The sequence below is a fragment of the Streptohalobacillus salinus genome, from assembly GCF_003201605.1.
GTDB lineage: Bacteria > Bacillota > Bacilli > Bacillales > Amphibacillaceae > Streptohalobacillus > Streptohalobacillus salinus.
Genome location: NZ_QJJR01000003.1, coordinates 57,672 through 115,342, shown reverse-complemented (window position 1 = coordinate 115,342; position 57,671 = coordinate 57,672). Strand labels below are relative to the sequence as shown.

The window sequence follows — 57,671 nt, the reverse complement described above, 5'->3', positions numbered from 1 at the left end:
CGTCGTGACAATTGTTTCGTTTAAGTCTTCCAGGGATTGATAACCTGGTAGGGATAAGGAGACAAGTTCACCATCTTTTTCTTCTGAACCGAGTGCTGTCGGAGACAGGGTCTCAGACAAAGTTTCAATGATTGCGTTTGGTTGCAGTTGATACCGAGCAAGCAACTCAGGTTCGATACTGACCGAAAGACGTTCATCAGGTAAACCGCGGAGATCAATACCTTTTACGCCATTGATCGCAAGCAAGTCTTCGACAAATTGATCAATAGTGGGACGTAAGTTTAACAAGGGACCTAAGTCGCGACTTAAAAGATGATAGGTCTCAACGTTAGCTTGAATTAAATCGGTATTGACACTGACAGAACGCACCTCAGTGGGAAACTGTCCTTTTACATCATTAATCGCCTGATTAATGGCTTGATAAGTCGTTGTTGCGTCACTCGCACCATCAAGAACAGCGGTAACATTAACGAAACCATTTGTTGAAGTGGAGTTAAGATCGGTGATGCCGTCAATCCCGTCGAGTGCGTCTTCAACCGGATTGGTTATCGCTTTCTCCATGGTCGCTGGGGTAGCCCCGGGGTATACAACAGAAATCGCCGCTAATTCTTGATTGATTTCTGGGATGTCCCGTTTTGGTAATTGGATGTAGGTAAAGACGCCGACAGCTATTAGTAGCAGCATCAAGACCCAAACGATTTTTCGGTATTTTAAAAGTAAGTGCATGCGTTATCCTCCGTTTTTTCTGTTTATGTAATGTAGCTATAGTATAGCAAGCAAAAATTAGGTTGTCGACGTATAAGCTTTGTATAATTAAGAGGGGAAGGCGTGCTTCTTCTGGAGAGGTCGTGTTGAAAGCGTGACGCTTGAAAAGGTGAAAGTAGAGACCGAGCATCTACGTGGTGGCTGTTTAATCAAGGTGCTTACTTCTAGGCGTTGTCAGATAAAAAGCTTAAGCGATCTGACCAACATCAGTCCGCCTAAGCTCTCGTTCGCAGAGCATTTATATGCGCCACATTTTCAAATCTTGTGCTTCAAAGTCAGCTTTTGGGTAAATGCTTTTTAAATCGAAGACGAGATGACGATCAGTTTTAAGCATGCCTTTAAGGTCGCTAGCGGTTAAATCATCACGATAAAACTGGTGGCCAACCGCAACAACAATCCCGTCACACGCTTTAAAGTGATCGAGTGACGCGAGCTTGAGCTGATAGTCTCGTTCGACGAGTAATGGATCAGCAATAGGGTCATGAACCAACACATCAATGTTGTAATCTTTTAACGCCTCGATGATATCAAAAACTTTGGAATTTCTTAAGTCGGCACAATTTTCTTTAAAGGTAACGCCAAGGATACCAATCCGATCAATCGGAAGCCCTTTATTGGCTTTTAGAGCTTGTTTAATGATGGCCTGGGTGACGAAGTTTGCCATTTGTTGATTAATCATCCGTGCGGATGCTAACAGCTGTGAATGGTACCCGAGCTGTTCAGCTTTGTAAATAAAGTAGTAGGGGTCAATGCTGATGCAGTGCCCCCCGACCAGTCCCGGTTTAAAGTTCAGGAAATTCCACTTCGTGTTTGCTGCATCAAGAACATCTTGGGTGTCGATCCCCATGTAATGAAAGGCAATGGCTAATTCATTGACGAAAGCAATATTAACGTCACGCTGTGCATTTTCGATGACTTTACTCGCTTCTGCTACCTTAATTGAAGGTGCCACATGAAGCTCACCTGAGGTCACGTGCTGGTAAATGGCAGTGACTTTCGTCAGTGCCTCGGGATTACTGGCGCTAATGACCCGACTAATCGTGGTCACAGTATGTGCCTTGTCACCTGGGTTAATCCGCTCGGGGCAGTAGCCGACACTAAATCCTTCGTTTAAATAAAGACGTGAGGTACGCTCAAGAATCGGTACACAGACTTCCTCAGTTGTGCCGGGATAAACCGTTGATTCATAAATCACCATGTCTCCTACCCGAAGATAAGGACCAATCAATTGTGACGCATTGATTAGCGGGTTTAAATCAGGCGTTTTATCAGCATGCACCGGTGTTGGGACGGTAACAATGTAGATATTCGCAGCTTCGATTTCTGCGCTTGAATGGGTAAATTGAGCTGAGCTATTGATCAGTGCACCTGCCCCGACTTCATCGGTATAATCAATGCCGGCATGCAGTTTAGTGATTTTAGCTTCGTTAGAATCATAACCAATCACACGATAATGATTAGCTAAGGTGATGGTTAGGGGCAACCCGACGTATCCGAGTCCAATCACAGCAATCATGTCCGTCATTATTTTCTCCCTCGCTTTCATTCGGTGCGTGTGTTGTACGTGTCAAAAAAAGTGCGTGTATAATCACTGATTCCACCAGCACGCCAAATTGAAATATCAGCGGGCGTGCTATGGTTGGAGATAAATGTGGACCAGTTGGTTAAGGTTACCGCGTCAGCGTACCAAAGAATGCCTGTTTCTCCGTTTAAACTTAAACTGACATAGTTTGCGTCACTCTTAGGATCACGTGTTGGGACGAGTTGATTGGTTTCGATTAGGGATACAATTTCAGCTTCAGTCAGCGCCACAATCGTATCTTGATCACTAAAAAAGAAACCGCCATTGCTTAAGGCGTAACCGATTTGTCGGCCATAAGGTTTATAGGCTTCGGTTAGTTGATTTAATAACTGGTAATCGGTCTTAGGGCCAGGGCCACCGTGAAAACCATGGAGATTGTAAGTCATCACAATAAAGGTAACGTCTTCTGGTAACGAAACGTCTTCAATAGGAAAGCTAGGTTCCAATACGACACGCAGGTCTGCGCTAATTGCTGTTAAGCGCTGATTTAATTGCGTGATAAAGGTTAGAAATGGATCGATTAAGTGGTTAGGGATTTGTTCGTAATCGATTTCTACATTTAAGACGTCGTGTGTCGAAATTAAGGTGACGATTGCCTCGATGTGCTGTTCAATTGTCGTCTCAGAAGCTAAAAGGGCTTCTAATAAAGCTGGACTTTTTTGAATGGTGGAGCCATCTGTTAGAAATTGATCATTCACAAAGGTTAAATAATGGGTGCTCTCGTTGTGCTTCATTTTCACTTGTTCAATCAGTGCTAATCCCTCATCGGTTAAATAAAGGTCGTTATTGGCATCAAAGTAGACAGTAAATAACAAGAGCTGGTCAATCGGTGTGTTAATGGTCGTTAAGTCTTTGGTACTTAAATGGTCTTCCCAATCAACCAACCATAAGGATGTTGTTGGATCTGTTTGATTTGCTGGTGCAGGTTCTACTAAAACATCTGCATCATTTGCCATGCAACCTGAGAGGATGAATAGCACAGTGAGCATGTAGATAAGTTGATAGCGATTGTGTCCCATTCGATCATTCATCCTCTCATCAAAAAGTATCGATAAAGTAATCCACAGCAGTTGAAAAGAAATTATTGATGTGTTTCCAGTAGCGTTTCATGGTCGAGAGTTGCTGCGTATAAATGACGGTATCATGATCAACGTCTTTAATGATAAAGTCCTCAAAGGTTGCATCATAAATCGTATCCCGGTATTGTTCAAACCCGGCTTCTTCATCAGTTGCTTGACCGGCCAACTGTAAGGTGTAATTAACGGACAAATCGTTGGCGTAGTCAAAAATTAACTTACCATCAACAAAGCAGGTGATACGGTTATCGGTAACGGTTAATTGTAAACGGCGATTGTTTTTTAAGGTGTTAGGAAAAGCAACGTGATTAATTCGCGAGCCTTGTTGCGTGTCCGTAAAATTGTAGACAGACGCTTTACTGAACCGGTAATCTTCACCGTTCCAAGCGATGTCATCTAACAATTGACGGTACAACAAGGAGGTTGTCTGCTTTTCTGTATCAAAAGACGAAATGGTCAATTGATTTTGACTCAGGCTAAACTTCAAGCGTTCTGGTGCAGTTTGATGATTTAAATAAAGGGACTGCTCGCCCATGACAAAGCCGCTTAGTTTTGTAGACACTTCAAACGGCGTTTCAATCGGGTTGATTAAAGTGGAAATCACTTCTTCCTCAGGATTGCTGGTAAGAATGATTTGCGCTTCGTCGTAATAACCGACACCCTGATTCGTCTCCCAAGCCTCGTGATGATCTCCGGGTCCCGTCTCAAAAGCTAACGGAAGATCGCTGTCGCTTTTGATCCGCATCAGTAAGTGATTCACTGACCAGAACGGGGCAACTTGAAGACGACTCAAGTTATAAATATCCGTTTCACGGGTGTTAAGGCTGGTGGTATCTCTGTTGAAATGGAGGGAGAACTGATCTTTCATGGCTTGATCATTAGCTGCCTCAACATCAGGATCCATCGTATTATATAAGCGGTTGGCATGCATGATAGCATAAGCTTGAACAGGCATTTCAAACTGTGTTTGATAAATGGTTTGCATCGCTTCGTAGTCAGCGTTGATGCGTGCTTCCATTTCTCGGCGTGTTTCGGTTGGCATCATAAAGCCGTCACGAAAATAATCCATCAAATAATGGTTATAGTATTCAATGTCCGCTTTATCTGGAACGGCATTTTCTGGGATGACGCCAAGGGCTTCACCTTTGGAATTAAATACATTAATATAAGTGAGTTGATAACCGTTCGAACCAATTTCCCAAAACCCGCTATTGCTCATGTTGGTTAAATCTTTTGGTTTCAAAAATTTGGTGTCTTTACTTTCCATTTTGTCCGCATAGGTAAACATGGTGGCCTTGTAATTTAATGCTTCTAAAAGCGGTTGAGTAAAAATACTTGAGTCATTTCGTCCGTCTTCAAACGAAAGAAATAATGCGCGACGAGGTAACGGCGTCCCCTCGTGGTAAAAGTTTAAAATGTCTTGTTGCGAAATTGTCTCAAATCCTTGTTGTTTCAAAGTGTTAAGCTGAAGCTCTAATTGTTCTTTTTTAATGTATTTGCTTTGGCCACTACGATCTACACCAAAGTAAGATAAAGCAATAAAGGCATCATTGTTCGTGAAGCTATCGGCGTCTAACGTTTGATAGTGTTCAGTGAAAAAGATGGCCCGAACAATGACAATGCCTAACAAAACAATGACGATTAGTTCAATGATTGACTTGAAGACTTTAATTTTATTTTTGTTTTTGCGCATTATTTCACCCCATGACTAGCTTTATCAGCTTTTAGTTTGCGTTTTAGTCGACGGTTTACTTTACGCTTGTTGGCTTTTTCTTTAGCGCGAATATCCTCTGGTGTCTCACGCGTCCCCCAAGTTGATTTCCAAAAGGTGACCCAAGCAACGGGCATCTGCCAGAGTAAGACAAATTCATAAAAGATGACAAATAGTAAACCGAAGCCCCACATGTTTGAGCGTTTAAACAAAAGATGAGCAAAACTAAGCATCAATGCCATGAGCGTTAACCCAACTAAGAAGGTGGTCGGGAACACGTGATAGGTTAAAGGGACGTATACCATATTGTACAGAACAATCACAGGTGCAAGAATCGGAACGACAAGGCCAATAAAGAAAAAGAGAAACATAAACGGTTCTTTTTTCCACATAAAGGTGAGCCCGCGTAAAGATTCTCTTAACCATGAGCGCTTCCAGCGCATTTGTTGCTTTAAGAAGCCTCGGTACGACGAAGGCACAACGGTTGAACAAACCGCTTGGTCTTGGTAGCTGGTACGGTGGTGTTTCAAAATAAAATTCGTCATGCTCCGGTCATCCCCAAAGGTTGCTTTTTGTCCTAAGAACGTTTGATTTAACCAGTCATCTTGATAACGTTCAATTAACGCTTTCCGATAACATGACAAAGGACCAGATAAACAAGTCACGGCGTCAAAGGTTGATTCAGCTGCTTTCATGATGCGAAAGGCAACGTAATAACGGACCGTTTGTAACTTTGTTAGGGCATTGGTGTATTTATTTTCTACATCAGTTCGGCCTGCAACTCCACCCATTTTAGGGTCTTTGAATGGTTGAACCAAGTTCGCGATGGCATTCGGTTCTAAGAAACTGTCAGAATCCACAAAGACAACTAAATCATGTTTGCTTAAAGCGGTGCCTGTGACCAACGCTTCACGTTTACCGCGGTTTTCTGAAAATCGATGATAGGTAAGACGTTCGTGAATGTTAAACCGTTCACCTAATAGGTTTAATTTTTCTAGCGCATGCCGGACTTTTTGTTCCGTTTGATCTGTTGAAGCATCATCAACGACAATGACCTCGAGTTGTTCCAAAGGATACATTTGGTCTAAACAAGAGTGAATCGTCCGTTCAATCCACGCTTCTTCATTGAAGGCGGGGATAACAATGGAAACACCCGGGTGATAAGTCATATCGAGCTTATAGGGACGGTACAGCATACCGAAGACATAACGACTGAGTAAGAAGCTTGCAGCGACAATGCTATAAAAATAAAGTGCTTTGTTGAAGCGGAAGTAGATGATGCTTTCTGCACGCATGAGAACAATGACAAAACTGATAAACAGTAAAAACAAACTGGCTGAAAAAATCGAGAGTTGCCATTTTTTCTTATTCAAGTAGTGATCGATCGGTTGTTCAAATTGCAGGGCAACGTAGGTGTATGCTTCACCGTCAATCGTTTTATCAAAACGTCGAACTACGTTTGCTTTTAAATGAATCGAAGATTCATAGCCCTCAGGCATGGCGCCACTTGGGATTTTTGCTTTCACTTCCACACGCGCTGCTTCCTCTAGCTTTAGTGGCCGTTCCGCGCGTTCTTCAACCAACATACCGGTATTAGAAATATCAACGCATCGCAAGTGATAGGTCTGTTTTCGTCGTTTTAAGGCAACGGGAAAGCCAGTAATATAACGGCGGCCGTGTAACACATCTTTATATTTGACATTGGTGTCGGCATGTTGATGCCCTGCATCTTCACCACGTCGATCTAAGTGATGGCGAATGCCTTCGGGATCGGGCACGTGGGAAAGCATGCGGCGTTCGGGTCTTAGTAAGGTGAATTTTTCGCGTTTACTCATAACGCTCCCCGCCTTCTTTATAGTCTGTGATCATCTCTTCTAATGTTAAAAACCGGTACCCGGCGGCAAGGTAATGATCTAAAATCCGGGGGAGCACGTCAAGTGTATGCGCATCATCCATTAAATGCATGGTGATAATACTACCTGGTCCTGTTCGTTCAATGACACGATTAAAGACGTCATCACTACTAATGTCCATGTTCCAGTCCCAAGAAGCCACGTCGTATAAAATAATATAATCAACCCCGGTTGCCTGTATGATTTTTGCGCGTTCATCATCAATCAACCCTTGCGGTGGTCTAAAATAGTTCAGAGGTTTCGCTTGAATCGCTTGTGCAATCAGTTGATCATTTTTAATGACATCTTTTTGTAGCTCTTCTGCCGTTAGGGTTGTGACGACTTGGTGGCTGTAAGAGTGGTTAGCGACGCCATGTCCATGACTATAAATAAGACGCGCAAGTTGGGGGTTAGGTGCGAGCCCCCGTCCGATAAAGAAAAACGTAGCCTTGATGTTGTATTGATCAAGAATATCAAGTAAGGCGACCGTTGTTGCTTCGCTGGCGTAGTCGTCAAAGGTCAGACTAAGTACGCGTTCATCGGTTTGAAAATGATCAATCACGACAGGCTTAACTGCTTCATAATCTGATTCTTCAGATAATTTATTGCTGAAATCTTCTGTTGAAACAGGTAAAGCTGCCTTCTCAAGGTCAGCAAGTGTTGTTAAGGTAAGCCCTTTATTGGTCGCCGCTTGATAAATCAAGGGAATCGCCTCGATGACAGCCGGATTCAAGTAAGTGTTTAGCTGAATAATACTGCCTCTCGTTAAAAAGCGGTCGACATAAGCGGTAATTTCTTCAGCGGATTGCATATCGGCGTCACGCGGATTAATGCTTGACGAGACGACTTGTAAATCTAAAGCAGCAGCTGCATAGTTAAATGCTTCTGACGAGTCACCTGAACGACTGCGAACATAAGCCGGTGTGATAGCAAACCCTTCTTCTAAGGCGCGGTTCGTTAAAAATAACTCTTGGTAGAGTTCCTCATAACTTAGCCCGTCAACAAGCACATGATTCAAGGTATTGTTTTCAACAGCATGACCACGGTCAAGTAAATAACGAATTAATTCTGGTTCTGTTCGGATTTTCATGCCTTGAATAAAAAAGGTCGCTTTAATATTTAGTGAATCAAGCTGGCCGACGAGTTTCTCCATTTCGGACTGACGAGCTAAACCATTAAATGTTAAAGCGACTTTAGGTTCAATCGTATTTAATTGGGTCAAAACACTCGACATTGTATCGGGTGTTTGAGGGATAGTAATCTCTTCTCTTGGCGCTGAGTGAATCACCGTTTCATCTTCAGCACAACCGACAAAAATAAAAAGAACGGTAAAAACCAGGCCGAATAACTTAATTATCTGCATGATAACGACTCCCTCTAGGTAGATTAGCAACACCTTTCATTGTCTTTGTAACGAGGAGAAAAGCAGGAACTTAGATGCATACAATTGTTGCGCTGTATCTAAACGAGGACGGGTGAAAGAGACTTACGTCTCGGTTCATTTATACTTTTATCATACGACCAACCGCATTTTTCTGCAAGTAAAATAGTGCAAAACTATCATTGTTTTTTTAACTGTTCTAAGTTAAAGAACGAATTAATATGACAAGACGATGAAGAGGGTAACAATCTGGTTACAAATGTCTTACAAGTCTGTGTTTGGGGTTTCGCTATTAGCTGACAAGGTAATAGACTATCACAAACAGCGAAAATTCCACCTAATAACGAAGAGGATGATTGACATCATGAAACGCGAACCATTTTTTGATAATGCAAAATTTATATTGATTGTACTTGTGGTCTTTGGTCATGTGATTCAACCGATGATTGAAGATGTGCGTGGTGTATCGGCGCTTTATCAACTGATTTACGTCTTTCATATGCCGGCGATGATACTGCTGAGTGGATATTTTCAACGTGGCATCCATACGGTTCGTGAGGGGGTACAATTGGCGAAGAAGTTACTTATCCCTTATTTGGTTTTTCAAGTTATCTACAATGGGTACTACGCCATTGCAAATGTCGCACCTGTAAAGAGTATTGCTGACCCGCATTGGTCGCTCTGGTTTATGATCAGTCTCTTTTCGTGGAACGTGTTGCTTACTTTTTTTAAGCGATTAAAACCGAAAACAGGTTTATTGCTTGCGATTGGACTTGGTCTGATTGTTGGGTTTATAGAGGGTATTGACCATAGTTATAGTCTCTCACGTACTTTTGTCTTTTTCCCCTTCTTTTTACTTGGCTATCATCTCGATAAAGATCGGTTGCTTTCGACGTTTCGTTTCCGCAAGGTTGGAGTGATGCTGAGCGTTCTCTTTGCAGCATGGACGGTATTGTATATGTTTGGGAACTTCTCATCGGGTTGGTTGTTTCAGTCGAGCTCGTATCAGGCATTAGGTGCCCCTAGTTTTGGTGTGTGGTATCGCCTTACTTATTATCTTCTAGCAACACTCTTTAGTTTCATCGTGTTTAGTTTGATCCCAAGATGCCGTAAGCGCTTTACGGACTTAGGGCAAAAATCCCTCTACGTTTATTTACTGCATGGTTTCTTTATTCAATATTTCAGGCAGTCAGGGATGATACAAATCTATAATCTACTTGATGTAGGCGTTGCCGCAGGGATTAGTCTCTTGATTGTCTTTGTCCTATCAAGTCGACCTATTTGGGTGTCATTTCAACCGTTGATTGAGTTGAACGTTCAAGCTTTGCGAAAATCATTAAAGCGACTCGAAACGTAATCGAGTCGCTTTTGGCATGTAAGCAAGGGTGCTATAAAGGCGTCATGTTTATTTCAAGTCGAACTATTGATGCGTCTAAGGGATCATCAATGGTTCTTTGTGCGGTTTTGATTGTAAGTGAATGCCTTAAAAAAGAACGTGACGAGGGAATATGTAGCGCCAATCACCGCTAATATGAACGCTAAGAAACTTAAAGTCATCATAAATTGACCGATGGCAGTTTGCAGGAGCGTATCCAAAATAAAAGTTACGCCTGCATAAAGCACCGCTAAAAATAATAAGGTTTTTTTGCTCATCTTAAGCACGCCCTTCTTAGTGGTATAGCCGGTAATCCTAAACCCGTCAATAATGACTAATGTATTATCGCTAGGAATGTTGGTATAAAAACGTTCCCTATTGCTTTAGCGATAGTCGTCTGGCTCGATTACTTCATGGTTTAGGGTTGTCGGAGGTTTAATCCACTGTATCATGGTCCATAATCACAGGCAAGGGAGCATTATTGTGCCTGCTGAAAGCGTGTTAACGAAAAACTTAAGTGAAGTCTGCTAAAATCCGGTCGACGGCCGGACCGTAACGTTCGCCAAATATATTTAAATGGACCAAAAGGAAAAACAGTTGATAGAGCGGTTTGACCGCTTGGTAGTCGCTCTCAATCGGCATCATTTCCTGGTAATGATGATAGAAATCTGACGAAAATCCCCCGAATAGTTCGGTATAACTAAGTTCAAAATAACGATCCCCGTAAACTACGGCGGGATCAATTACATACGCTTGATTAGCAGCGGTACTTATCCAATTTCCTCCCCATAAATCGCCATGCAGTAAAGAAGCACCGGGGTTTTTAGGGATGTAACGCTCAAGCTTACTAAGCAGCGTATCAAGCCTGTTTAGACGCATACCAGAAAGTGTGCCGCGTTCGATGCCGATTTTGCGCTGGTTCATTAACCTGAAATCACGGTAGTAAGTCAACCAATCATCGAGTAATTGATTTGGTTGCAAAAGCGTACCGATATAACCATCGCGGCCTAGACCGTAGTGTAAGTGCGGTTGCTGATGAAGTTGAGCAAGTGTTTGACCTAAGTGTGCTTCTGCTTCTTTTGTTTGCGCTGGCGTTAGCCATTCAAGGACGAGCGTATCACTGGATTGTGCGATGACTTTAGGTGTCTTGACGGTACCGGTTTGACGAAGCAATGCTAAGCCGTACACTTCAAAATCAAAAAAATCGGCGGTGACCGTATCGTTACATTTGATAAACCATTCGCCAGCGGTTGTTTTTAAATAATAACTTTGGTTAATTTGTCCGCCTGAGACGGCGACTAGACGTTCGTGTTTACCGAGTGAGAATTGTTCGAGTCGTTGATTCATTGATTGCATCAGTGAAGCCTCCGTATCTTATGAATTGAACTAGTGAAAAGGTTTTTTGTGCCATGCATTAATGACTACTAGTATAACGAATAGCGAATCAGATGCATATTGATTTGGTCTTATGCTAAGATAAAAGTGATAAGCATACATGGATGGCCATGGCCAGGGATTAAATAAGTCGTAAAGGATGAAATAGATGATTAATGAAGAGAAGGTATTAAAACAAATTGAACGAGAACTTAGTAGAGCGAAACAAGCAAGCGATAGTGAAACAAGACGTGCACATATGCGGGCAATTTCTTCCTTAACGGAACTGGTGTTAGATGACTCTGAGACGGAAGACACTCAAAAAGCAGCGACAGCACAACCGACCGATGCTGAAACATTAGAACTGCAAAAAATGATTGGCAACAGTTATCAACCGCATTCTAAAACACCGACCAGTAAACCGAAAAACGATGCAGATCCTTACGGGCAAGGGAGCGGTTCATTGCTTGATTTTTAATGGCTTTTTAAAAGATGACACCTGCTTCAAATGAACGGAAAAGGTGGGTGGTAAGGAGTGGGAGCGTTTCCTCATACGAACCGAATAAGCCGAAAAAGGAAGCCTGTCCTGTACGATCAGTGGCAGGCTTTTTGGTATGATTAAAAACATCCCTAAAGGGAAGAGGATGAGTAAAGGTCGGCGGATGACATTCCTATGTGGAGGTGGCTGTTTGCTAGTGCATGAAAGAAGAATGAGGGATATATTGACAGCGTTTTCGGATAAAATGTGAACAAATTTTAACGGTTTGGAAAAGAATTTTAGAAAATAAGCCGTAACTCTTTAAATTAAACAGGAAAAGTCGTATTATTATAACAGAATAACTTTTGGAGGTAATTATAATGAGTAACTTATTCGATACATTGAAAGACCAATTAGCCGGAAACATTAAGAAAATTGTATTCCCAGAAGGTTCAGACGACCGTATTTTAGAAGCTGCTAGTAAACTTGCTGCTGAAGGAATTGTTACACCTGTACTAGTGGGTGACAGAAGTAAATTAGAACAGCAAGCGTTAGAATTAAACTCAACGTTAAACAATTGTGAGGTTGTAAACCCAGAAGATTATGACGACTTTGACGCGATGGTTGAAAGCTTTGTTGAACGCCGTAAGGGTAAAGCAACGGAAGAAGAAGCGCGTAAAATACTAAAAGATATGAATTACTTTGGAACGATGCTCGTTTATATGGGAAAAGCTGATGGACTTGTCAGTGGGGCAGTGAACTCTACTGCAAAAACCGTCCGACCAGCTCTACAAATTATTAAAACACGTCCAGGAATCAAGAAAACATCAGGTGTCTTTATTATGGTACGTGAAGAAGAAAAATATGTCTTTGCAGATTGTGCGATTAACATTGCGCCAAACAGTCAAGACCTGGCGGAGATTGCGATTGCTTCAGCTGAAACAGCTGAAATGTTTGATATCGACCCTCGTGTTGCGATGTTAAGCTTCTCAACTAAAGGTTCAGCCCAGTCAGAAGAGACCGAAAAAGTTTCTGAAGCTGTTAGAATCGCTAAAGAAATGGCGCCTGAACTTGTTTTAGACGGCGAATTCCAATTTGACGCAGCCTTTGTACCAAGTGTGGCAGAGAAAAAAGCGCCAGACTCAGAAATTCAAGGTGACGCGAACGTGTTTGTCTTCCCTGGTCTAGAGGCAGGTAACATTGGTTACAAAATTGCGCAACGTTTAGGGAACTATGATGCGGTAGGTCCGATCTTACAAGGATTAAATGCACCAGTGAATGATTTATCGCGTGGTTGTAATGCGGATGATGTTTATAAATTAGCGATTATCACGGCAGCGCAAGCAAACCATGCTGAAGACTAAGCAACTGTAAGTGAATGACGTGAGACACGAAAAAAGCACATTGGCGGACCTCCTCAAAAGAGGTCGCCAAGTGCTTTTTTGTTGCGGTCAATCATTTGTTGTTCACGTTTGTTAAAGTAGGTCAGCTCATCCGCTGTTAATTCACCGGGGACTAAGTGAAAGTCAGCGGTTAAGACGTTGGTTATCCGCGTCATAACGTCATCGATCGAAAGATCAATTGCGAGTAAAGTGGCGAGTGCCTCCATTGTATCGGGTTGGATCGTTGGATAGGTAAACTTTGTCGCTTGCCCGTTAATGCCCAGTTGATAAAACTGTTTGATAAGTTTTGCGCGCGCTTGATGATCAGGGGTAATTGCTAAATAGATCTGTACGCTAATCCCGTTTTTTACGCGACGTTGAGAAATGCCAGCAAACTTCTTCCCGTTGATACTCAAGTCGTAGTCGCCTGGACAATAAGAGCCAACCACTTCAAATGCTTCAATCTGTTCTGTCCAAGGACGGAAAATTTCTTTGACGAGTTGGACCATTTGCTCGTATCCGTCATGAATTGAAATCTGTTTAGCATCAGGCAGTAAAATAGAGATGCTTAAGACACCATCATCGGCGACGACGGCTAAACCACCCGAGTTTCTGACCACAACGTTATAGCCCTGTGACTTTAAGTGTTTCACCGCTGTTTCAAAATGGGGTAATTTTGTATCGGCAATGCCGAGGATAATGGTTTGGTCATGTGACCACAGACGGATTGCTTGCATGTTTGTTTCAGCGATCGATTCGATGAGTGCATCATCCAGTGCGAAAGACTGATAAGGTTGTCTATCGTTATGCGTGTCATTAAAAAAGCGCAAAGGCTGATCTTTAAATAAGTGTTGGTAAGCTTTCAAAACCTGATTCCTCCTGTTAATGGGTTATGTCTTTTAGATTTACTCTTTGTATTATATAATGATTAGATAAGATATGCGAGCGAACAAACCAAAAGGAGGGATGTTAGATGCGCTATCAAGACCAACAATTAGCAGAAGAAAAGGTATTTAAAGATCCTGTTCATCGATACATACATGTGCGTGACCAAATCATTTGGGATTTGATTGGTACGCGTGAATTTCAACGGCTACGCCGGATTAAACAATTAGGAACAACCTTTTTAACCTTTCACGGAGCGGAACATTCACGGTTCAACCATTCGTTAGGTGTCTACGAAATTGTTCGGCGGATAACTGAGAACTTTAAAGGGCGTGAGTATTGGCATGAAGATAAGCGTCTCTTAGTATTAGTCGCAAGCTTGTTGCACGATTTAGGACACGGGCCGTACTCGCATTCGTTTGAAAAGGTGTTTGGACTTGATCATGAGGAGTTCACAAGACAGATCATTGTTGGGGACACTGAGGTAAACCAAATTTTACGTAAAGTGGGTAGGGGATTTCCTGAAGAAGTGGCGAGTGTGATTGAGAAGACACATCCAGATAAATTAATCATTAGTATGATTTCCAGTCAAATTGATGCGGACCGGATGGATTATTTGTTGCGTGATGCCTACTTTACCGGTGTCAGTTATGGTCATTTTGATTTGGAACGCATTCTACGGGTGATGCGACCGACTAAAGATCAAGTTGTGGTAAAAACAAGTGGCATGCATGCGGTTGAAGATTACATTATGAGCCGGTATCAAATGTACTGGCAAGTATACTTTCATCCGGTTAGCCGAAGCGCGGAAGTGATTTTAACGAAAATATTTAAACGTGTTAAAGTGTTGTGCGCAGCGAACTACAGCTTTAAACAAGCACCCACCCACTTTTTAAGTTTCTTAGAGGGAGATGTGACCGTTGACGATTACATTAATCTTGATGAAACGATTGTTATGTATTACTTCCAAATGTGGCGTGACGAAGAAGACCCGATCTTAAGTGACTTGTGTGATCGGTTTACAAACCGAAAGCTATTCAAGTTTGTTGATTTCCATCACGCATTTGATGCGAAGGATTGGATGGAACTCTATGCGGCATTTAAAGCGATTGGTTTAGATCCAGATTATTATTTAATCGAAGATTCCACGTCTGACTTACCTTATGATTTTTATCGCCCCGGCGAAGAAGGTGTGAAATTACCGATTTACTTATTGAAACCGACGAACGATCAAATTGAGCTTTCACGATATTCAGACATTGTCGAGGCGATTTCAGGGAAAAAGCGTTCAGATCATAAATTATACTATCCACGTGAGATCATTGAACGCTTGCCAGATGACAACAAGGCTAAACAAACGATTCAAAAATATTTGAAGTTTAACTAAGAGAAGCGATGACTGAGACCAGTCATCGCTTCTTTTGAAACGGCTTCGGTTATCACGCGATCGATGATACGTGTTAAAAAAAAGGTCCTTTATCGTTTGTATCGAAGAAATCGGTCTACTGCGCCCCGTCTTCGTAGAATTGATGCCACTTTTTCATCGGCTCGAGTATGTGCTCATCAATGATTGGGTTAACGAGCGATGTCGCTTGGGTTTCGATGAATTCCGCCATCCATTTATGTTGTGTAACCGCATGACCATAGTTAAACGACTTTTCCGAGAGCAAATGCACCGGGTTATAATGCGCACGTAAGTGAGTAATCGCAGTCCAGACATGTTCTTTGTTGTTGCCTTTAACAATTAAATAATGAAAAGCTTTATCGCGTGTATTCAATACTTGTTCCGAGCCATTACGTTTCAACAGCGACTCTTCTTTTAAGAAATAATTGCATTTGAAATGATTAAAGAATAACACTTCATATTGATAATGGTTAGATTGAAAAAGCGAGAGAAAAAAACAGAAAATTAAAATAAAAATGATTTAATAAGCGGTAGTCACTTTCAATATGACCGAATAACCGCTAAGATGGGGATAATCAAGTCGAAAAAAACGTGAGCTTAATAAGGGGGATATCGAGGAAATGGAGAAGAAATATCTCGATTTATTAAAAGAAAAGTATGATACTGAAGAAAAGGTTGCGACAGAAATCATCAACCTCGAAGCGATTTTAAATTTACCAAAAGGGACTGAACACTTCGTTAGTGATTTGCACGGTGAGTATCAGGCGTTTTCGCATGTCCTACGCAATGGCTCAGGAAAAGTAAAAGAAAAGATTACCGATCTGTATGGTGGAAAGTTAGTAAAAGATGAGATTGATACGTTTAGTGCTCTTGTTTACTACCCAGAAGAAAAACTGAAACGGATTAAACAAAGTTTTAACTCAAGTGAAGCGTTAAATGATTGGTATGAAGTCATCATTGAACGCTTGGTGCACTTGGTGCACTATAGTTCATCAAAATACACGCGGTCCAAATTGAGAAAAGCCTTACCGCCACATTTTATTTATATCGTTGAAGAACTCCTTTATAAAGTCGATCTGTTGGACAACAAAAAATCTTATTATAAAAAGATTGTTCAAGAAATCATCTCGCTTAATCAAGTTGATAAATTAATCATTGGTCTTTGTTATACCGTGCAACGCTTAGTTGTTGATCACTTACATGTCGTAGGTGATATATATGACCGGGGACCGAAGCCTGATAAAATAATGGAGACATTGATTAATCATCATTCCGTTGATATCCAGTGGGGGAATCATGATGTGTTATGGCTCGGCGCCTTTAGTGGATCAAAGGTTTGTCTTGCAAATATTTTGCGGATCTGTGCACGCTACAATAACCTTGCTATTATCGAAGATGTCTACGGGATTAACTTGCGTCCCTTACAAAATTTAGCGGATAAATATTATGATGATCATGTTAATTTCCAACCGAAGCTACAAGCGGGGGAAACGCTCAGTGAAGCGGAGTTTTTAGAGATTACCAAAATGCATCAAGCAATTGCGATGATTCAATTTAAATTAGAAATACCAATCATTAAACGGCGTAAAGACTTCAATATGGGACACCGGACCATGCTTGATTTTGTCGATTATGAGACAGAAACGATTCAGATTAACGGAAAAGACTATCCATTAATTGATCCCTGTTTTCAGACGGTCAACCCTAAAAACCCGGAACAGTTAACCGATGAAGAACAACATGTGATCGATAAGTTATTGTTTAGCATTCAACATTCTGAGAAGTTAAAACGGCACATGGATTTTCTGATGAAAAAAGGGAGTTTTTACGGGCGTTACAATGGTAACTTATTGATTCATGGTTGTGTTCCCCTAGACCAAGACGGAAACTTAGAAGCAATGACCATTGACAATGAAGCTTATCAGGGACGTGACTTACTTGATTTATTTGAGACCACCTTGAGACATTGCTACAAGCGAAAAAAAGTCATTGATGACTTTGATACGGACTTGGTTTGGTACATGTGGACCGGGGAACATTCCTCACTATTTGGGAAGAAAGAAATGACGACGTTTGAGCGCTATTTTATCGAAGACACGGCGACACATAAAGAAAGGAAAAATCCGTATTACTACATGCGCGAAGATGAGGACGTTTGTCGCCGGATTTTGACAGCTTTTGATTTAGACCCAGATCTCGGTCATATCATTAATGGACATACCCCGGTCAAGGAAATTGAAGGAGAAAACCCGATTAAAGCAAATGGTAAAATGATTGTGATCGACGGGGGATTTTCGAAAGCGTATCAAAAAACGACGGGGATTGCAGGGTATACATTGGTCTATAATTCTTATGGCATTCAGTTGGTCGCCCATCAATACTTTCACTCAAAACAAGAAGTGATCGAAAACGGCACCGACGTCTTAAGTGTTAAGCGCCTCGTTGATAAGGAATTACGGCGCAAACAAGTACGTGAGACGAATATTGGCACGCAGTTGATTAAAGATATTTCATTTTTAAAGCAACTGTTAGCGACCCGTTATTTGCAGTAACAAAGCAGTAAAGCTGTAGCGGCAGATAACAACGAACATATTAATCCAAACGAAAAAGAGCCTAACGGGTAAAGGACAGGAACGAGCTGTCATTCACGTTAGGCTTCTTTACAAATGATTGAGGTGAAAAAGTGTTAGTCTAAATCACTTAGTCGTACACCACCAACGGCATACTCGGATTTTTTCATATCTTCTAAGAACACAACGACTTTCTCGCGACTTGCGCCGGTTGTTTCGACAATCGCATCGGTTACTTTTTCAACGCAGGCTCGTTTTTGTTCATCGGTCCGTCCTTCTAACATTTTTACTGTGACATATGGCATCGTTACACCTCGCTTTATGATTAGATTGGAAATCGACTTAGTTTTAAGTTTACGCTAATTTTTGTGTGGGTGCAAAGAGTAAGTTAATTGAGAGGTTACGAAATACAAAGGTTAAAGAGACGAATGAATCCTAGTTAGATATCTTCACGGGATATGGTAATATGAAAGCATAGCATTGAATAAAGTAAAACAAGTAAGTGAGACTTTCTAAATAAAGGAGCCGGTCAAGATGTTCAAAGATATGTGGTCTAATGAAGATGGGATGGCTTTGATATTTACCTTACTAACATTTGTGGTGTTGTCCGTTCTTGGAACAGCTATTTTTAGTTTGACTGTATCAAATGTGAACTTAACCAAAGCAACTACCACACATGAAAGTACATTTTATATCTCGGAAGCAGGCTCAAATCAATCGTTAGCCTTGATAAAGGCAAAGGTTAAGCAACTATCGACACATTCGCTCTCTCACGACGCGTTCTTTAGTCAGCTTAATCATTATGTTCAAACTGAAATAAACGGTGAGATGACGACATTTGAACCGAATGGTGGTGAACAGCCGAGGGCGGAAATGAATGTTGGAATTGGAGCTGTTGCCGAGCGGATGGTGGGTAATTATAGTGAACGAACGACAGGTTATACGCTTGAATCCACAGGTGAAATTGGAGCTGCTGACCGAACAATTGAAACGCGTTTTGATATTTCGCACCGCATTCAAGTCGCTTCGTCCACAGGCGGGGCACCACTCGATTATTTGTTATATAGTGGTTCGAATCATCAATTGGATCTTACCGGTGGTGGCTACTTTGAAGGTGATGTGTATGCGAAAGATGTTAATATCCGTGCATCAGGAACTGAATTGCATGGTTCAGTCATTTCAGAGCAATCGATTAAGATAAGTAGTGCTTCTAAAATATATGGTGATTTAGTTGCCTTAGGAGGTCATGTTAACCTCTCATCTAGTAACAACGAAGTAACGGGTGACATTCATGCGCGTGACTATGTGATGTTAAGTGACGGCACAGATGCACAGTCTATTTATAGTGGTAGCTACGTCGACTTAGTGGGAGCAAATGGAATTACCGGTGATATCAACGCAGGTGGGTATGTTAAGTTAGGTTATGGAGCAGTTACAAATAACATTTATGCGAATGGTGATCTTGATTGGCGCGGAGGAAATATTGTAAATGGAGACATACATGCAGTTGGAGATGTTGGCCTTACTTCTTCATCTTCAAGTAATATAAGCGTAAAAGGAAACACTTATACGGGTGGGGATTTTCGTGCGGGAGCTTACAATAATTTTCGCTTTGATGGCAGTGTCCATGCGGGAGGAGATATTGAAATTGGTACTGATAATATTATAAAAGGTGACGCGATAGCAGGAGGCGATATAACGGGACAGGGAACAGTAAACGGCTTACGTTCCTCAAGTGGCACACCAAACGTACCATTAGCACCAACTGCTCCTCAATTGTCAGAACACCGTATGGATGTGAGTGCGATTCCGTTAACTACATTTGAATATGGATCAAAAAAAACAAATATTAATCAAACCATCACGTTAGAACCTGGTGAATACGGGCGTGTGAAAATAAACGGACGAGGGCCACTTGTGTTGAAAAGTGGTAATTATTACTTTGAGAGCTTGTCCTCGGTTCCACATACTGGGGTGAAATTTGATATTACTGATGGGCCAATTAATGTGTTTGTCAATGGTGATGTGGCTATTAAAACCGATATGGAATTTTATGTAAAGAAAGGGGCTCGTGATGTTAAGGTTGACAATAATTTTGTCCGTACTCACCTTGATGAGGTGAAAAAATTTGCCGGAGAAATTTACTTTGAAACACATGGTAGCTTTACGTTACCTGAGAGCACAACGTTCATTGGTACAGTCATTGCTAATCAAAACTTTACCGCTGGTCATGCAGCAACATTAGTTGGTGCATTCGCGGTTAATCATGGAAAAATGGATATTCGAGATTATGGGCCAAACGTTTACTACGCCCCACCAAAAACTTCAGCAGGAGCCGCGCATGCAAATGGGACAGGGGCATCAACCGGTACTGGAGAAGGTGAAGTGTTACCACCAACAGCAATTTCTATTACATCAGCCACGACAGAACAGTAATTGAATCCTCTGGTAGGGATGTGGTTAGAATCTGTGTGACTTCAGTTATAAGTTTTTGACAATGCATTTAGCATGTTAGGTGAAGATGATCAATTAAAATCTTCTACTGAAATAGTAAAAGGCACTTGCTTTTTTTCGGAACTACTCTAAAATTATCTTGATTCCCTTCTTTTTAAGCGAGCTGATCGCTAGTGGTTAAGAAGGTGCATCTTAAATTAATAGCTGAGACCAAACAAGAAAACGTATAGGATAGAAGGAGAAGATAACTATGGATTTATGGTATACAGAAAAACAAACCGATGCCTTTGGTATTACGGCAAAGGTAAAACGCACATTAGATGAAAAACAAACGGATTTTCAAAAGCTTGATATGATTGAAACAGAAGAATGGGGCAACATGTTAGTCCTTGACGGAATGGTCATGACCACTGAACGTGATGAGTTCGTCTATCATGAGATGATTAGTCATGTGCCGTTATTCACCCACCCCAACCCGAAACAAGTGTTAGTTGTTGGTGGGGGTGACGGTGGTGTGATTCGTGAGGTGTTAAAACACCCGTCTGTTGAGAAAGCTGTTCTTGCGGAAATTGATGGTGATGTGATTGCATCGTCTAAGAAATACTTGCCAACCATTGCTGGGGCACTTGATGATCCGCGTGTCGATGTTCAAGTCGGTGATGGGTTTATGCATATCGCTGAAAGTGAGAATAAATACGATGTTATCCTAGTGGATTCAACTGAACCTGTCGGTCCAGCTGTTAATTTATTCACCAAGGGATTTTATGCGGGAATTAGTAAAGCACTGAAACCAGATGGTATTTTCGTTGCACAAACAGATAATCCGTGGTTTAAAGCCGACCTTATTAAAACGGTTCAACAAGATGTGAAAGAAATCTTCCCGAACACCAAACTTTATACCGCCAATATCCCGACCTATCCAAGTGGTTTGTGGACATTTACGATAGGTAGTAAAACGTATGATCCGATTGAAGATCAACGCACAGCTGAGATCGAAACAAAATATTATACGAAAGCTCTTCATGCAGCCAGCTTTGCTTTGCCGAAATTCGTTGAAGACTTAACGAAATAAGGGGGAGAAGTCATGCGCTTTGATGAAGCTTACTCAGGTAAAGTATTTATTGCCTCACGCCCCGATTATGACACCGCAGAAGCGGTACTGTTTGGGTTGCCCATGGACTGGACGGTTAGTTTTCGTCCGGGTTCACGGTTTGGTCCGAACCGTATTCGCGAAGTTTCAATCGGTCTTGAAGAATACAGCCCTTACTTAGATAAAGAGCTAACGGATATCAATTTTTTTGATGCAGGTGACATGCCCTTGCCATTTGGTAACCCGGCAAAGAGCGTGACTCTGATTCGTGAATATGTCGATCAGTTGCTTCGCGATAAAAAATTCCCGTTTGCGATGGGCGGCGAGCATTTGGTAACGTTACCGATTGTTCAAGCGGTTTTCCAACATCATCCTGACGTTTTATTACTGCATATTGATGCGCATACCGACCTTAGAGATGATTATGAGGGGGAAGCGTTGTCCCACTCGACACCGGTGAAAAAGATTGCGGAGATGATTGGACCGGAAAACGTCTATTCCTTCGGCATCCGTTCCGGGATGAAGGAAGAGTTTGCCTATGCAAAGGCAAGTGGTTTACATTTATACCGTGACCACGTTCTAGCCCCACTTAAAGAGGTGTTGCCATCACTCGCTGGTAAAACCGTGTATCTAACGGTTGATATCGACGTGTTAGACCCTGCCAGTGCACCGGGGACGGGTACACAGGAAATTGGTGGCATTACCTCAAAAGAGTTACTTGATGCCATTCATGCGATTGCAGCGTCTGATGTCAATGTTGTTGGTTGCGACCTTGTTGAAGTGTCGCCGCCCTATGACAACAGTGATCAAACCGCAATTGCTGCCAGTAAATACATTCGCGAAATGTTACTAGGGTTTATAAAATAACGGAAGCCACCCATCCTAATTGAGTATTGATTAGGATGGGTTTTTCATTCGTTGTTTGCTTTAGTAGCAACAGAAGTCAGCTATTTAAAGGGGTCGGTTGAAGTTGCATCAGCGACGTATTGCTTCATTAAAAATCGAATGTCGTTAACGAGCACAAGCGATGCAACCGAGGAAAATATGAAAACTCTTAGCGAAATCGTTGATTTTACTTGAGTTATTAACAAAATATTTCTATACTAAGGGGTATTGAAGAAATTAAAGGATGAATGGTGATGGAAGAGATAAAAGAAACGGTTGCGATTACGTTAGAAACAACGATTCGCGATGGAAAAGACCTACAAAAAGAAACAGTTAAAGCAGAAGCGTCGCTTTTGCAGACAGAAACGCATGCGATGGTTCAATTTAAACATGAGATGGAAGAGACAATTGTTGATACGGTTTTTATCATTAAGGCAGGAAAAGTGACCTTGAAACGAACAGGCGCATATCAGCTTACGCAACAGTTTAATCTTAACCGAAAAACAGAAAGTCATTATCGCCACCCTTACGGGAGCTTTAATTTAAGCACAGAAACTCAAAAGATTGATTTTATCCCGTTATCTAGTAGTGAAAGAGGAAGGCTAACGATGGATTATCAAACCGTCTTAAATGGTGAAACAAAACGGCGTCACACGTTAAGACTTATTATCGAGGAGGAACAAGCATGAGCATCGTTCAAGAAATGGAAGACCGGATTAAGTACGAAATTAAACAAGCGGTCATCACGGCAGGACTCGCAGAAGAAAATGACATCCCAGAGGTTATTTTAGAAAAGCCAAAAGATAAACAACATGGAGATTATGCAACAAATATCGCTATGCAGTTAGCACGGGTTGCAAAAAAAGCACCGCGTCAAATCGCTGAAGCAATTGTTGGAAACTTAGATCACGTCGAAGCATCAATCAATAAGGTTGATATTGCCGGACCGGGATTTATCAACTTCTTTGTCGATAAAAGTTATTTAACTCGGCTGATTCCGATGATCTTTACGGAAAAAGAAAACTACGGACGGACCAATGCAGCGCAAGGTGAAAAAGTTCAAGTGGAGTTTGTTTCGGCCAATCCGACCGGAGACTTACACTTAGGACATGCCCGTGGTGCCTCTGTTGGCGATTCGCTTTGCCGTCTACTGGACTGGGTGGGGTATGATGTCGAGCGTGAATATTACATTAACGATGCGGGTAATCAAATCAATAACTTGTCACTTTCAGTGGAAGCACGTTACATGCAGGCCTGTGGTGAAGATTACCCAATGCCTGAAGATGGTTATCATGGCAAAGACATCATTGGTATAGGTCAAACGTTACAAGAACGTCATGGCGATAAATTTGTTGAAATGGACCGGGAAGAACGTCTGCAATTCTTTAGAGAATATGGACTTAAGTTTGAACTGGATAAGTTAGCAACTGATTTAGCGGATTTTAGAGTGCACTTCGATCACTGGTTTAGTGAAACGTCTCTCTATGATGAGGGGAAAATCGTACCAACACTTGAGTTGTTAAAAGAAAAGGGCCACACCTATGAAAAAGATGGGGCAACGTGGTTTAACACGACGGCCTTTGGTGATGACAAAGACCGTGTCTTAATTAAAAATGATGGTTCTTATACCTACTTAACACCGGACATTAGCTACCATAAAAATAAATTAGACCGTGGCTTTAACAAACTCATCAACATTTGGGGAGCCGATCACCATGGCTATATTCCGCGGATGAAAGCAGCCATTGAAGCGCTTGGTTATGACCGGGACACGTTAGAAGTTGAGATTATCCAAATGGTCAGTTTGTTTGAAAACGGTGAGAAAGTTAAAATGAGTAAGCGGACGGGGAAAGCGGTCACCTTACGCGAATTAATGGAAGAAGTCGGTGTCGACGCCACCCGTTATTTCTTCGTGATGCGTTCAAGCGATGCGCAATTGGACTTCGATATGGATTTAGCACGGTCAGAATCAAATGAAAATCCTGTCTATTATGTTCAGTACGCCCATGCGCGGATTTGTACGTTATTGAAACAAGCAAATGAAAAAGGTTATGAAGCAGATCTTAATCATCTTGCAGATCATTTAATGACAGAGAAAGCGGAGGATTTATTGAAGCACTTAGGTGACTTCCCGCAAATTGTAACAGATGCAGCCTTTAACCGGACGCCGCACCGGATGACAAGCTATGTCTTTGAATTAGCGCAACTCCTGCATAGTTTCTATAACGCAGAAAAAGTACTCGATGATACCGATGTTGAAAAAACAAAAGCACGGCTTGCTTTGATGGAAGCCGTTCGGATCACGCTAGCAAATGCGCTATCAATTATTGGTGTAAGCGCACCGGAACAAATGTAAGAGCGACAATATAATGCGGGCCTGCCAGGATGGCAGGCCTTTATAGTTACCAGATCAGATCAGTAAGCGAGTAAGTATTTAAGGCAAGGTGGCAACAATAAAAACAAAAAGAAGGACGTGTGAAGATGAAAGCGTATATTCTAACGATTCATATGATTGATTCTGATCCTGTAGTGTGGCGGCGTGTAATTATGCCGGCGGGTGCAACGTTTAGGCGCCTCCATGACGTGATACAAAACGCCACGAATTTTCAAAGTGGTTATCCACATGAAGCCTATCACTTGTATTGTTTTGACTTACCAGAAGACAATCAACAAGTGACCAATGACGAGGAAGCTTACTTCGCGCACCAACATTATAAAAAGCATCCATCCGTTTATCAGGAGCGCTTGCAACGATTAGATGGTCAATCGTTACACTATGAAAAGCGCCGTCAAGAAAGACTAAAGGTCGAGGTTAGAAAACCTTCCGGTTTAAAAATTGATCGTTACTTAGAAAAGTATAAAAAAATAGCGTATCAGTATGATTTTGGTGAAGATTGGACGTTTTCAGTCACCTTAGAAGCAGTTGTAGAAGATTATCCGTTCGGGTTTGCCCAGTTAATCGCTGGTGAAGGAACCTCTCCCCCTGAAGATGTGGGTGGATGGGCTGGGTTTTATGAATTTCTTGAGGTCTATAGGCAACCCAATCATGTCGACTATGAGGAGCTAAAAGCTTGGGCAGCTAGTCAAGAATTTCATTGGTATAACCCGGCAAGAATTAATAAACGGCTAAAGTCTGTTCACTATCAGAAAACGGAGTGGAACAATATTGACCATACGAATTATGCGATAATTAAGGACAAGTATTTCTTCAATCACGATTGACAAGGGAGCGCCAGTTGAGAGACGTGTAAGCTCAGCTTCAGCGAACGGAGATAGACATGTTAATCACTGCCGGTTAGCAGGATAAGGCGCAAATGTTTAGAAATTCACCTGAAATTATTTGAATGCAGAAAAAACAGGTGCATTTTATGAATGTATACGTTAACATAGAAATTAATATATATTATACATAAGGGAGACGTTAAGATGCAGAAGCTCGTATTTTTTGTCGGCGTGGCCGGTACTGGGAAGACAACGGTCGCGATTGAAGCAATCAAACACACCCCTGCAGCATTTCTAGATCGTGATACTGTAGGTGGACGCTTTGTAGAAGCGTTTTTAGAAAAAGAAGGATTAGATCCTGATGACCGCGATTCAGAGTACTACAAGAAACACCTGCGTGATTTAGAGTACGACACAGCAAAGGATGTATGCATTGAAAATTTAAAAGTTGGGCAAGATGTTTTCATGATTTCACCATTTACTTCTGAGCTTAAAAATAAAGCATGGATCGAAGGCGTGTTGAGTGCAGCTGGAAAAACCAAAGCAGAAGTTGATGTGAAAGTTGTTGTCGTGGTGCTTGATGATATTGAACAACAACGCGAACGGATTGAGAGCCGTGGTACAGAACGTGATACGTGGAAATTAGAAAACTGGGATAGTTATGAAACACGCGTCAACTTCGTTCCAGAAATCAATTGGGAAATTCCTGAGTCGAGTATTTTAATCTTTGATAATTCGGGTGATTTAACGGAGAAGAAAGTAAAAGGCCTTGTTGATTTTATTAAAAACTAAAAAAACACACCTTTTTTTCAAGCAATTCAGTGGAATTGTTGCTTTTTATAGGTCATACTCTTATAATGTACTGGTGGTAAATAGGAAGCGAACTTATCAACCTGAATAAATGCAGGTGAATAATTGAAATAAAGGGAGTGTGCTCGGTGAGTGTTAAAGATATAAACCGTGATGAATTAAAAGAACGTTCAATGATTGAAATTGGCACAATGTTGTTGAAAGATGAAAAGAAGACAATGCATTATCGTACGCTTTTTGATCAAGTTGCAGAAATTAAAGGGTTTACCCAAGAACAAAAAGATTACCATATTGCTCAGTTTTATACAGATCTAAATTTAGACGGACGTTTCTTATTCTTAGGTCAAGGCGAATGGGGCTTAAAAGCTTGGTACCCAGTCGAACAGATTGATGAAGAAGTTACACAAGAACCGAAGAAAAAGAAGAAGAAGAAAAAGAAAGCAACCAAAAAAGAAGTAGCACCATCGATTGATGACGTTGATGAAGATTTGACTGAAATCCCACTTGGATTTATTGAAAAAGATTTATCGACAGATGATGACGACGACGATGACGATGATGATCTTGATTTAGATGACGATGATGATTTATTCGACGACGACGATGACGATGAAGATTATGACGATGATGATGACGACGATGACTCAGACAATGATGACGCAGATGACGATAAGGACACAAAGAAAGATACAAAGTAATGAATTAAGCTGTTAAAAGGTGTAGCCGCTATTGAGGTTGCATCTTTTTTTGTGTGATCTAGCACAAAAAGAGATCAATTTAAGATAAACTTGGTATCACTTACCCTCTTGCTTTTTTCGTCAGCTCACCGTAAAATTTTACTTGGGCTCGATAAATATCGAATAGCTAAACGTCCTCCTAATTGGGAGGGCGTTTTTTGATTTTTAGAGAATGATCGTCTCCTATGAAAGGGTTTATCTCGCGTAAATCGACAGGCAAGAAAAAGATAATAATAAATAAGGGAGCGGATGAACATGGCAAAGTTTATATTTGTAACTGGAGGCGTTGTGTCTTCAATAGGGAAAGGCATTGCGGCAGCATCACTGGGTCGCTTGTTAAAAAACAGAGGACTAAATGTAACGATTCAAAAATTTGATCCGTATATTAATGTTGACCCAGGAACGATGAGTCCCTATCAACACGGTGAAGTATTTGTGACAGATGATGGAGCAGAAACAGATTTAGATTTGGGTCACTATGAGCGTTTTATCGATATTAACTTATCGAAACTCTCAAACATTACCACCGGTAAGATATACTCAAGTGTTATTAGAAAAGAGCGACGTGGTGATTATTTAGGGGGAACGGTCCAAGTCATTCCTCATATCACCAATGAGATAAAAGAAAAGGTCTTCCAAACAGCAGAACAAACGGGAGCCGATGTCGTGATTACGGAAATTGGTGGCACCGTTGGCGATATCGAATCGTTACCATTCTTAGAAGCTATCCGTCAAATTAAATCAGACATTGGTAAAGACAATGTGATGTATATCCATACAACCCTTGTTCCTTATATTAAAGCAGCTGGTGAAATGAAAACAAAACCAACGCAGCACTCGGTTAAGGAATTACGTTCACTGGGTATTCAGCCAGATGTCATTATCTTACGTTCAGAAATGAATGTGACAGAAGAAATGAAAGAAAAGATTGCGCTATTTTGTGATATTGATGTAAAAAACGTGATTGAGTCAACCGATGCAGAGACACTGTACCATATCCCACTCGCGCTCCAAGCGCAAGGATTAGATCAAATTACATGTAATCACTTTAAGCTAAAAACACCTGAGCCAGACATGGTTAGCTGGAAAGCATTAGCGGAACAAGTGAAGAATTTGAAAAAGACGGTAACGATTGGACTTGTCGGAAAGTATGTTGAGTTACCTGATGCATATTTATCAGTCGTTGAAGCGCTAAAACATGCCGGCTATCCAAATGAAACGGACGTACAGGTGAAATGGATTCATGCGGATCATTTAACACGTGATAACATCAAAGAAGAAGTGAAAGATGTCGATGGTATTTTAGTTCCTGGTGGATTTGGTGACCGAGGGATTGAGGGTAAAATTGAAGCGATTCGTTACGCCCGAGAAGAAAAAATACCGTTCCTCGGTATTTGTTTAGGGATGCAGCTAGCGACGATAGAGTATGCTCGACATGTCCTTGATTTAGAAGGCGCTAACTCTTCAGAAATAAATCCAGCAACCCCGCATCCGATTATTGATTTATTACCAGAACAAAAAGATGTTGAGGATCTGGGTGGCACGTTAAGGCTCGGCATCTATCCCTGTCGATTAAAAGATGATACGAAAGTTAAAGCAGCCTACGGCAATGAAGACTTAGTCTACGAGCGTCATCGTCACCGTTATGAATTTAATAATGAGTACCGAGAAGCTATGGAAGCAGCTGGTTTTGTATTCTCTGGTACAAGTCCAGATGGTCGTTTAGTGGAGACGGTTGAAATTGCAGATCACCCATGGTTTGTGGCCTCGCAGTTCCACCCTGAGTTTAAGTCGCGTCCGAATCGGCCGCAAGAACTGTTTAAAGCGTACATCGATGCAATTGTCCAATAGCAGTAAATGCGTGAGGCAGACTAGATCCCTGTCTCACGCTTTTTTATGTCTGTCTTCTGTTGTAACTTGACGTTGGGAAGTTGCGACAAACCAGGCAAGGGAGGATGAGCGTAGGGGGAATCATTGCCGAATAAAGGTTATTGAAATTGTGACTGGTTCAAAAGATGAATAGATGAGTGTGTAACGAGAGCGATTAAAAATACATAGGCATTAAATAAATAATGATGAAAATAATATCGTTTTAGCAATACTTAATGATATGGAAGGTATAAAATATTCGGAAAATCGTCAAAAAATATCGAAAAAAGATAGAGTAAACGCTTACAAACGACCAGTTTCTGTTGCACCTTTTCGATTAAATTGGTATGCTTATAACGTAACCAATCAAGCGTTACATTTGACTGGCTATATAAGCATGTTCAGATATCAGTTAAGCAACGTGGTTTTTGAACCGGCTTTATAATTAAATATTTTTATATCCTTAAGGAGGAACATTCATGCCATTAGTATCAATGACGAAAATGTTAAACGAAGCAAACGGAAACGCGTATGCTGTAGGACAATTCAACATCAACAACCTAGAGTATATTCAAGCGATTCTTCAAGCTGCTGAAGAAGAGAAATCTCCAGTAATCTTAGGTGTTTCTGAAGGCGCAGCGAAATACATGGGTGGTTACACTGTTGTAACGGCTATGGTTAAAGCTGTAATGGAAGCGCAAGGTACAACTGTACCGGTAGCAATCCACTTAGATCACGGTTCAAGCTATGAGCAATGTGCGAAAGCAATTCAAGCTGGTTTCACGTCAGTAATGATCGATGCGTCTCACGACCCATTCGAAGAAAACATTGCAACAACTTCTAAAGTTGTAGAATTAGCACACTTCCACGGTGTATCTGTAGAAGCAGAACTTGGCACAGTTGGTGGACAAGAAGATGACGTTTCTGGTTCAATTATCTATGCTGACGCTAAAGAGTGTAAAGAAATGGTTGAGCGTACGGGTATTGATACATTAGCTCCTGCATTAGGTTCAGTACACGGTCCTTACCAAGGTGAGCCTAACTTAGGATTCAAAGAGATGGAAGCTATCAACACAATTGCTGGTGTTCCATTAGTATTACACGGTGGTACTGGTATTCCGACAAAAGATATCCAAAAAGCGATTTCTTACGGTACATCAAAAATCAACGTAAACACTGAAAACCAAATCCAACAAACGAAAAAGGTTCGTGAAGTATTATTAGCTAACCCTGATATGATCGATCCTCGTAAATATTTAGGACCATCACGCGACGCTATCAAAGAAACTGTAATTGGTAAAATGCGCGAATTCGGTTCTTCAAACAAAGCATAATTTTTATGCATGTCAAACAGTCTGCCTTTCGGGGTAGGCTGTTTTTTCATTTTATTTTTAATCAACCGGCTAACCTGTTGTGTAAGTGTTTCTTATAGATGGCCCAAACGGTACACATGAATTGATGGTTTTGAAAATAATCAGAAAGTAAGCCAGAAACGCCCTCCGATCACACCTTTTGATTGGGGGGCGTTTCAAATTCGCTTAGGGTTCGCTTGAATTGAATTAACGAGCCAAATGTGCTGAGAAAAGGTATGAGCCGTAGAAGAAAAGATATGACAATTTAATGCAATAAAATTAAATTTACATGAGAATACCGTCTTAAGGTAGATTCAAAAGGAATTTCTTTGTATAATGAGAATAACGTGCCGTTTACGCGCGAAATAGATTGTTTAGTAATTTATGATTTTTTAAGGACTTAATAGTTAAAATAAATAGCAACGGTGATTAATACTAAAATTAAAGTGGGGAATATACAATGCAAAAGTTATTTGTTGAAGGTGGGACTAAATTAAAGGGGCGCGTACATATCGGTGGAGCTAAAAATAGTGCGGTCGCTTTATTACCCGCAACAATTCTTGCCGATTCAGAAGTTGTCATTGAAGGTTTACCTAGTATTTCTGACGTTGAGACACTTAGTGCATTACTTGAAGAAATTGGTGGAACGGTCAAACGAGAAGATGGGAAAATAAGTATTGATCCATCTCAGATGACCTCAATGCCCTTACCGAACGGTAAGGTGAAGATGTTACGTGCCTCATATTATTTTATGGGGGCGATGCTTGGACGGTTTAAAAAGGCTGTAATCGGTCTACCTGGGGGTTGTCATTTAGGCCCGCGTCCGATTGATCAGCACATCAAAGGGTTTGAAGCGCTGGGTGCTGAAGTAACCAATGAACAAGGTGCGATTTACTTGCGTGCAGATGAGCTAAAAGGGGCACGGATTTATTTGGACGTGGTTAGTGTTGGGGCGACGATTAACATCATGCTGGCCGCTGTTCGAGCGACAGGGAAAACAGTGATCGAAAATGCAGCTAGAGAACCAGAAATTATTGATGTGGCCACCTTATTAACTTCGATGGGTGCAAAAATTAAAGGGGCAGGTACGGACGTGATTCGTATTGAAGGTGTCGACCAATTATCAGGCTGTACCCATACGATTATCCCTGACCGGATTGAAGCGGGGACTTATACAATTATGGCAGCAGCCCAAGGCGAAGAAGTGGTGATTGATAATGTCATCCCACAGCACTTAGAGCCGTTACTTGCGAAGCTGAGGGAAATGGGCGTTGAGATTGAAGAAGGGGAAGAACATTTAGTGATTCGTCCAAACGTGCCTTTAAAGGCTGTCGACATTAAGACATTGGTCCATCCAGGCTTCCCAACTGATTTACAACAACCGTTTACGTCGCTGCTGACTAAAGCAGAAGGGACCGCGATTGTTACTGACACGATTTATTCGGCACGCTTTAAACACATTGATGAACTAAGACGGATGAATGCGAAAATTAAAGTGGAGGGCGCGACGGCTGTTATTCAAGGGCCGGTGCAATTAGAAGGTGCGAAAGTACGAGCAACTGATCTGCGTGCGGGTGCGGCATTAATTATTGCTGGACTAATGGCTGAAGGTGTAACTGAGATAACGGGCCTTGAACATATTGATCGGGGTTATGAACAGTTAACAAGAAAACTCTCGAGTCTAGGTGCAAAGATTTGGCGTGAAGATATGACGCGTGAGGAAATTGAACAGTTTCAAAACACTTAAAAATTAAATAAGCAGGCTATGGATTTTTGATAAATATATGTTAAAATAAGCACAGCAGTAAACTGTGCTTATTTTACCGTGGTTAAGTTGACGATGAAATCCAATTTGTGAACATCCTCTAAGATACATGACCCCTTAAGCCAACCTTTACGAACATCGACTACATGAATCATTCAAGTAACTACTAAAATGAAACAGAAAATATACCGATATATTTAACGATACGGTCACGGCCCTTTATCACAGCAAAGCGCTGGATAACGAGGTGTGTCTTATTTCTTTTTAAGAGCGGTATTTATTTCGCTGAATAACGAGACCATCAATTACGCTAATGATTAACACTAACGTTCACAATGAACGCTAAATAAAATAGACAAGATAGGGTGAAGCAATGTGTCAGAAGTAACCATCACAGATTTAGAAGACATGACGCTAAAAGACTTGTATACGAAAGCGCGTGAATTTAAAGTCTCTTACTACGCCAAATTAACGAAGCGCGAGTTAGTCTTTGCGATTTTAAAGGCGCAAGCTGAGAAAAGTGGCTTTTTATTTATGGATGGCATTTTAGAAATCATTCCATCAGAAGGTTTTGGTTTCTTACGTCCCATCAATTATTCACCAAGTGCGGAAGATATTTATATATCTGCCTCGCAAATTCGTCGCTTCGACTTACGTAACGGTGATAAAGTATCTGGGAAAGTACGACCGCCAAAAGAAAATGAGCGCTACTACGGCTTATTGCATGTGGATATGGTTAATGGGGAAGACCCGGAAATGGCGAAAGAGCGTGTCCATTTCCCAGCTTTAACCGCTTTATACCCTGACCGATTAATGGGGTTAGAACAAGAAAAAAATCGCGTATCAACGCGGATTATGGATATGATTACACCGGTTGGTTTTGGTCAACGTGGTTTAATCGTTGCCCCGCCAAAAGCAGGTAAAACGGTCTTATTAAAAGAAATCGCGAATAGTATTAGTGAAAATCATCCTGATGTGAAATTAATCATTCTCTTGGTTGACGAACGACCAGAAGAAGTAACAGACATTGAGCGCTCGGTTGCGCCAGGTGTTGATGTGGTGTCTTCTACATTTGATGAGGTTCCAGAAAATCATATTAAAGTATCGGAACTTGTGCTTGAGCGTGCCATGCGTCTGGTAGAACACAAAAAAGATGTAGTGGTCTTAATGGATAGCATCACCCGTCTTGCCCGTGCTTATAACTTGGTTATTCCCCCAAGTGGACGGACCCTTTCAGGTGGGATTGATCCAGCTGCCTTCCACCGTCCCAAACGTTTCTTCGGGGCCGCACGTAACATTGAAGAAGGGGGTAGCTTCACGATCTTAGCGACAGCGCTTGTTGAGACGGGTTCGCGGATGGATGACGTGATCTATGAAGAGTTTAAAGGAACAGGTAATATGGAACTGCATCTTGATCGCAATTTAGCACAACGTCGGATTTTCCCGGCCATTGACCTATTGCGCTCCGGGACCAGACGTGAAGAGCTCTTACTTGATCAAGATAAGTTAGATGTGGTCTGGTCGATTCGTAAGGCGATGCAAGATTCACCAGACTTTATTGAACGTTTCTTACGTAAGTTAAAAGCAACGGATACGAATGCCGACTTTTATTTGCAACTCTATGAAGAGATGAAACGCAAACAAAAATAATTAAGTAAATGATAGAGCTGGATTGATAAAAGTTTAACTATTTCTATTGCATTGATTCCAGGAGACTGTTATAATCTTTACGTGTGAAAAGAGCAGAAAGACTGTATCCATGATATAGCTACTGCTTTAAAATTAACTCTGTTTCCAAGGGATTCAGGGCAGAAGGAGTGTAATAACATGAGAGAAGGCATTCATCCAGAATACCGCAAAGTTGTATTTCTTGATACAAGTTCTGAGTACAAATTCTTAACAGGATCAACAAAATCATCGTCTGAGACGATTGAATGGGAAGACGGTAACACGTACCCATTAATCCGCGTTGAGATTAGTTCAGATTCTCACCCATTCTACACAGGTAAGCAAAAAGCTGACAAAGCTGGCGGCCGTGTGGATCGCTTCAAGAAAAAATATAAACTTAACTAATTTGAAATTAGTGAGTAAAGAAGAGCCATCCTTTATCTTTAGGATGGCTTCTCTTAACGCAATTTGTCTTAATTAAACAGGCGCGGGTTTATCTGGCCTGTTTTTTATTTTTTATATAGATTTTTTCTTGAATTTTAAGGAGGTATCCTCGCTTATGTATATTATGAAGCAGAGTGGTTGGATTGAATTAATTTGTGGCAGCATGTTTTCCGGTAAATCAGAAGAGTTGATTCGTCGAATCAAACGCGCTACATATGGCAACTTGACGGTTCGTGTTTTTAAACCAGCGATTGATAAACGCTACCATGAGGAATCGGTTGTTTCACATAATGGGACGACGATTCTCGCGCGCCCTGTCGCAACGGCCTCTGAAATTATTGAACACATTGATGAAACGATTGATGTGATAGGGATTGATGAAATTCAGTTTTTTGATCAAGCGATTGTTGACATTGTTGATGAACTTGCTAACAAAGGTTACCGGGTCATTGTCGCTGGTCTCGATACAGACTTTCGTGGGGAACCTTTTGGGGTGATGCCTGAATTAATGACGAAAAGTGAAATCGTGACAAAATTGAATGCGATTTGTCCCCACTGTGGCTCACCAGCTAGCCGAACCCAACGCCTGATTGATGGGAAACCAGCCTCTTACGATGATCCGATTATTTTAGTCGGAGCAAGTGAATCGTATGAACCACGTTGTCGTCACTGTCACGACGTCCCAAATCGTCCGGTGAAACATAAAATTGAATCCACATGTCAAAAGTAACCGTAGACAAAAAGATCGACTGATATCTAAATAACGAAAAGGAAGCTAACCAGCGCTATAACATTATGCGGCCCGGTTAGCTTTCTTTTCTTGTCGGACAATAACGGATAAAGCGGTCGTGCAATAGATAAAAGATGAGGTTTAGCTAGTTGTCCACGACTCTAAAAGTAAGCAGCAGACACGCATGTAAAATCTCCTTCCATACGTTAACAGCTCTCGCATAAGTCCGGCAAGTAAGCCACGACTGGTTGTGGATAAACCGCCGTGCGATTGCAGCTGTTATTCACATGGGGATAACAGCTAAGCAAGCGGGAAGTTTCTATTTCTCAGCTTAACAACGGCAGATGGATGCGTGACGGTATCGAAGGCGGCGGCGATTGAAATCAAACTTTGACTAGCTTTACCGCCTGTTATATAATAATGGGTAGGACTTAAATCAAATGAGGTGGAAAGCCGTGTTAGATAAATTACAATCGTTAGAAGAACGTTATGAAAAACTAAATGAATTATTGAGTGATCCAGATGTGATTAGTGACACCAATAAACTAAGAGAGTATTCTAAAGAACAATCAGACTTGTCGGATATCGTGGCAACGTATCGTGAGTACAAAGATGTAAACGAACAGCTCCAAGGTGCGAAAGAAATGTTGCAGAGTGAAAAAGATAGCGACATGCGTGAAATGATTCAAATGGAAATAGATGAACTTGAGCCACAACTTCCAGCATTTGAAGAGAAATTAAAAGTGATGATGATACCGAAGGATCCGAATGATGACAAGAACGTAATCATGGAAATTCGCGGGGCAGCTGGTGGTGATGAGGCCGCTTTATTTGCCGGGGACTTATTTAAAATGTACACACGCTTTGCGGAAACAGAAGGTTGGAAAGTTGATGTGATGGAAGCGTCGCAATCCGATGTCGGTGGCTACAAAGAAGTAATTATTATGATCAACGGAAAAGGCGCATATTCTCGCTTGAAGTTTGAAAATGGGGCGCACCGTGTTCAGCGGGTACCAGAAACAGAATCAGGTGGACGTATTCATACCTCAACGGCGACAGTTGTCGCCCTGCCAGAAGCAGAAGAAGTAGAAGTGGACATTCATGAGAAAGATATTCGTGTCGATACCTTTACCTCTAGTGGACCTGGGGGACAAAGTGTTAACACGACCATGTCAGCGGTTCGGTTAACGCACGAACCTACAGGGACAGTCGTATCGATGCAAGATGAGAAATCACAAATCAAGAACAAAGAAAAAGCGATGAAGATTCTTCGTGCCCGTGTTTATGATAAATTTCAACGTGAAGTACAAGCAGAATATGACCAAAACCGTAAATCTGCCGTTGGAACGGGTGACCGTTCAGAGCGGATCCGTACTTACAATTTCCCACAAAACCGGGTGACCGATCACCGGATTGGTTTAACGATTCAAAAACTGGATCAAATTCTAGAAGGTAAACTCGGTGAGATTATTGATGCGTTAACGATGGAAGAACAAACAAGTAAAATGGATCAGCTTGGTGATTAAGATGACTGTAACCGTTCAAGAAGCCCTCAAACGGGCTTCTCTTTTTTTAACCAAACATCAGCGTGAAGAAAAAATAGCCGAAATTCTTTTGCGCCATCACTTACAGTTTAGTAAACTAGATTTATTGATGCACCTAAAAGATGTAATCACGGACGAACAATTCGCTTTAGTGATGAAGGATGTTGAACGTCATGCGCATACAGGTGTGCCGGTCCAACATTTAACTGGGGTCGAAACATTTTTCGGCCGTATCTTTAGCGTCTCTGATCAGGTCTTAATCCCGCGTCAAGAGACAGAAGAGCTTGTTCAAATGGTGCTTGAAATGGTATCGAAAGATCCAGTAGGCCTTCGCGTCGTAGATGTAGGTACGGGGAGTGGGGTAATTGCGATAACCTTAAAGAAAGAGTGCCCAGCACTTCAGGTAGAAGCAGCTGATATTTCAACAGATGCGCTAAAAATTGCCAAGCTGAATAGTCAACGTCTAGAGGCGGATATCCGTTTTGTTGAAAGTGATTTCTTATCGGCATGGTTACCTGAGCCCCATCAGGTGGACGTCGTTGTTTCCAATCCCCCTTATATCGCCTATCATGAAAAAGCGATGCTGAGTGATACAGTCCGGGATTTTGACCCGGAGCTAGCACTTTTTACTGAAGAAGAGGGGACTTATAGCTATCGTAAGATTATTAGCGAAGCAAAAACGGTTTTAAAAACAAAGGGTTTATTGGCGTTTGAGATTGGTTTTAGTCAAGGTGATAAAGTAGCCGCGCTCATTCGTGAGGTGTTTCCAGAGGCAGAGATTACGGTACGTCAAGATATGTTTGGTCGCGACCGTTTTGTTTTTGCAAGATTAGGGGTAACTAAACGGTAAGTGGTTTGTGAATAACCTGTGGTTAAGTTAGGACGTTACCCACATTTACATGAGAAAACGGGGATAACTGTGTGGATAAGTATAAGTTGCACGATGAAAATACTTGGGGATAACTATTTATGTGAAGCAAATATAAACAGATCATGTCACGCAGGTAAAAGCAAGCAAGCTTATCAACAATTTGTGGATAAATAGGGGAAAAGCTGTGTATAACGGCAAGGGAAGGTGTGAGAAAGATGCAGACTGCATTTCTACTTTGGAATGATGAGAATATTAAGGAAGCGGCCCAGTTTTTAAAGGCGCATGAAGTTGTGGCGTTTCCAACCGAGACGGTCTACGGACTTGGCGCAGATGCGACGAGTGAAATAGCCATTGATAAAATATTCAAAGCCAAAGGAAGACCATCGGATAATCCGTTAATTGTCCATTTAAGTAATGTTGAACAATTGGCGCAGTATGTTGAGACGATTCCTACTAAAGCACGGCTATTGATTGATGCCTTTATGCCGGGACCGTTAACGATTGTCTTAAAAAGTAATGGAACCATCGCCAAAAATGTGACAGCGGGTCTTGACACCGTCGGTGTCAGAATTCCTGATCATCCAGCAGCGAGGCAACTGATTGAAGCAGCTGGGCGACCAATTGCGGCACCAAGTGCTAACCTATCAGGGAAGCCTTCACCCACGAGTGCGGTCCATGTCTTTCAAGATCTAAACGGTAAAATTAAAGCGATTTTAGATGGCGGTCCAACTGGGGTTGGGGTGGAATCGACTGTTGTCGATTGTACCAAGGACGAACTAACAATATTACGTCCAGGTGGCGTGACGAAACAAGAATTAGAAACAGTCTTGCAGGAAGCGGTCATCGATTTGACAGAAGCAGAAACGAAGGTTGCCCCGAAATCACCGGGGATGAAATATACCCACTATGAACCAGAAGTCCCGTTAATTCTTATCGAGGGTGATGCGGCTTTTTTCGGTCAACAACTGCATAAGTATCAGCAAGAAGGTAAGAAAGTAGGCGTCCTTGTTAGTGAGGAATTAAGTCGTGAAATAGCGGCTGATGTTGTCGTCAGTTGTGGATCGCGCGAAGAAATAGCCTCGGTCGCAAACCAGCTGTACCAATCGCTGCGAACCTTTAAATCAAGCGATGTCGATATCATCCTTGCGGAGACCTTTAACGAAGATGGTGTGGGTCAAGCCGTGATGAACCGGTTAAGAAAAGCAGCCACCTACATCGCATTTCCGGATGCTTAAAGGCCAGGATATAATCAAACCTCTAAAGAGATAACGAATCGCTTATCTCTTTAGAGGTTTTTCGCGTTATCCACGGCTTGTCCACTTGTGGATAAAAATCAGAATCTTTTCACATTTGTAGTGGTGCATGAAAAAAAGCTATGTTATGATTTAGCTATTCAGTTTTGAGAAGAGGAGAGGTTTTCTACAGTGAAAGTATTATTTGTCTGTACCGGTAATACCTGTCGGAGCCCAATGGCTGAAGCATTACTCGCAACAAAAACAACAGTTGACGTCGATTCTAAAGGCCTGATGGCCCGTGAAGGTGCCGACATGAGTGAAGGCACCAAGCAGGTACTTGCTGCAAATGGCATTGTCTTTGATAAACAAGCAAGTAACCTAACAGAAACGGATGTTAAAGCAGCCGATTTAATTCTTACGATGACCCGTCAACATAAAAGAATGATTCAACAACAATTCCCAGCAGCGATTGATAAAACAGATACGTTAAAAGCATATAGTTATGATGCATTTGAAGACGAGTGGCAAGCCTTGAAGGATGCGTATCTCGTCTTTGAAGAAAAGCATCAACAACAAGTAAGTGGCGAAGATGTACCACTTGCTGAACTTGCAGCAAGTTACCAAGCGATTGAAACACTTGAAGCAAGGTTACCTTCACCAGACATTCCGGATCCCTTTGGGGGTAACGCGGCCGTCTATCTTGAGACCTTTAAGACAATTGAGGCAGCCATCGATCAGTTAGTGAAACGCTTGAACTTAACAAAGAAATAAGCCTTCCAACTGTTCAAGGATCGTTTCTTTCAGTACAATAGAAGTAGAGTGAAAATATAAATAGAGGAGTGGAAATTAATGAAAGTTATCTTAGCGTCAGATCATGGTGGTTACAAACTCGCAGATGAAATTGAAGCATTTCTTAAAGATGAAGGCATCGAAGTGAACAACATCGGTTGTGGTTCATCAGATTCATGTGACTACTCTGATTACGGGATTCCCGCAGCAGAACGGGTCGCAAGTGGTGAATACGATCGTGGAATCGTTATTTGTGGCACGGGAATTGGCATGTCGATTTCAGCGAACAAGGTTAAAGGCATTCGTTGCGCACTAACGCATGACTGTTACACTGCGCGCGTCACCCGGGAACATAACGATTCGAATGTCCTTGCCCTCGGTGAGCGCGTAATCGGGGTCGATTTAGCGAAAGAAATCGTTAAAATTTGGATAGGTGGCGAGTTTGAAGGCGGGCGTCATGAACGCCGAATCAACAAACTGGCTGACTATGAACAAAAAAATGGATAAACAAGCATTACTAGATACACTAAATCAACTTGTGGATGAGTGGTTGGCACGCGACACCTTAACGTCCGGTCAATTATTTGTGGTTGGCACATCGACCAGTGAAGTATTGGGCGACACAATTGGAACAACGGGAAGTGTGGAAGTCGCGGAAGTTATTTTTAAAGCAATGCAGCGCCTGAAGAAAGAAACAGGCGTGCAGCTTGCTTTTCAATGTTGTGAGCATCTTAACCGGGCGTTGATTGTTGAACGTGAAACGATGATGCGTTATGACCTTTCGGAAGTAACGGTGGTCCCTCACCCACATGCGGGTGGGTCGATGGCAACCTATAGTTATCATGAGATGGACGATGCCGTCGTTGTTGAGTCGCTTTCGGCTCATGCCGGGATTGATATTGGGGAAACCATGATAGGGATGCACTTAAAAGCAGTGGCTGTTCCGTTAAGATTTAAAACGAAACAAATTGGGAAAGCACGTGTGACAGGTGCTTATACACGTCCAAAACTCATTGGTGGCGAGCGGGCTATCTATCGTTAAGTAGAAGGTGTGAGGCCTTTTCTTATAAAAAACAAGAGAAATCAAGGGGGAACAAACTGGATGAAACATGTACAAGCGAATGATGTTGAGCTATTTGAAGCAATTGAATTAGAACGTGGGCGTCAGAATGACAAGATTGAGTTAATCGCCTCAGAGAATTTCGTTTCTGAAACGGTCATGGAAGCACAAGGATCCGTTTTAACAAACAAGTACGCCGAAGGTTATCCTGATAAGCGCTACTATGGCGGTTGTGAGTATGTTGATATTGCTGAAAACTTAGCGCGTGATCGAGCTAAGAAAATTTTTGGTGCTGAACACGCCAATGTCCAACCACATTCAGGTGCTCAAGCTAACATGGCTGTTTATCATGCCTTCTTAGAACCGGGCGATACGGTACTAGGAATGAACTTATCACACGGTGGTCACTTAACGCATGGTAGCCCAGTAAACTTTAGTGGAAAGCTCTATAACTTCGAAGAGTACGGTGTGGATAAAGAGACAGAAATACTTGATTATGATGTGGTTCGTGAGAAAGCGTTAGCGGTTAAGCCAAAATTAATTGTTGCGGGTGCTAGTGCGTACCCACGTGAAATTGACTTTGAAAAATTCCGTGCAATTGCCGATGAAGTCGGGGCCTATTTGATGGTTGATATGGCGCACATTGCTGGTTTAGTTGCTGTCGGTGAACATCCAGATCCTGTTCCTTTTAGTGATTTTGTAACAACAACAACGCATAAGACACTCCGTGGCCCACGTGGTGGAATGATTTTAACAAAAGAAAAGTATGCCAAACAAATTGATAAGGCTGTCTTTCCTGGGATTCAAGGTGGCCCGTTAATGCACGTGATTGCAGCGAAAGCCGCTGCCTTTAAAGAGGCCTTGGAACCAAGCTTTAAAGATTATGCTGTTCAAATCAAGAAGAATGCCAAAGCATTTGCAGCATCGTTAACAGCTGAAGGGATTCGTCTTGTTTCTGGCGGAACAGATAATCATCTGCTTTTACTTGACGTTACAAGTTTAGGGATTACCGGTAAAGTCGCTGAAGAAGCCCTTGATGACATTGGCATTACCACTAATAAAAATACCATTCCTTTCGATCCGGAATCGCCTTTTGTAACAAGTGGTGTCAGAGTCGGGACGGCAGCGGTAACGACACGTGGTTTCAAAGAGGACGAGTTAAAAGAAGTGGGTCAGATTATTGCCCTCACTTTAAAACATTTAGATGATGAAGAGAAAAAAGCGGAAGCGCGTCTTCGTGTCAAGCAATTGGCCGACCGGTTTCCCCTTTACAAATAATCAGTTTTTAACATAACGGTTCAATTCAGAAGAGCGCCTCCTTTAGGTGCTCTTTTTCAATGGGTAGCCACTGCGCTTCATTTAGTTGTCACTAGCTTGTGACACACCGACCGAGAAAGTATATCGAAATCAATAAATAGACTTGAAACGAACTTGTTTTAAAGGTACACTTTTAAGTAGTGTGTTTACCGGGCTATCGGTTGAGCCTAAATATCGAAGACGAGGAGCGTATATGATGGGAAATGTATTTGTATTAGATCACCCTTTAATCCAGCATAAGTTAACGTACGTAAGAAAAACAGAAACAGGCACGAAAGAATTTCGGGAATTGGTTGATGAAATCGCTGGATTAATGGCTTATGAAATCACCCGTGATTTACCAGTCGAAGAGGTAACGATTGAAACCCCTGTAACAACGACAAAGTCGTACGTGTTGACGGGTAAGAAAATCGGGATTGTTCCAATATTACGTGCCGGGTTAGGAATGGTAGAAGGCGTACTTCGTCACATTCCAACAGCAAAAGTTGGTCATGTTGGGCTATACCGTGATCCGGATACATTAATGCCACATGAATATTACTTTAAAATGCCAAACGATATTGAAGAGCGTGATTTAATTGTGGTTGATCCGATGCTTGCGACTGGCGGGAGTGCAAGTGATGCGATTCAGTCACTAAAAAACCGTGGCGCTAAAAGCATCAAACTGATGTGTCTGATTGCCGCACCAGAAGGTGTCGAAGCGATTCGTGAAGCACATCCAGAAGTGGATATTTATCTTGCAGCCATGGATGAGAAGCTGAATGATCACGGATATATTGTCCCAGGTCTTGGTGATGCTGGTGACCGTTTATACGGAACGAAGTAATACCTGTTTAATAGTGATACGAGCAATGCATGAAGGTCTTAAGGCTTTCGTGCATTTTTATTTTGGCAAGACAAGCGTTAACGCGTCATCCCTTTAACAAATAATCTGTGCCTAGCTAGCGGCAAAATAAAAAAGTTTTGTTTTAGTCGCTATAGTATTTAGCGGATAGGCCAGAGAATGAATAAGAAAGGGACATAAAACAACGGATCAAGCTTAGGCGTTACTCAAGGTAGTGAGACAAAGGAAACGTTTAAACGCGCAGTGCGGATTGCAGGGTTGCTGCTTCTAGCACTCGCCTTTAATACCAGTAGGGAAAGGGTTATCCTATTGATTTAAAAGCAAGTCAGATTGTGCTATATTAGATGCATCATCATCAAAAAATCGATCAACAAAGGAGTACATAAAGATGAAGAAGATTAAAGTCATGCCTGTTTTCGGAACGCGTCCGGAAGCGATTAAAATGGCACCACTGGTGTTAGAACTGCAGAAGCGTAGTGACCAATTTGAAACAATTGTAACGGTAACGGCGCAACACCGAGAAATGTTAGACCAGGTCTTATCAATCTTCGGTATCACCCCGACCTATGATTTAAATATTATGCAACCGAAACAAACCCTTGCCGGGGTGACAACCCGTGCCTTAATGGGCTTAGATGAAGTTATTAGGGAAGCGAAACCTGACATTGTTTTAGCACATGGGGACACCACGACGACATTCGCTGCCTCGCTTGCAGCGTACTACAATCAAGTCGCGGTCGGTCACGTTGAAGCAGGCCTACGAACGTGGGACAAGTATTCGCCCTTTCCTGAAGAGATAAACCGTCAATTGACGGGGGTTATGAGTGATCTGCATTTTGCTCCGACTACCCAATCAAAAGAGAACTTATTAACCGAAAACAAACAGGAAGAAACGATCTTTATTACGGGGAACACTGCCATTGATGCGTTAAACACCACGGTGACCGCTACATACACGCACCCGTTACTTGATACGATTGGTGAGAAACGCTTGGTGTTAATGACAGCACACCGCCGTGAGAATTTAGGTGAGAATATGCAACAGATGTTCCGAGCGATTCGTCGGTTGGTCGATGCTCACGAAGATATTCATGTTGTTTATCCCGTGCACTTAAACCCACTCGTCCAAGAGGCGGCGAATAAGATTTTAGGTGAACATGACCGGATTGATTTAATCCCACCACTAGACGTGGTTGACTTTCATAACTTTCAGTCACGTGCCGAATTGATTTTAACCGATTCTGGTGGTGTCCAAGAAGAAGCACCTTCACTCGGTGTACCCGTTCTTGTTTTACGTGATACCACGGAACGACCAGAAGGTGTGGCAAGTGGGACGTTGAAACTGGCCGGAACGGATGAGGAGACGATTTTTAATCTTGCTGATACATTATTAAGTGACCAGGACAGCTATAATCAGATGGCAAAAGCGTCCAATCCCTATGGCGATGGCAAGGCAAGTGCACGGATTTGTGAAGCGATTCGTTATCACTTTGCACAGCGTAACGAACGACCAGCAGACTTTACTGTCGAATAAAGCGCCTTTCTAGCTATTGATGTTACGAAAGCAATTCGCGTTCACACCATGAGGAACTGTTCTCATGGTGTGGGCGCTTTTATCATTATTGGTGCCAAATCTTAACGCTCAAGTGTTTTAACGCACAAGCAGAAAATAAAGCGAATCGTCGTTAACGACCTATCGTTTCACGGTTGATTCGAAACAGTTGGATTACTATCTATTCATTGGGTCGACAGCTAAAGGCGTGCTTCAACAATACACGACGATAACGGGCAAGATGCCATTACCACCGAAGTGGTCATTGGGTTACCACCAGTCGCGCTATAGTTACAAGTCAGAAAAAGAAGTGCGAGAATTAGTTGAAACATTTAAAGCAAAGCGGGTACCGCTAGATGCGATTTACTTAGATATCCATTACATGGATGAGTACCGCGTGTTTACCTTTGACTCAAACCGGTTTCCAAACCCGAAAAAATTAATCGAAGAGTTAAGGAAAGATGGTATTCGGGTAGTGCCCATTGTCGACCCTGGTGTGAAAGCGGGTGAGAATTATCCGATTTACCGTGAAGAGACAAATGAAAGCCATTTTTGTAAATACAGCAAAGGTGACGTTTACCATGGCGATGTCTGGCCGGGGCGAAGTGCATTTCCTGATTTCACAAATGAGAAAACCCGGCGATGGTGGGGGAAACAGCACAAATTTTATACCGATTTAGGGATTGAAGGGGTATGGAATGATATGAATGAACCCTCGGTTTTTAATGAAACGAAGACAATGGATTTAGCGGTTATTCATGAGAACAACGGTCAGCCGAAAACGCACGGTGAGTTGCACAATATTTATGGCATGATGATGGGTGCAACAACGCACGAAGGGTTAAAAGATGAGTTAGCAAATAAGCGACCCTTTGTCTTAATACGGGCAGGTTATGCAGGGATCCAGAGGTATGCCACCGTGTGGACAGGGGATAACCGGAGTTTTTGGGAGCATCTACAAATGGCTTTACCGATGTGTATGAATCTTGAGCTTTCTGGCGTTGCTTTTTGTGGTCCTGATGTCGGTGGATTTGCGAATGATTCAAACGGGGAATTATTAACGCGTTGGACACAAGTCGGTTTATTCACACCATACTTTAGAAACCATAGTGTGTTAAACTCTATCCATCAAGAACTATGGTCGTTTGGTACACGTTATGAAGAAATGATTAAACGCTATATTGAAGAACGGTACGTGTGGTTACCGTACCTGTATAATGTTTTTAAAGAAGCAAGTCGCACAGGCATGCCCGTTATGCGGCCATTGTTATTAGAATTTCCATATGATGAACAGACGGTTAATATATATGATCAATTCATGGTAGGCGAAGACGTTTTGGTCGCACCAATTTTGACGCCCTCTACAAATCACCGCGTTGTGTATCTGCCAGAAGGAACCTGGATTGATTATTGGACCGACCAAAAAAGAGTTGGCGGAAAATATCATTTGGTCTATGCGGATATCGATACCCTGCCGATCTTTATTAAGGAAGGTGCGATTATTCCACTAACAGCGCCAAAAGCGTCAACAAATGAAAAAGATAAGCAACTTTTTATCCATCTCTATCCTCAAGCAAATGAGTCGAAGTCATATACCCTTTATGAAGATGATGGCTTGTCTCTCAACCATGAAACAGGCGCATGCTTTGAGTGTGACATTCACATGGAAGCTAGCGCTGATCAATTAACAATTACAACGCACGAAAAGATAAACGGTTATTCACCGGATTGGGAAGAACGCATTTTTATTATTCACGGTGCGATAAAAGAAGAAAACATTCGATTAAACGACAAAATGCAATTTGTTAGTCGCATCCTCATAAAAGACAATGCACACGACAGTTGAAGAAAAAGCATCGACTAAAACTCGCCTGAGCTCAGGCGAGTTTTTTGGTCTTTAATTGGTTGACAAAGAAAGGGGAGGCGCTACCAAATAACGCAACGTCATCACCGTAGCTAGTTACGTGTGCCTATATATGTAAGGGGTACCGAATAATAGGCTGCACCCAAGCACATGTGCATTAAACCTACGTTTTTACTGAGGTTTACGTAATCCGCAAGAATAAAGCGGTTTATTCAGAAAAAAGCACATTGAAAACGTTTTTATGTGAGGAAATTCTAGTGATTGGGATGCATTTTATAAATTTGGTGCTATAATGTGAATAGTCGACGGTTATAGACGTGTGTGAAAAGGTGGTAAAGATGTGGAGAATTATCAACACTTAATGAAATGGCAACACCGTATCTTTAAATGGAGCATCTGCTTACTAATCACACTGACGCTTATCTCTATGGCACATCCTGTTTTAGTTGGTTTACTACTCGGTGCGAGTGTAAGCTACATAAACTTATGGTTACTTCAAAAAGAAACCGAACAACTCGTTCGGATTGTTGAGGGGAATAAACGCTTTATACTAGCTGGGACAATTAGCCGAATTGGCGCAGCTTTACTTGTCGTTGTCCTAAGTTTGCGTTTTCCTGAAGCAATCAACCTTTACGCAGTAATTATAGGTTTAATGTTAAAGTACGTGATTGTGTTAGGGACGGCGTTTTTTGTCGTTAACAAAGACTAATCTAAAGAGAAGGGGGAAAATAGAATGGATCATGGTGCACCCATTATCGAGAATATCTTTGGGATTCCTTGGTTAAGCATGAATGTTTCAACCGTGGTGATGATGCTTGTCTCCTGTGTGGTGACCTTTGTCTTAGCGGTTCTTGCGACCCGCAACTTAAAGATGAAGCCAACCGGGATACAAAACGCTGTTGAATATTTAGTTGATTTCGTCAAAGGCATCATTAATGACTCAATGGACTGGCGGACCGGTAAAAAGTTCTTACCGCTCGCACTGACGTTAATTACCTTTATTTTTATTAGTAACATTTTAGGGATTATGGTTGTCGGTGTTTATAACGGGGACGTTTACTGGAAGTCACCAACGGCTGACGCAGGGGTAACCTTAACGCTTGCAGCTTTTGTAATTATTTTATCAAACTATTATGGTGTGAAAATGCGTAGCGCGAAAAAATACGCAAAAGGGTTTATCACGCCGGTATCCATCATGCTGCCATTTAAATTAATTGAGGAGTTCACCAATACAATGACCTTAGGTTTTCGTTTATACGGAAACATCTTTGCCGGTGAGATTCTTTTAAGTTTGCTCGCTGGAATGGCATCCGTAACCGTACTCGGTGCCATTATTCCAATGTTATTATGGCAAGGCTTTAGTCTCTTTGTTGGCGCGATTCAAGCCTTTATCTTTACGACATTATCCATGGTGTACATGTCACATAAAGTCATTGATCACTAGACAGCGCTTATGGATGATGTCTCAATCGTTACACGTAAAAATAAGCAAGTCACAGCTTAAACAGACGGTTTAAGCTGAGTTAATCATTAAAAAACAAAAAGAAGAATCAGTCAGCGTGACTGATATCTCATTAGGAGGAAATTAAACATGGAAGCTATCGCTGCTGCAATCGCAGTTGGTCTTGCTGCACTCGGTGCAAGTTTTGCCAACAGTATTATCGTAAAAAGTACACTTGAAGGTATCTCACGTCAACCGGAATTACGTGGTCCACTCCAAATGATCATGTTAATTGGTATCGCATTAGTTGAGGCGATTCCTATTCTAGCGGTCGTTGTTGCCTTTATGATTTTATAGAACCAATTGAAACAGTAACATTTGCACACTTGCTGAAGAGATAAAAGCGAGTGAAGGAAGAAAGGAGTGGGAGACCTTGTTTACACCTATCAATATGACACTCGGCGCGACTGTTGGTGGTTTTTATATTGTTGATACCATCGTGGTGCTGGTTAGTTTTGCGATTTTATTAGTCTTACTTAGAAAGTTTGCCTGGGCACCGATCATCAAAGTCATGGAAGAACGAGAAAACTTTGTCGCAACAGAAATTGAAACGGCACAAGCGAAACGTAAAGAAGCAGAAAAGTATGTATCTGAAGCAGATGAAAAGCTATTAGAAGCGCGTAAAGAAGCAAAACGTTTAGTTGTTGAAGCGAAGCAATCGGCAACGAAACTGGAAGACTCCATTGTTTCAGAAGCAAAACAAACGGCGCGTCAAATGCGAATGGATGCTGAAGATGAAATCGAGAACGAACGCAAAGAGTCGTTCCAAGAGATGCAAGAAACCGTCGCGGAGATTGCCTTTCAGATTGCGATGGACATCATTAAGAAAGAAATGAGTCCAGAAGATCAAAAACGTTTGATTCAGGAACGTCTTGATACTATAGGAGACGATTTGGTATGAAAAACCGAATAAAGGCCCGCCGTTATGCAGAAGCGTTATATGATGCGGCTGTAGAACGGGGCCACGAAGATTTAATCGAACGCGAACTGATGGCGATTCGCCAAGCATTTAGCGAGCCATCAGATATTGTTCAATTCTTACAAGATCCGAAACAATGGATGCACCGCGCCCGGATTATTAAGTCAACCTTTATGACCTTCTCAAGTGAAGTGGTTAAGATACTACTGATTATGGTTGAACACCATGCCGAGGTCGATGTGCCTCATATGGTCGATCATTATTTATATTTGCTTAACGAACAACGCGGGATTGGGGTCGGTAAAGTATTGACGGTAAAGGCGCTGAGTCCAGCTGAATTAACTGAAATTGAAACACACTTTGCTGAGAAATTCGGCTATAAAGAGTTAACACTTGCGAACGTGATTGATGAAGACGTTTTAGGTGGCTTTAAAATTGTTATTAATCAACGGGTCTATGATGCAAGTGTGAAAAAGAAATTAAAAACAATGCGCCAAAACTTTGTGCCATTGTATAAACGATGACAGGGGTGACATGCGATGGAAATCAGAGCGGAAGAAATAAGTGCCCTGATCAAAAAACAAATTCAATATTATCAGAATGATACCGAAGTCGAAGATATCGGGACAGTCATTGAAACCGGTGATGGGATTGCCCAAATCTATGGTTTGAATAATGTTTTATCTGGTGAGTTGGTCGAATTTGAAGATGGAACCATGGGCTTGGTTCAAAGTTTAGAAGAAGACCGTGTGGGTGTCGTTATTCTCGGTTCACATCTATCGATTCGTGAAGGCGATGAAGTAAAACGGACCGGACGGATTATGGAAGTACCTGTTGGGAAAGCACTACTTGGCCGGGTTGTTAACCCACTCGGGCAACCGTTAGACGGAAAAGGTACGATTAAAACACGTAAAATGCGCCCGATTGAACAAGAAGCACCCGGTGTAATGGCGCGGAAATCGATTCACGAACCGTTACAAACAGGGCTTAAAGCAATTGATGCACTGGTACCGATTGGCCGTGGTCAACGTGAGCTAATTATTGGTGACCGTCAAACGGGGAAAACAACAGTGGCCGTTGATACGATTTTAAATCAAAAAGATCAAAACATGTACTGTATTTACGTAGCGATTGGACAGAAAGATTCAACGGTTCGTGCAACGGTTGAAACCTTCCGCCGTCACGGTGCCTTAGACTATACAATCGTTGTCAATGCAGGTGCCGCTAGTCCAGCCCCACTGCAGTACTTAGCGCCGTATGCTGGTGTTGCGATGGGTGAGGAATTTATGTATAACGGCGAGCATGCCTTAGTCGTCTATGATGACCTATCAAAGCAAGCGGCAGCTTACCGTGAGTTATCCCTGCTCTTAAAACGACCACCAGGTCGTGAAGCATTTCCGGGTGACGTCTTTTACTTGCACTCACGTTTACTTGAACGAGCAGCTAAATTAAATGATGAGTTAGGTGGTGGTTCACTTACAGCGTTACCGTTTGTCGAAACACAAGCAGGTGATATTTCTGCATATATCCCAACCAACGTTATTTCAATTACGGACGGGCAAATCTTCTTGCAATCTGATTTGTTCTTTAGTGGGGTAAGACCTGCGATTAATCCAGGTTTGTCAGTATCACGTGTTGGTGGGTCAGCACAAGCGAAAGCGATGAAGAAAGTATCAGGAACCTTGAGAATTGACTTAGCAAGTTACCGTGAGCTCGAGTCATTTGCGCAATTTGGCTCCGATTTAGATAAAGCAACAATAAAAAAATTAAACCGCGGAAAACGGACCATTGAAGTCTTGAAACAAGGCTTGCATAAACCGATTCCAATGGAAAAACAAGTGATGATTATTTATACCTTAATTAAAGGGCATTTAGATGAGATTCCAATTGAAGACATCACCCGGTTTGAAGCAGAGTTTTATGACTATTTAGACGCTGCGTATCCGGAAGTATTGCGCGATATTCGCGTGACGGGTGAACTCAATAATGAAGGCGATATGCAAGAAGCGATTCGCACGTTTACCACACAGTTTAGTGTATCGTATTAAGGAGGGACGTCAATGATTCCGTCATTAAGAGAAATTCAGAAACGTATTTCATCTACGGAAAAGACGAAGCAGATTACCAATGCGATGCACATGGTTGCCGCATCGAAACTTGGGAAGTCTGAAACGTCCAGTACAGCCTTTGTTCCTTATGCGGAAAAAATCGAAAAAATGGTGCGTCACATTGTCGCCAGTTACGGTGATCATGACCATCCGATTTTAATTCCAAGACGCGTCAAAAAAGTTGCTTATTTGGTAATGACAGCCGATCGTGGCCTTGCCGGTCCGTTTAACTCACAAGTGTTAAAGAAGACCGAACGTTTGATTCGTGAGCGCCACCGTCACCAGAGTGAGTATACCTTGATTGCGATTGGTCGGATGGGGAAAGAGTACTTTAAAAACCGCAACATGCCGATGTTGCGCTCGATGACTGACTTACCGGATCACCCTTACTTCAGTGATTTGGAGGACTTGACCTACGATACCGTTCAGTTTTACATTGACGGCGAGTTTGATGAACTCCGTTTGGTCTATAATCATTACCAGTCAGCAATGGTGCAAGAAGTGACAGTCAAGCGGATTTTACCGTTGATCACTGAAGCTGAGGTCCCGGACTTAAAAGAAGAGATGCACAGTCAGTTTTTATTTGAACCAAGTGAGGAACAAATTTTAAAAACACTATTGCCACAATATGCGGAAAGTTTAATCTATGGCGCCTTTTTAGAGAGTAAGGCGAGTGAGAATGCATCACGAATGAATGCGATGCGCTCAGCAACAGATAATGCCGACAACATGATTGGCGATTTACGCTTGCAGTACAACCGTGCCCGTCAAGCGAAGATTACCCAAGAAATAGCGGAGATTGTGAGTGGCGCAGATGCCCAACAAAGCTAACGCTTTTGCCGGTTTAGGAGGAATGAATCGATGAGTAAAGGACGAGTCGTACAAGTGATAGGCCCTGTCATCGACGTGAGCTTCGAGGACGGGGAATTACCAAAAACATATGATGCGTTGATGGTAACTGCGCATCAAAATGAAAAAGATGTCGATGTCACCTTAGAAGTGGCCCTTCACTTAGGTGACCATAAAGTAAGAACGATTGCGATGAATGCAACCGAAGGGATTCGCCGCGGTGATGCGGTAGTGAACTTAGGGCGACCGATTTCGGTGCCCGTTGGTGAAGAAACACTCGGACGTATTTTTAACGTGCTTGGTGAGACGATTGACGGAGAAGCACCGGTCGCCGAGAGTGTTGAAAGAAATGCGATTCACCGTCCCTCGCCAGAATTCAAAAAATTATCAACCGAAACGGAAATCTTAGAAACAGGCATCAAAGTGGTTGATTTACTTGCGCCTTATATTAAAGGGGGTAAGATTGGTCTCTTTGGTGGGGCTGGTGTTGGTAAGACGGTCCTGATCCAAGAATTAATTCATAACATTGCCCAGGAGCACGGTGGCCTCTCTGTCTTTGCTGGTGTAGGGGAACGGACCCGTGAGGGAAATGATTTATACTTTGAAATGAAAGAATCAGGTGTCATCAAAAAAACAGCGATGGTCTTTGGCCAAATGAATGAGCCACCAGGTGCCCGGATGCGTGTTGCTTTAACTGGGTTAACGATGGCAGAATATTTCCGTGATAAGAAACGTCAAGACGTGTTACTGTTTATTGATAACATTTTCCGGTTCACCCAAGCCGGCTCTGAAGTATCAGCGCTCTTAGGGCGGATGCCGTCAGCGGTTGGGTATCAACCAACACTTGCGACAGAGATGGGGCGCTTGCAAGAGCGGATTACCTCAACAACGCAAGGGTCAGTCACGTCGATTCAAGCGATTTATGTCCCTGCCGATGACTATACTGACCCAGCACCTGCAACCACGTTTACGCACTTGGATGCAACCACGAGTCTGGACCGTAAGTTGTCCGAACAGGGGATTTATCCAGCGGTCGATCCCTTGTCATCAAATTCCCGTGCGCTAGACCCAGAAGTGGTTGGCCATGAACACTATGATGTTGCCCGGCAAGTGCAACAAACGTTGCAGCGTTACCGGGAACTGCAAGACATTATTGCGATTCTTGGGATGGATGAGTTAAGTGATCAAGATAAAGTTACTGTCGCAAGAGCACGTCGGATTCAGTTCTTTTTATCCCAGAACTTCCATGTGGCGGAACAATTCACGGGTCAAGCAGGTTCTTACGTCCCTGTCCAGGAAACGGTGCGCGGCTTTAAAGAAATCTTAGCGGGTCATTACGATGATTTACCAGAAGATGCATTTCGTTTAGTTGGAACCATTGAAGAAGCGGTGCAAAAATCAATGAAGATGTCTGAGTAAGGAGGGGATTCTCGATGGATCAAACCTTATATGTTGAGGTCGTTACTCCGGATGGTCAGATTGTCGATGGTGAGTTTGAAATGGTCGTCGTCCATGCTGAACAAGGTGAGCTCGGTATTTTACCGAACCACACGGCAATGATTGCCCCACTCATCATTAGCACGGCCCGCCTTAAAAGAAATAATGAATCAATGCGGGTGGCAATTGGTGGTGGGTTTGTCGAAGTGATTGATAATCATGTCACGATACTCGCTCAATCTGCCGAGACGCCAGCGAAAATTGATGTAGAACGGGCCCGTAAAGCAAAAGAACGTGCTTTACGGCGGATTAAACAGAAGAAAGACCATGTTGACTTTAAACGTGCGGAAATGGCGCTAAAGCGTGCGATTAACCGTTTAGACATATCAGGTAATCAATAAGAAAATGACTTTAACGGGGAGTGAGTCCTTTTGTTAAAGTCTTTTTCGTTTGAGTGGAAATGTTGCATGCTTATGACTAAAGCGTTATCCAGTGAGGTGACGAGCAAATACGTATGGATTTGCTGCTTTTTATTTAGGGTGTTTTTGAAAAAAGCTAAAGATTTTTAGCAAGTCAAACAATATTTCCTGGGAAATGAAGCGGTTTATTTATAAGTAGCCCCAGTGTTTCTAGGGAAAGGCGTGTGATTAAAGTGGGAAAATCAGCAAAGATAAAAGGGGGAAAAGCAGGATGTTTCAAGAAGTTGGTACACAAGCAATCGTAAATATTATTTCGCATTTTATCTTTATTATCTTTACGTGGCGTGCGCTTCAATCCTTGCGGGTGGATCAGTTAATCAAAAAGCACAAAGTAGCCGAAGCTCGGTTATTGATGGTTTTTTTAACGATCACCATCGGGTCAACAGTGAGTCATTTCTTCATCGATTTGATGCAGTGGTTTCAACAACTCGGGTATTTATTTTAAAAACCCAGTCATTTTGATGCCGATCGATGGATGTAGAAGAACCCTATCCTCTCTTTCTTGCTTTAAGAAGGAGGATAGGGTTCTTTTTTTTTTTTTTTTTTTTCTACGTATCGTCACCTCAGTTAACTTTTTATCGTTTCGCGTTTATAAAGTAAGGGTAGACCTTATTAAAGGGATTGACTAGTTGAACGAAAGAATGAGGCAATACCCGTAGATAATTTATGAGCATCACGCGTCAAGTTAAAGGTCTGGAAGGGAAACGGATTTAATTGGAGGCGCTGTCAAAACGATCAGTCATTCTGAAAGACCTAGTTTATGAAAGAATACTGAGATAACCTCGTTCTAAGCGCCTATTTACAGTTGCTTTATCAATAGTTATAGTTGTGTTAGTCTGTCATTTAGTGGTATGATAGAAGGCGAGTATTTTTTTATTATTCATTGAATTTATCTTAAATTAAACGAAAGACAATAAAGTATTAAATAATTGCTTTTTAAATGGAATATAACGATAACTTTACCGAGAAAGAATCAGTCGAGTAAGTGAGCGTAGTTAATCACTAGCGACGTGTGTACGACGATAAACTTAACTTAGAGGAGCAACTTCGAATGGAAAAAATTATAATTAACGGTGGATATAAATTAAATGGAAACGTCAAAGCAGAAGGTGCAAAAAATGCAGTGCTACCAATTATTGCGGCAACTATCTTAGCTGAAAATGGAACATCAACACTTACAAATGTCCCTGGTCTTGCAGATGTTTACACAATGAACGATGTGTTGTCGAACATTGATGCAAAAGTCGAAATGGACGGCGATACCCTAAAGGTTACGGCGGAAGAACCATTAAAAACTGAAGCACCGTTTGAGTTTGTGACAAAGATGCGGGCATCGGTGTTAGTAATTGGTCCGTTACTTGCTAGATTTGGTCATGCGAATGTGGCAATGCCGGGTGGCTGTGCGATTGGTTCACGTCCAATTGATCTGCATTTAAAAGGTTTTGAGGCGATGGGAGCAAAAGTGACTGTCGGTCACGGTTTTGTTGAAGTAGAATCAAATGGCCGCTTACAAGGTGCGAGTATATATTTAGATATGGCTAGCGTCGGTGCGACAGAAAACATCATGATGGCAGCAAGTTTAGCAGATGGCGTGACGACGATTGAAAATGCAGCGCGCGAACCGGAAATTGTTGATCTAGCCGACTTTATTAACGCATTGGGCGGGAAAATTTCAGGTGCTGGCACGTCAACGGTGACCATTGAAGGTGTGGCATCACTGACCGGGGCAGAACATGCGATTATTACAGATCGGATTGAAGCGGGAACGTTTATGATTGCGGCGGCAATAACTGGTGGTGACGTGACCGTTGAAGGAGCTCGGTTAACTGACTTACGGGCGCTTGTTTCGAAAATGCGTGAAATGGGTGTTGGGGTCACAGAAACAGCGACTGGCCTACGTGTAACGTCAACCGGAGCATTAACCGCAACCGATATTAAAACCTTACCACATCCGGGTTTCCCAACTGATATGCAGTCACAGATGATGACGCTGATGTTGAAAGCAAAAGGTTCAAGCATGGTGACGGAAACCGTTTTTGAAAATCGTTTCATGCACGTCGATGAGTTTAGACGGATGAATGCGATGATGAAGATTGAAGGACGGAGCGTCATGATTGAAGGTGGTCATGAACTGCAAGGGGCAGACGTGAAAGCGACCGATTTACGTGCTGGCGCAGCCCTTGTGTTAGCAGGATTGATTGCTGATGGGGTCACGCGCGTATCTGAACTGTATCACATTGATCGCGGTTATGTTGACTTTGTTGGAAAATTAAAAGCTTTAGGCGCTGACATTGAACGTGTCAGTGAAGTTGAAGCACGTATTGCCGAAACCGCGACTGTCTAATACATAACGTGAGATTCGTTTTGTAATTGAGCTAAGGTCTAAAACAGATGGATAAGATAGATAATTGTTTTCATATACCTCATACAGACAAGTCCCTCTTGTAATGAAGGGAGACTTGTCTTTTCGTGTTTTTATGCCTTAAGACAAATGGTGTAGTGAACGTCCGAAAAAAATGTAACGAAAGCACCTTCCCAATCGTTTTAATAGAGAAAGGGGAGCGTTAAATCGTCAGTTTGTTAATAATCCAAATGACAACCGTGTGACAAATGGTTTAAATTTATGTAATGTTTGATTTATCAAAGATTTGTGGTATGTTCAACCCTTTTTTTGTGCTATTATATATTATTAGAGACCTATCACAAAAACACGTATGCAATAGATGATTTTAAGACTTAGGGAGGATCACTTATGTTTTCAAGAGATATTGGAATTGACTTAGGTACAGCAAATGTTTTAATTCACGTTAAAGGTAAAGGAATTGTACTAGATGAACCTTCTGTTGTTGCGATGGATCGTTCAACGTCAAAAGTATTAGAAGTCGGCGAAGCTGCTCGTCGAATGGTTGGTCGTACGCCGGGAAACATTGAGGCCATCCGCCCGCTTAAAGATGGTGTCATTGCTGATTTTGATGTCACTGAAGCTATGTTACGTCACTTTATTTCAAAAATTAATGTCCGCGGGATGTTTTCGAAACCACGAATGCTAATTTGTTGCCCAACAAACATAACGAAAGTTGAACAAAAAGCAATCAAAGAAGCAGCTGAGAAATCAGGCGGAAAGAAAGTTTACTTAGAAGAAGAACCGAAAGTGGCTGCGATTGGCGCAGGGATGGATATCTTCCAACCGAGCGGTAACATGGTCGTTGATATTGGTGGTGGAACCACCGATGTTGCGGTGCTTTCAATGGGGGATATTGTCACCTCACAATCGATCAAACTTGCGGGTGATAAATTCGACCAGGAAATCTTAAATTATGTCAAAAAAGAATATAAATTATTGATCGGTGAACGGACAGCTGAAGACATTAAAATTCAAGTGGCAACTGTTTTCCCAGGTTCGCGCGATGAATCGATTGCGATTCGTGGGCGTGACATGGTGTCAGGTTTACCGCGGACAATTACGATTTATTCAGATGAAATTGAAAAAGCGCTGAAAGAATCTGTGTCAATGATTGTCCAAGCAGCGAAAAACGTCTTAGAGAAGACACCACCTGAACTATCGGCCGACATCATTGACCGTGGTGTGATTTTGACCGGTGGTGGGGCGCTTTTACACGGCATTGACCAATTACTTGCAGAGGAACTCAAAGTTCCTGTCTTCCTTGCGGACGAGCCAATGAGCTGTGTGGCAAGAGGAACAGGCATCATGCTTGAAAACATTGATAAAATTGAACGTCGCTCATTTCTGTAAAAGAAACAGATTTCCTGAAAGGATGAATGCGGAATGCTAAGAGGTTATTATACAGCTGCAAGCGGGATGAAGACACAACAACGTCGTCAAGATACCCTATCAAACAACATTGCAAATGCTCAGACACCAGGTTTTAAACAAGACCAAGCAACTGTCCGTGCCTTTCCTGAACATCTTGTTCAACGGATGGGCGAATCAAAGTTACCAACGACACGACAATTTAAAGTACCTTTTAGTAACAATGTCGGTCCGTTAACGACTGGCGTCTATGTTCAAGAAACACTGCCTGATCACACGCAAGGTAGTTTAATGGAGACAGGAATGACAACAGATGTTGCGTTAACAAACGGCACACTACCAGATGAAAATGGTGCCTTACTCTTTACGGTGCAAAACAATGACGGGGACGTACGTTACACGAGAAGTGGTAACTTTACTGTCGATGGGGAAGGCTTTCTAACAAATAACCGTGGCCAGTACGTGCTTGCGGATAATGGTGAACCCATTTTCACGGATGGTCAAACTTTCCAAGTCTCACCTGAAGGTGTCCTGGAAGTTGGTGGAGAAGCGATTCCGTTGCAAATGAGTTATACAGCGAATCATCAGGATTTAATTAAAGATGGCGAAGATTTATTTATGCTTGAAG

General features: G+C 42.0%; 53 protein-coding genes (2 of these 53 cut by a window edge). 42 read left to right on the top strand and 11 right to left on the bottom strand.

The annotated features are described in order from the left end of the window. The 6 genes from DES38_RS03560 to DES38_RS03535 form a co-directional block, all read right to left on the bottom strand. On the bottom strand, window positions 1-726 hold the 5' portion of the coding sequence (locus DES38_RS03560) for an efflux RND transporter permease subunit (RefSeq protein ID WP_110250722.1). 2,328 nt of this gene lie to the left of the window's left edge; 726 of the gene's 3,054 nt are visible here — the first part of the coding sequence; the start codon lies at window positions 724-726; the stop codon falls past the left edge of the window. A 277-nt stretch (window positions 727-1,003) separates the two neighbouring features. Continuing rightward, window positions 1,004-2,290, bottom strand: a complete 1,287-nt coding sequence (locus tag DES38_RS03555; RefSeq protein WP_245881951.1) for a nucleotide sugar dehydrogenase — start codon at window positions 2,288-2,290, stop codon at window positions 1,004-1,006. A gap of 17 nt (window positions 2,291-2,307) precedes the next feature. Then, on the bottom strand, window positions 2,308-3,366 hold the full coding sequence (locus DES38_RS03550) for a glycoside hydrolase family 18 protein (RefSeq protein ID WP_110250720.1): 1,059 nt from the start codon (window positions 3,364-3,366) through the stop codon (window positions 2,308-2,310). Window positions 3,367-3,385: 19 nt separating this feature from the next. Next, window positions 3,386-5,116, bottom strand: coding sequence for a polysaccharide deacetylase family protein (locus DES38_RS03545; protein WP_110250719.1), 1,731 nt, complete (start codon window positions 5,114-5,116; stop codon window positions 3,386-3,388). Then, window positions 5,116-6,969: a glycosyltransferase family 2 protein gene (locus DES38_RS03540; protein WP_110250718.1), complete on the bottom strand. Its 1,854-nt coding sequence runs from the start codon at window positions 6,967-6,969 to the stop codon at window positions 5,116-5,118. The genes DES38_RS03545 and DES38_RS03540 overlap by 1 nt, the downstream gene beginning before the upstream one ends. Continuing rightward, a complete protein-coding gene (locus DES38_RS03535) occupies window positions 6,962-8,389 on the bottom strand; it encodes a polysaccharide deacetylase family protein (RefSeq protein WP_110250717.1) in 1,428 nt (475 codons plus the stop codon). Before DES38_RS03535 ends, DES38_RS03540 begins: the two co-directional genes overlap by 8 nt. A gap of 382 nt (window positions 8,390-8,771) precedes the next feature. Between DES38_RS03535 and DES38_RS03530 the strand changes: the two genes are divergently transcribed. Beyond that, window positions 8,772-9,764 carry an acyltransferase family protein gene (locus DES38_RS03530; RefSeq protein ID WP_110250716.1) on the top strand — a complete coding sequence of 331 codons (993 nt, stop codon included), beginning with the start codon at window positions 8,772-8,774 and terminating at the stop codon, window positions 9,762-9,764. Window positions 9,765-9,850: 86 nt separating this feature from the next. On the opposite strand, the gene DES38_RS03525 is transcribed toward DES38_RS03530, so the two are convergent. Continuing rightward, window positions 9,851-10,060, bottom strand: a complete 210-nt coding sequence (locus tag DES38_RS03525; protein WP_110250715.1) for a hypothetical protein — start codon at window positions 10,058-10,060, stop codon at window positions 9,851-9,853. Between the two features lie 235 nt (window positions 10,061-10,295). Beyond that, a complete protein-coding gene (locus tag DES38_RS03520; RefSeq protein WP_110250714.1) occupies window positions 10,296-11,138 on the bottom strand; it encodes a fructosamine kinase family protein in 843 nt (280 codons plus the stop codon). A 187-nt stretch (window positions 11,139-11,325) separates the two neighbouring features. Between DES38_RS03520 and DES38_RS03515 the strand changes: the two genes are divergently transcribed. Further along, window positions 11,326-11,634 (top strand): DUF5327 family protein, encoded by a 309-nt coding sequence (locus DES38_RS03515; RefSeq protein WP_110250713.1) that lies wholly within the window; start codon window positions 11,326-11,328, stop codon window positions 11,632-11,634. Between the two features lie 380 nt (window positions 11,635-12,014). Beyond that, on the top strand, window positions 12,015-12,998 hold the full coding sequence (pta, locus tag DES38_RS03510; RefSeq protein ID WP_110250712.1) for a phosphate acetyltransferase: 984 nt from the start codon (window positions 12,015-12,017) through the stop codon (window positions 12,996-12,998). Between the two features lie 53 nt (window positions 12,999-13,051). Here the strand turns inward: pta and DES38_RS03505 are convergent, their stop codons facing one another. Further along, window positions 13,052-13,882, bottom strand: a complete 831-nt coding sequence (locus DES38_RS03505) for a lipoate--protein ligase family protein (RefSeq protein ID WP_110250711.1) — start codon at window positions 13,880-13,882, stop codon at window positions 13,052-13,054. A 107-nt stretch (window positions 13,883-13,989) separates the two neighbouring features. Between DES38_RS03505 and DES38_RS03500 the strand changes: the two genes are divergently transcribed. Further along, a complete protein-coding gene (locus DES38_RS03500; protein WP_110250710.1) occupies window positions 13,990-15,288 on the top strand; it encodes an HD domain-containing protein in 1,299 nt (432 codons plus the stop codon). A 115-nt stretch (window positions 15,289-15,403) separates the two neighbouring features. Here the strand turns inward: DES38_RS03500 and DES38_RS03495 are convergent, their stop codons facing one another. Next, a complete protein-coding gene (locus DES38_RS03495; protein WP_110250709.1) occupies window positions 15,404-15,706 on the bottom strand; it encodes a hypothetical protein in 303 nt (100 codons plus the stop codon). 220 nt (window positions 15,707-15,926) lie between these two features. On the opposite strand from DES38_RS03495, the gene DES38_RS03490 reads away from it, so the two are divergent. Next, on the top strand, window positions 15,927-17,858 hold the full coding sequence (locus DES38_RS03490; protein WP_110250708.1) for a fructose-1,6-bisphosphatase: 1,932 nt from the start codon (window positions 15,927-15,929) through the stop codon (window positions 17,856-17,858). A 134-nt stretch (window positions 17,859-17,992) separates the two neighbouring features. On the opposite strand, the gene DES38_RS03485 is transcribed toward DES38_RS03490, so the two are convergent. Further along, entirely contained in the window at window positions 17,993-18,181 is a 189-nt protein-coding gene (locus DES38_RS03485) for a 2-hydroxymuconate tautomerase (RefSeq protein ID WP_110250707.1), read from the bottom strand. Window positions 18,182-18,410: 229 nt separating this feature from the next. Between DES38_RS03485 and DES38_RS03480 the strand changes: the two genes are divergently transcribed. The 37 genes from DES38_RS03480 to DES38_RS03300 form a co-directional block, all read left to right on the top strand. Then, window positions 18,411-20,312 carry a DUF7305 domain-containing protein gene (locus tag DES38_RS03480; protein WP_110250706.1) on the top strand — a complete coding sequence of 634 codons (1,902 nt, stop codon included), beginning with the start codon at window positions 18,411-18,413 and terminating at the stop codon, window positions 20,310-20,312. Between the two features lie 268 nt (window positions 20,313-20,580). Continuing rightward, window positions 20,581-21,402, top strand: coding sequence for a polyamine aminopropyltransferase (speE, locus tag DES38_RS03475; protein ID WP_110250705.1), 822 nt, complete (start codon window positions 20,581-20,583; stop codon window positions 21,400-21,402). A 12-nt stretch (window positions 21,403-21,414) separates the two neighbouring features. Then, the gene (gene speB / locus DES38_RS03470) at window positions 21,415-22,287 is read left to right on the top strand and encodes an agmatinase (protein ID WP_110250704.1); all 873 of its coding nucleotides are present in this window, start codon (window positions 21,415-21,417) and stop codon (window positions 22,285-22,287) included. Window positions 22,288-22,559: 272 nt separating this feature from the next. Next, entirely contained in the window at window positions 22,560-22,994 is a 435-nt protein-coding gene (locus DES38_RS03465; protein WP_170114319.1) for a YwiB family protein, read from the top strand. Further along, a complete protein-coding gene (argS, locus tag DES38_RS03460; protein ID WP_110250702.1) occupies window positions 22,991-24,661 on the top strand; it encodes an arginine--tRNA ligase in 1,671 nt (556 codons plus the stop codon). The genes DES38_RS03465 and argS overlap by 4 nt, the downstream gene beginning before the upstream one ends. Before the next feature lie 125 nt (window positions 24,662-24,786). After that, complete coding sequence (locus tag DES38_RS03455) at window positions 24,787-25,527, top strand: plasmid pRiA4b ORF-3 family protein (protein WP_110250701.1); 741 nt, start codon at window positions 24,787-24,789, stop codon at window positions 25,525-25,527. Between the two features lie 204 nt (window positions 25,528-25,731). After that, window positions 25,732-26,319: a P-loop nucleotide/nucleoside kinase family protein gene (locus tag DES38_RS03450; protein ID WP_110250700.1), complete on the top strand. Its 588-nt coding sequence runs from the start codon at window positions 25,732-25,734 to the stop codon at window positions 26,317-26,319. A 146-nt stretch (window positions 26,320-26,465) separates the two neighbouring features. Next, a complete protein-coding gene (rpoE, locus tag DES38_RS03445; RefSeq protein WP_110250699.1) occupies window positions 26,466-27,035 on the top strand; it encodes a DNA-directed RNA polymerase subunit delta in 570 nt (189 codons plus the stop codon). A 294-nt stretch (window positions 27,036-27,329) separates the two neighbouring features. Continuing rightward, entirely contained in the window at window positions 27,330-28,925 is a 1,596-nt protein-coding gene (locus DES38_RS03440) for a CTP synthase (RefSeq protein WP_110250698.1), read from the top strand. 497 nt (window positions 28,926-29,422) lie between these two features. Then, window positions 29,423-30,277: a class II fructose-1,6-bisphosphate aldolase gene (gene fba, locus DES38_RS03435; protein WP_110250697.1), complete on the top strand. Its 855-nt coding sequence runs from the start codon at window positions 29,423-29,425 to the stop codon at window positions 30,275-30,277. A gap of 478 nt (window positions 30,278-30,755) precedes the next feature. Continuing rightward, window positions 30,756-32,042: a UDP-N-acetylglucosamine 1-carboxyvinyltransferase gene (locus tag DES38_RS03430; protein ID WP_110250696.1), complete on the top strand. Its 1,287-nt coding sequence runs from the start codon at window positions 30,756-30,758 to the stop codon at window positions 32,040-32,042. A 393-nt stretch (window positions 32,043-32,435) separates the two neighbouring features. Continuing rightward, the gene (gene rho / locus DES38_RS03425) at window positions 32,436-33,710 is read left to right on the top strand and encodes a transcription termination factor Rho (RefSeq protein WP_110250695.1); all 1,275 of its coding nucleotides are present in this window, start codon (window positions 32,436-32,438) and stop codon (window positions 33,708-33,710) included. A gap of 177 nt (window positions 33,711-33,887) precedes the next feature. After that, window positions 33,888-34,133 carry a type B 50S ribosomal protein L31 gene (locus tag DES38_RS03420; RefSeq protein ID WP_110250694.1) on the top strand — a complete coding sequence of 82 codons (246 nt, stop codon included), beginning with the start codon at window positions 33,888-33,890 and terminating at the stop codon, window positions 34,131-34,133. A gap of 154 nt (window positions 34,134-34,287) precedes the next feature. Beyond that, entirely contained in the window at window positions 34,288-34,902 is a 615-nt protein-coding gene (locus DES38_RS03415) for a thymidine kinase (RefSeq protein WP_110250693.1), read from the top strand. Window positions 34,903-35,357: 455 nt separating this feature from the next. Then, a complete protein-coding gene (gene prfA / locus DES38_RS03410) occupies window positions 35,358-36,428 on the top strand; it encodes a peptide chain release factor 1 (protein WP_110250692.1) in 1,071 nt (356 codons plus the stop codon). Window position 36,429: 1 nt separating this feature from the next. After that, window positions 36,430-37,296 carry a peptide chain release factor N(5)-glutamine methyltransferase gene (prmC, locus tag DES38_RS03405; protein ID WP_110250691.1) on the top strand — a complete coding sequence of 289 codons (867 nt, stop codon included), beginning with the start codon at window positions 36,430-36,432 and terminating at the stop codon, window positions 37,294-37,296. Window positions 37,297-37,532: 236 nt separating this feature from the next. Further along, window positions 37,533-38,552: an L-threonylcarbamoyladenylate synthase gene (locus DES38_RS03400; protein ID WP_110250690.1), complete on the top strand. Its 1,020-nt coding sequence runs from the start codon at window positions 37,533-37,535 to the stop codon at window positions 38,550-38,552. Between the two features lie 189 nt (window positions 38,553-38,741). Beyond that, window positions 38,742-39,323 carry a low molecular weight protein arginine phosphatase gene (locus DES38_RS03395; RefSeq protein ID WP_110250689.1) on the top strand — a complete coding sequence of 194 codons (582 nt, stop codon included), beginning with the start codon at window positions 38,742-38,744 and terminating at the stop codon, window positions 39,321-39,323. Window positions 39,324-39,401: 78 nt separating this feature from the next. Then, window positions 39,402-39,848, top strand: coding sequence for a ribose 5-phosphate isomerase B (rpiB, locus tag DES38_RS03390; RefSeq protein WP_110250688.1), 447 nt, complete (start codon window positions 39,402-39,404; stop codon window positions 39,846-39,848). After that, window positions 39,799-40,383 carry a TIGR01440 family protein gene (locus DES38_RS03385; protein WP_245881950.1) on the top strand — a complete coding sequence of 195 codons (585 nt, stop codon included), beginning with the start codon at window positions 39,799-39,801 and terminating at the stop codon, window positions 40,381-40,383. Before rpiB ends, DES38_RS03385 begins: the two co-directional genes overlap by 50 nt. Window positions 40,384-40,443: 60 nt before the next feature. Then, on the top strand, window positions 40,444-41,679 hold the full coding sequence (gene glyA, locus DES38_RS03380; RefSeq protein ID WP_110250686.1) for a serine hydroxymethyltransferase: 1,236 nt from the start codon (window positions 40,444-40,446) through the stop codon (window positions 41,677-41,679). Between the two features lie 235 nt (window positions 41,680-41,914). Then, window positions 41,915-42,544: a uracil phosphoribosyltransferase gene (upp, locus tag DES38_RS03375; protein WP_110250685.1), complete on the top strand. Its 630-nt coding sequence runs from the start codon at window positions 41,915-41,917 to the stop codon at window positions 42,542-42,544. A gap of 406 nt (window positions 42,545-42,950) precedes the next feature. Continuing rightward, entirely contained in the window at window positions 42,951-44,096 is a 1,146-nt protein-coding gene (wecB, locus tag DES38_RS03370) for a non-hydrolyzing UDP-N-acetylglucosamine 2-epimerase (RefSeq protein ID WP_110250684.1), read from the top strand. 187 nt (window positions 44,097-44,283) lie between these two features. Beyond that, window positions 44,284-45,960, top strand: a complete 1,677-nt coding sequence (locus DES38_RS03365) for a glycoside hydrolase family 31 protein (RefSeq protein ID WP_110250683.1) — start codon at window positions 44,284-44,286, stop codon at window positions 45,958-45,960. Window positions 45,961-46,318: 358 nt separating this feature from the next. Beyond that, window positions 46,319-46,687, top strand: coding sequence for an ATP synthase subunit I (locus DES38_RS03360; protein WP_110250682.1), 369 nt, complete (start codon window positions 46,319-46,321; stop codon window positions 46,685-46,687). A 24-nt stretch (window positions 46,688-46,711) separates the two neighbouring features. Continuing rightward, window positions 46,712-47,422 (top strand): F0F1 ATP synthase subunit A, encoded by a 711-nt coding sequence (gene atpB, locus DES38_RS03355; RefSeq protein WP_110250681.1) that lies wholly within the window; start codon window positions 46,712-46,714, stop codon window positions 47,420-47,422. Between the two features lie 147 nt (window positions 47,423-47,569). Then, window positions 47,570-47,776 (top strand): F0F1 ATP synthase subunit C, encoded by a 207-nt coding sequence (atpE, locus tag DES38_RS03350; protein ID WP_110250680.1) that lies wholly within the window; start codon window positions 47,570-47,572, stop codon window positions 47,774-47,776. Between the two features lie 76 nt (window positions 47,777-47,852). Then, the gene (gene atpF, locus DES38_RS03345; protein ID WP_110250679.1) at window positions 47,853-48,380 is read left to right on the top strand and encodes a F0F1 ATP synthase subunit B; all 528 of its coding nucleotides are present in this window, start codon (window positions 47,853-47,855) and stop codon (window positions 48,378-48,380) included. Continuing rightward, window positions 48,377-48,922 (top strand): ATP synthase F1 subunit delta, encoded by a 546-nt coding sequence (gene atpH, locus DES38_RS03340; RefSeq protein WP_110250678.1) that lies wholly within the window; start codon window positions 48,377-48,379, stop codon window positions 48,920-48,922. The genes atpF and atpH overlap by 4 nt, the downstream gene beginning before the upstream one ends. A 15-nt stretch (window positions 48,923-48,937) precedes the next feature. Next, window positions 48,938-50,446, top strand: a complete 1,509-nt coding sequence (atpA, locus tag DES38_RS03335; RefSeq protein ID WP_110250677.1) for a F0F1 ATP synthase subunit alpha — start codon at window positions 48,938-48,940, stop codon at window positions 50,444-50,446. Between the two features lie 15 nt (window positions 50,447-50,461). Further along, entirely contained in the window at window positions 50,462-51,337 is an 876-nt protein-coding gene (atpG, locus tag DES38_RS03330) for an ATP synthase F1 subunit gamma (RefSeq protein ID WP_110250870.1), read from the top strand. A gap of 30 nt (window positions 51,338-51,367) precedes the next feature. Then, window positions 51,368-52,774: a F0F1 ATP synthase subunit beta gene (gene atpD, locus DES38_RS03325; protein ID WP_110250676.1), complete on the top strand. Its 1,407-nt coding sequence runs from the start codon at window positions 51,368-51,370 to the stop codon at window positions 52,772-52,774. 14 nt (window positions 52,775-52,788) lie between these two features. Continuing rightward, a complete protein-coding gene (locus DES38_RS03320) occupies window positions 52,789-53,193 on the top strand; it encodes a F0F1 ATP synthase subunit epsilon (RefSeq protein WP_110250675.1) in 405 nt (134 codons plus the stop codon). A gap of 289 nt (window positions 53,194-53,482) precedes the next feature. Then, window positions 53,483-53,716: a DUF1146 family protein gene (locus tag DES38_RS03315; protein WP_110250674.1), complete on the top strand. Its 234-nt coding sequence runs from the start codon at window positions 53,483-53,485 to the stop codon at window positions 53,714-53,716. Between the two features lie 606 nt (window positions 53,717-54,322). Further along, on the top strand, window positions 54,323-55,615 hold the full coding sequence (gene murA, locus DES38_RS03310; RefSeq protein WP_110250673.1) for a UDP-N-acetylglucosamine 1-carboxyvinyltransferase: 1,293 nt from the start codon (window positions 54,323-54,325) through the stop codon (window positions 55,613-55,615). Window positions 55,616-56,023: 408 nt separating this feature from the next. Continuing rightward, window positions 56,024-57,025, top strand: a complete 1,002-nt coding sequence (gene mreB / locus DES38_RS03305) for a rod shape-determining protein (RefSeq protein ID WP_110250672.1) — start codon at window positions 56,024-56,026, stop codon at window positions 57,023-57,025. 33 nt (window positions 57,026-57,058) lie between these two features. Then, a protein-coding gene (locus tag DES38_RS03300) for a flagellar hook-basal body protein (protein ID WP_110250671.1) crosses the window boundary here: on the top strand, window positions 57,059-57,671 show its 5' portion. The gene runs 209 nt beyond the window's last position; the window shows 613 of its 822 coding nt (coding positions 1-613); its start codon is at window positions 57,059-57,061; the stop codon falls past the right edge of the window.

Excerpts from the sequence above, each read along its gene's own strand:
- atpH (WP_110250678.1), top strand. The coding sequence starts at position 48,377 with ATGAAAAACCGAATAAAGGCCCGCCGTTATGCAGAAGCGTTATATGAT.
- rpiB (WP_110250688.1), top strand. The coding sequence starts at position 39,402 with ATGAAAGTTATCTTAGCGTCAGATCATGGTGGTTACAAACTCGCAGAT.
- glyA (WP_110250686.1), top strand. The coding sequence starts at position 40,444 with ATGAAACATGTACAAGCGAATGATGTTGAGCTATTTGAAGCAATTGAA.
- DES38_RS03485 (WP_110250707.1), bottom strand. The coding sequence starts at position 18,181 with ATGCCATATGTCACAGTAAAAATGTTAGAAGGACGGACCGATGAACAA.
- DES38_RS03550 (WP_110250720.1), bottom strand. The coding sequence starts at position 3,366 with ATGGGACACAATCGCTATCAACTTATCTACATGCTCACTGTGCTATTC.
- atpB (WP_110250681.1), top strand. The coding sequence starts at position 46,712 with ATGGATCATGGTGCACCCATTATCGAGAATATCTTTGGGATTCCTTGG.
- DES38_RS03535 (WP_110250717.1), bottom strand. The coding sequence starts at position 8,389 with ATGCAGATAATTAAGTTATTCGGCCTGGTTTTTACCGTTCTTTTTATT.
- DES38_RS03480 (WP_110250706.1), top strand. The coding sequence starts at position 18,411 with ATGTTCAAAGATATGTGGTCTAATGAAGATGGGATGGCTTTGATATTT.
- speB (WP_110250704.1), top strand. The coding sequence starts at position 21,415 with ATGCGCTTTGATGAAGCTTACTCAGGTAAAGTATTTATTGCCTCACGC.
- speE (WP_110250705.1), top strand. The coding sequence starts at position 20,581 with ATGGATTTATGGTATACAGAAAAACAAACCGATGCCTTTGGTATTACG.
- DES38_RS03315 (WP_110250674.1), top strand. The coding sequence starts at position 53,483 with ATGTTTCAAGAAGTTGGTACACAAGCAATCGTAAATATTATTTCGCAT.
- DES38_RS03500 (WP_110250710.1), top strand. The coding sequence starts at position 13,990 with ATGCGCTATCAAGACCAACAATTAGCAGAAGAAAAGGTATTTAAAGAT.
- mreB (WP_110250672.1), top strand. The coding sequence starts at position 56,024 with ATGTTTTCAAGAGATATTGGAATTGACTTAGGTACAGCAAATGTTTTA.
- pta (WP_110250712.1), top strand. The coding sequence starts at position 12,015 with ATGAGTAACTTATTCGATACATTGAAAGACCAATTAGCCGGAAACATT.
- DES38_RS03420 (WP_110250694.1), top strand. The coding sequence starts at position 33,888 with ATGAGAGAAGGCATTCATCCAGAATACCGCAAAGTTGTATTTCTTGAT.
- DES38_RS03430 (WP_110250696.1), top strand. The coding sequence starts at position 30,756 with ATGCAAAAGTTATTTGTTGAAGGTGGGACTAAATTAAAGGGGCGCGTA.
- DES38_RS03545 (WP_110250719.1), bottom strand. The coding sequence starts at position 5,116 with ATGCGCAAAAACAAAAATAAAATTAAAGTCTTCAAGTCAATCATTGAA.
- murA (WP_110250673.1), top strand. The coding sequence starts at position 54,323 with ATGGAAAAAATTATAATTAACGGTGGATATAAATTAAATGGAAACGTC.
- prmC (WP_110250691.1), top strand. The coding sequence starts at position 36,430 with ATGACTGTAACCGTTCAAGAAGCCCTCAAACGGGCTTCTCTTTTTTTA.
- DES38_RS03555 (WP_245881951.1), bottom strand. The coding sequence starts at position 2,290 with ATGACGGACATGATTGCTGTGATTGGACTCGGATACGTCGGGTTGCCC.
- DES38_RS03515 (WP_110250713.1), top strand. The coding sequence starts at position 11,326 with ATGATTAATGAAGAGAAGGTATTAAAACAAATTGAACGAGAACTTAGT.
- DES38_RS03540 (WP_110250718.1), bottom strand. The coding sequence starts at position 6,969 with ATGAGTAAACGCGAAAAATTCACCTTACTAAGACCCGAACGCCGCATG.
- fba (WP_110250697.1), top strand. The coding sequence starts at position 29,423 with ATGCCATTAGTATCAATGACGAAAATGTTAAACGAAGCAAACGGAAAC.
- atpE (WP_110250680.1), top strand. The coding sequence starts at position 47,570 with ATGGAAGCTATCGCTGCTGCAATCGCAGTTGGTCTTGCTGCACTCGGT.
- DES38_RS03320 (WP_110250675.1), top strand. The coding sequence starts at position 52,789 with ATGGATCAAACCTTATATGTTGAGGTCGTTACTCCGGATGGTCAGATT.
- upp (WP_110250685.1), top strand. The coding sequence starts at position 41,915 with ATGGGAAATGTATTTGTATTAGATCACCCTTTAATCCAGCATAAGTTA.
- DES38_RS03465 (WP_170114319.1), top strand. The coding sequence starts at position 22,560 with ATGGAAGAGATAAAAGAAACGGTTGCGATTACGTTAGAAACAACGATT.
- DES38_RS03450 (WP_110250700.1), top strand. The coding sequence starts at position 25,732 with ATGCAGAAGCTCGTATTTTTTGTCGGCGTGGCCGGTACTGGGAAGACA.
- DES38_RS03520 (WP_110250714.1), bottom strand. The coding sequence starts at position 11,138 with ATGCAATCAATGAATCAACGACTCGAACAATTCTCACTCGGTAAACAC.
- DES38_RS03455 (WP_110250701.1), top strand. The coding sequence starts at position 24,787 with ATGAAAGCGTATATTCTAACGATTCATATGATTGATTCTGATCCTGTA.
- argS (WP_110250702.1), top strand. The coding sequence starts at position 22,991 with ATGAGCATCGTTCAAGAAATGGAAGACCGGATTAAGTACGAAATTAAA.
- DES38_RS03490 (WP_110250708.1), top strand. The coding sequence starts at position 15,927 with ATGGAGAAGAAATATCTCGATTTATTAAAAGAAAAGTATGATACTGAA.
- wecB (WP_110250684.1), top strand. The coding sequence starts at position 42,951 with ATGAAGAAGATTAAAGTCATGCCTGTTTTCGGAACGCGTCCGGAAGCG.
- DES38_RS03400 (WP_110250690.1), top strand. The coding sequence starts at position 37,533 with ATGCAGACTGCATTTCTACTTTGGAATGATGAGAATATTAAGGAAGCG.
- DES38_RS03440 (WP_110250698.1), top strand. The coding sequence starts at position 27,330 with ATGGCAAAGTTTATATTTGTAACTGGAGGCGTTGTGTCTTCAATAGGG.
- DES38_RS03385 (WP_245881950.1), top strand. The coding sequence starts at position 39,799 with ATGAACGCCGAATCAACAAACTGGCTGACTATGAACAAAAAAATGGAT.
- DES38_RS03525 (WP_110250715.1), bottom strand. The coding sequence starts at position 10,060 with ATGAGCAAAAAAACCTTATTATTTTTAGCGGTGCTTTATGCAGGCGTA.
- atpA (WP_110250677.1), top strand. The coding sequence starts at position 48,938 with ATGGAAATCAGAGCGGAAGAAATAAGTGCCCTGATCAAAAAACAAATT.
- atpD (WP_110250676.1), top strand. The coding sequence starts at position 51,368 with ATGAGTAAAGGACGAGTCGTACAAGTGATAGGCCCTGTCATCGACGTG.
- DES38_RS03415 (WP_110250693.1), top strand. The coding sequence starts at position 34,288 with ATGTATATTATGAAGCAGAGTGGTTGGATTGAATTAATTTGTGGCAGC.
- DES38_RS03530 (WP_110250716.1), top strand. The coding sequence starts at position 8,772 with ATGAAACGCGAACCATTTTTTGATAATGCAAAATTTATATTGATTGTA.